The 55,882-nt window shown below is 63.3% G+C and carries 57 protein-coding genes (2 of these 57 cut by a window edge); 23 read left to right on the top strand and 34 right to left on the bottom strand.

The genetic code is table 11. The annotated features are described in order from the left end of the window. The 3 genes from EJB06_RS11020 to EJB06_RS11010 form a co-directional block, all read left to right on the top strand. On the top strand, positions 1-683 hold the 3' portion of the coding sequence (locus EJB06_RS11020; protein ID WP_126074075.1) for a hypothetical protein. 49 nt of this gene lie to the left of the window's left edge; the window shows 683 of its 732 coding nt (coding positions 50-732); the start codon falls outside the window, past its left edge; it ends in the stop codon at positions 681-683. 59 nt (positions 684-742) lie between these two features. Continuing rightward, positions 743-1,834, top strand: coding sequence for a DUF455 family protein (locus EJB06_RS11015; RefSeq protein WP_126074074.1), 1,092 nt, complete (start codon positions 743-745; stop codon positions 1,832-1,834). A 652-nt stretch (positions 1,835-2,486) separates the two neighbouring features. Then, complete coding sequence (locus EJB06_RS11010) at positions 2,487-3,464, top strand: IS481 family transposase (protein WP_126074073.1); 978 nt, start codon at positions 2,487-2,489, stop codon at positions 3,462-3,464. Between the two features lie 499 nt (positions 3,465-3,963). On the opposite strand, the gene EJB06_RS11005 is transcribed toward EJB06_RS11010, so the two are convergent. The 8 genes from EJB06_RS11005 to EJB06_RS10970 all read right to left on the bottom strand — a co-directional run bounded on the left by EJB06_RS11005 (position 3,964) and on the right by EJB06_RS10970 (position 10,408). Then, on the bottom strand, positions 3,964-4,206 hold the full coding sequence (locus tag EJB06_RS11005) for a hypothetical protein (protein WP_126074072.1): 243 nt from the start codon (positions 4,204-4,206) through the stop codon (positions 3,964-3,966). 25 nt (positions 4,207-4,231) lie between these two features. Next, the gene (locus EJB06_RS11000; protein ID WP_126074071.1) at positions 4,232-5,080 is read right to left on the bottom strand and encodes a hypothetical protein; all 849 of its coding nucleotides are present in this window, start codon (positions 5,078-5,080) and stop codon (positions 4,232-4,234) included. 136 nt (positions 5,081-5,216) lie between these two features. Then, a complete protein-coding gene (locus EJB06_RS10995) occupies positions 5,217-6,017 on the bottom strand; it encodes a hypothetical protein (protein ID WP_126074070.1) in 801 nt (266 codons plus the stop codon). 236 nt (positions 6,018-6,253) lie between these two features. Beyond that, positions 6,254-6,706, bottom strand: a complete 453-nt coding sequence (locus tag EJB06_RS10990) for a hypothetical protein (RefSeq protein ID WP_126074069.1) — start codon at positions 6,704-6,706, stop codon at positions 6,254-6,256. 207 nt (positions 6,707-6,913) lie between these two features. Then, complete coding sequence (locus tag EJB06_RS10985) at positions 6,914-7,729, bottom strand: hypothetical protein (RefSeq protein ID WP_126074068.1); 816 nt, start codon at positions 7,727-7,729, stop codon at positions 6,914-6,916. A gap of 167 nt (positions 7,730-7,896) precedes the next feature. After that, a complete protein-coding gene (locus EJB06_RS10980; RefSeq protein WP_229427025.1) occupies positions 7,897-9,315 on the bottom strand; it encodes an HlyD family type I secretion periplasmic adaptor subunit in 1,419 nt (472 codons plus the stop codon). Positions 9,316-9,330: 15 nt separating this feature from the next. Continuing rightward, a complete protein-coding gene (locus EJB06_RS10975; RefSeq protein WP_126074066.1) occupies positions 9,331-9,591 on the bottom strand; it encodes a hypothetical protein in 261 nt (86 codons plus the stop codon). After that, complete coding sequence (locus tag EJB06_RS10970) at positions 9,566-10,408, bottom strand: ABC transporter transmembrane domain-containing protein (protein ID WP_126074065.1); 843 nt, start codon at positions 10,406-10,408, stop codon at positions 9,566-9,568. The genes EJB06_RS10975 and EJB06_RS10970 overlap by 26 nt, the downstream gene beginning before the upstream one ends. A gap of 418 nt (positions 10,409-10,826) precedes the next feature. Between EJB06_RS10970 and mutS the strand changes: the two genes are divergently transcribed. Then, positions 10,827-13,502 (top strand): DNA mismatch repair protein MutS, encoded by a 2,676-nt coding sequence (gene mutS, locus EJB06_RS10965; protein ID WP_126074064.1) that lies wholly within the window; start codon positions 10,827-10,829, stop codon positions 13,500-13,502. Beyond that, positions 13,499-14,455, top strand: coding sequence for a hypothetical protein (locus EJB06_RS10960; protein ID WP_126074063.1), 957 nt, complete (start codon positions 13,499-13,501; stop codon positions 14,453-14,455). The genes mutS and EJB06_RS10960 overlap by 4 nt, the downstream gene beginning before the upstream one ends. A 101-nt stretch (positions 14,456-14,556) precedes the next feature. On the opposite strand, the gene EJB06_RS10955 is transcribed toward EJB06_RS10960, so the two are convergent. Further along, positions 14,557-15,102: an FKBP-type peptidyl-prolyl cis-trans isomerase gene (locus tag EJB06_RS10955; RefSeq protein WP_126074062.1), complete on the bottom strand. Its 546-nt coding sequence runs from the start codon at positions 15,100-15,102 to the stop codon at positions 14,557-14,559. A 79-nt stretch (positions 15,103-15,181) separates the two neighbouring features. On the opposite strand from EJB06_RS10955, the gene EJB06_RS10950 reads away from it, so the two are divergent. The 3 genes from EJB06_RS10950 (at position 15,182) to EJB06_RS10940 (ending at position 17,405) form a co-directional block, all read left to right on the top strand. Then, positions 15,182-16,303, top strand: a complete 1,122-nt coding sequence (locus EJB06_RS10950) for a cupin domain-containing protein (RefSeq protein WP_126074061.1) — start codon at positions 15,182-15,184, stop codon at positions 16,301-16,303. Positions 16,304-16,329: 26 nt separating this feature from the next. Then, a complete protein-coding gene (locus tag EJB06_RS10945; RefSeq protein ID WP_126074060.1) occupies positions 16,330-16,809 on the top strand; it encodes a DUF7931 domain-containing protein in 480 nt (159 codons plus the stop codon). A 317-nt stretch (positions 16,810-17,126) separates the two neighbouring features. Next, positions 17,127-17,405 carry a hypothetical protein gene (locus tag EJB06_RS10940; RefSeq protein WP_126074059.1) on the top strand — a complete coding sequence of 93 codons (279 nt, stop codon included), beginning with the start codon at positions 17,127-17,129 and terminating at the stop codon, positions 17,403-17,405. A 154-nt stretch (positions 17,406-17,559) separates the two neighbouring features. Here EJB06_RS10940 and bamC read toward each other — a convergent pair whose 3' ends face one another. The 11 genes from bamC to EJB06_RS10885 all read right to left on the bottom strand — a co-directional run bounded on the left by bamC (position 17,560) and on the right by EJB06_RS10885 (position 27,632). Next, entirely contained in the window at positions 17,560-18,729 is a 1,170-nt protein-coding gene (bamC, locus tag EJB06_RS10935) for an NlpB/DapX family lipoprotein (RefSeq protein ID WP_229427024.1), read from the bottom strand. A gap of 60 nt (positions 18,730-18,789) precedes the next feature. Next, a complete protein-coding gene (dapA, locus tag EJB06_RS10930; protein ID WP_126074058.1) occupies positions 18,790-19,674 on the bottom strand; it encodes a 4-hydroxy-tetrahydrodipicolinate synthase in 885 nt (294 codons plus the stop codon). 71 nt (positions 19,675-19,745) lie between these two features. Beyond that, the gene (locus EJB06_RS10925) at positions 19,746-20,324 is read right to left on the bottom strand and encodes a class I SAM-dependent methyltransferase (protein ID WP_126074057.1); all 579 of its coding nucleotides are present in this window, start codon (positions 20,322-20,324) and stop codon (positions 19,746-19,748) included. Positions 20,325-20,404: 80 nt separating this feature from the next. Further along, positions 20,405-21,181, bottom strand: coding sequence for a site-2 protease family protein (locus EJB06_RS10920; RefSeq protein ID WP_198420810.1), 777 nt, complete (start codon positions 21,179-21,181; stop codon positions 20,405-20,407). Positions 21,182-21,235: 54 nt separating this feature from the next. Continuing rightward, on the bottom strand, positions 21,236-21,871 hold the full coding sequence (locus EJB06_RS10915; protein WP_126074056.1) for an L-threonylcarbamoyladenylate synthase: 636 nt from the start codon (positions 21,869-21,871) through the stop codon (positions 21,236-21,238). Beyond that, positions 21,868-22,749: a protease HtpX gene (gene htpX / locus EJB06_RS10910; protein ID WP_126074055.1), complete on the bottom strand. Its 882-nt coding sequence runs from the start codon at positions 22,747-22,749 to the stop codon at positions 21,868-21,870. The genes EJB06_RS10915 and htpX overlap by 4 nt, the downstream gene beginning before the upstream one ends. A 158-nt stretch (positions 22,750-22,907) precedes the next feature. Continuing rightward, positions 22,908-23,741 carry a 3',5'-nucleoside bisphosphate phosphatase gene (locus EJB06_RS10905; RefSeq protein WP_126074054.1) on the bottom strand — a complete coding sequence of 278 codons (834 nt, stop codon included), beginning with the start codon at positions 23,739-23,741 and terminating at the stop codon, positions 22,908-22,910. A gap of 99 nt (positions 23,742-23,840) precedes the next feature. Beyond that, on the bottom strand, positions 23,841-24,716 hold the full coding sequence (locus tag EJB06_RS10900; protein ID WP_126074053.1) for an alpha/beta fold hydrolase: 876 nt from the start codon (positions 24,714-24,716) through the stop codon (positions 23,841-23,843). 84 nt (positions 24,717-24,800) lie between these two features. Then, positions 24,801-25,235 carry a RidA family protein gene (locus EJB06_RS10895; RefSeq protein WP_126074052.1) on the bottom strand — a complete coding sequence of 145 codons (435 nt, stop codon included), beginning with the start codon at positions 25,233-25,235 and terminating at the stop codon, positions 24,801-24,803. A 409-nt stretch (positions 25,236-25,644) separates the two neighbouring features. After that, positions 25,645-26,388: a phosphoribosyltransferase gene (locus EJB06_RS10890; RefSeq protein ID WP_229427023.1), complete on the bottom strand. Its 744-nt coding sequence runs from the start codon at positions 26,386-26,388 to the stop codon at positions 25,645-25,647. Positions 26,389-26,480: 92 nt separating this feature from the next. Beyond that, on the bottom strand, positions 26,481-27,632 hold the full coding sequence (locus EJB06_RS10885) for a hypothetical protein (RefSeq protein ID WP_164557888.1): 1,152 nt from the start codon (positions 27,630-27,632) through the stop codon (positions 26,481-26,483). Positions 27,633-27,820: 188 nt separating this feature from the next. Here EJB06_RS10885 and EJB06_RS10880 point away from each other — a divergent pair, with 188 nt between their 5' ends. From EJB06_RS10880 to EJB06_RS10860, 5 genes are all read left to right on the top strand, one after another. Then, positions 27,821-28,345, top strand: coding sequence for a gamma carbonic anhydrase family protein (locus tag EJB06_RS10880; RefSeq protein WP_126074050.1), 525 nt, complete (start codon positions 27,821-27,823; stop codon positions 28,343-28,345). Between the two features lie 3 nt (positions 28,346-28,348). Continuing rightward, positions 28,349-29,305, top strand: coding sequence for an Hsp33 family molecular chaperone HslO (gene hslO / locus EJB06_RS10875; RefSeq protein WP_126074049.1), 957 nt, complete (start codon positions 28,349-28,351; stop codon positions 29,303-29,305). Between the two features lies 1 nt (position 29,306). Beyond that, complete coding sequence (locus tag EJB06_RS10870; protein WP_198420809.1) at positions 29,307-29,750, top strand: acyl-CoA thioesterase; 444 nt, start codon at positions 29,307-29,309, stop codon at positions 29,748-29,750. Continuing rightward, entirely contained in the window at positions 29,747-30,280 is a 534-nt protein-coding gene (locus EJB06_RS10865) for a GNAT family N-acetyltransferase (protein WP_229427022.1), read from the top strand. The genes EJB06_RS10870 and EJB06_RS10865 overlap by 4 nt, the downstream gene beginning before the upstream one ends. A gap of 111 nt (positions 30,281-30,391) precedes the next feature. Continuing rightward, positions 30,392-30,907, top strand: coding sequence for a putative metalloprotease CJM1_0395 family protein (locus tag EJB06_RS10860; protein ID WP_126074048.1), 516 nt, complete (start codon positions 30,392-30,394; stop codon positions 30,905-30,907). A gap of 14 nt (positions 30,908-30,921) precedes the next feature. Here the strand turns inward: EJB06_RS10860 and EJB06_RS10855 are convergent, their stop codons facing one another. Further along, on the bottom strand, positions 30,922-31,920 hold the full coding sequence (locus EJB06_RS10855; protein WP_126074047.1) for an aldo/keto reductase: 999 nt from the start codon (positions 31,918-31,920) through the stop codon (positions 30,922-30,924). Between the two features lie 108 nt (positions 31,921-32,028). Between EJB06_RS10855 and EJB06_RS10850 the strand changes: the two genes are divergently transcribed. Continuing rightward, the gene (locus EJB06_RS10850) at positions 32,029-32,922 is read left to right on the top strand and encodes a LysR family transcriptional regulator (protein WP_126074046.1); all 894 of its coding nucleotides are present in this window, start codon (positions 32,029-32,031) and stop codon (positions 32,920-32,922) included. Between the two features lie 140 nt (positions 32,923-33,062). Here the strand turns inward: EJB06_RS10850 and EJB06_RS10845 are convergent, their stop codons facing one another. Beyond that, positions 33,063-33,539: a DUF3224 domain-containing protein gene (locus tag EJB06_RS10845; RefSeq protein ID WP_229427021.1), complete on the bottom strand. Its 477-nt coding sequence runs from the start codon at positions 33,537-33,539 to the stop codon at positions 33,063-33,065. Between the two features lie 93 nt (positions 33,540-33,632). On the opposite strand from EJB06_RS10845, the gene EJB06_RS10840 reads away from it, so the two are divergent. Then, positions 33,633-34,460 carry a helix-turn-helix domain-containing protein gene (locus EJB06_RS10840; protein WP_229427020.1) on the top strand — a complete coding sequence of 276 codons (828 nt, stop codon included), beginning with the start codon at positions 33,633-33,635 and terminating at the stop codon, positions 34,458-34,460. A 31-nt stretch (positions 34,461-34,491) separates the two neighbouring features. On the opposite strand, the gene EJB06_RS10835 is transcribed toward EJB06_RS10840, so the two are convergent. Continuing rightward, the gene (locus EJB06_RS10835) at positions 34,492-34,941 is read right to left on the bottom strand and encodes an RcnB family protein (protein WP_126074045.1); all 450 of its coding nucleotides are present in this window, start codon (positions 34,939-34,941) and stop codon (positions 34,492-34,494) included. A 284-nt stretch (positions 34,942-35,225) separates the two neighbouring features. Between EJB06_RS10835 and EJB06_RS10830 the strand changes: the two genes are divergently transcribed. The 4 genes from EJB06_RS10830 to EJB06_RS10815 all read left to right on the top strand — a co-directional run bounded on the left by EJB06_RS10830 (position 35,226) and on the right by EJB06_RS10815 (position 38,871). After that, entirely contained in the window at positions 35,226-36,221 is a 996-nt protein-coding gene (locus tag EJB06_RS10830) for a formylglycine-generating enzyme family protein (RefSeq protein WP_126074044.1), read from the top strand. A 61-nt stretch (positions 36,222-36,282) separates the two neighbouring features. Continuing rightward, positions 36,283-37,377 (top strand): sensor histidine kinase, encoded by a 1,095-nt coding sequence (locus tag EJB06_RS10825; RefSeq protein ID WP_126074043.1) that lies wholly within the window; start codon positions 36,283-36,285, stop codon positions 37,375-37,377. Further along, the gene (locus EJB06_RS10820; protein ID WP_126074042.1) at positions 37,374-38,087 is read left to right on the top strand and encodes a LytR/AlgR family response regulator transcription factor; all 714 of its coding nucleotides are present in this window, start codon (positions 37,374-37,376) and stop codon (positions 38,085-38,087) included. Before EJB06_RS10825 ends, EJB06_RS10820 begins: the two co-directional genes overlap by 4 nt. A 19-nt stretch (positions 38,088-38,106) precedes the next feature. Then, a complete protein-coding gene (locus tag EJB06_RS10815; RefSeq protein WP_126074041.1) occupies positions 38,107-38,871 on the top strand; it encodes a DUF3108 domain-containing protein in 765 nt (254 codons plus the stop codon). Between the two features lie 4 nt (positions 38,872-38,875). Here EJB06_RS10815 and EJB06_RS10810 read toward each other — a convergent pair whose 3' ends face one another. The 9 genes from EJB06_RS10810 to pyrG form a co-directional block, all read right to left on the bottom strand. Continuing rightward, the gene (locus tag EJB06_RS10810; protein ID WP_126074040.1) at positions 38,876-40,321 is read right to left on the bottom strand and encodes a TIGR01777 family oxidoreductase; all 1,446 of its coding nucleotides are present in this window, start codon (positions 40,319-40,321) and stop codon (positions 38,876-38,878) included. Beyond that, the gene (locus tag EJB06_RS10805; RefSeq protein ID WP_126074039.1) at positions 40,318-40,935 is read right to left on the bottom strand and encodes a DUF4166 domain-containing protein; all 618 of its coding nucleotides are present in this window, start codon (positions 40,933-40,935) and stop codon (positions 40,318-40,320) included. The genes EJB06_RS10810 and EJB06_RS10805 overlap by 4 nt, the downstream gene beginning before the upstream one ends. Then, positions 40,932-41,384 (bottom strand): cell division protein, encoded by a 453-nt coding sequence (locus EJB06_RS32485; protein WP_229427019.1) that lies wholly within the window; start codon positions 41,382-41,384, stop codon positions 40,932-40,934. Before EJB06_RS32485 ends, EJB06_RS10805 begins: the two co-directional genes overlap by 4 nt. An 8-nt stretch (positions 41,385-41,392) precedes the next feature. Further along, a complete protein-coding gene (locus EJB06_RS32480) occupies positions 41,393-41,812 on the bottom strand; it encodes a thiol-disulfide oxidoreductase DCC family protein (protein ID WP_229427018.1) in 420 nt (139 codons plus the stop codon). Then, entirely contained in the window at positions 41,809-42,351 is a 543-nt protein-coding gene (locus EJB06_RS10795; protein WP_126074303.1) for a GbsR/MarR family transcriptional regulator, read from the bottom strand. The genes EJB06_RS32480 and EJB06_RS10795 overlap by 4 nt, the downstream gene beginning before the upstream one ends. Positions 42,352-42,789: 438 nt before the next feature. Then, a complete protein-coding gene (gene ftsB, locus EJB06_RS10790; RefSeq protein WP_126074038.1) occupies positions 42,790-43,128 on the bottom strand; it encodes a cell division protein FtsB in 339 nt (112 codons plus the stop codon). A gap of 49 nt (positions 43,129-43,177) precedes the next feature. Further along, positions 43,178-44,461: a phosphopyruvate hydratase gene (gene eno, locus EJB06_RS10785; protein ID WP_126074037.1), complete on the bottom strand. Its 1,284-nt coding sequence runs from the start codon at positions 44,459-44,461 to the stop codon at positions 43,178-43,180. 91 nt (positions 44,462-44,552) lie between these two features. After that, positions 44,553-45,407 carry a 3-deoxy-8-phosphooctulonate synthase gene (gene kdsA, locus EJB06_RS10780; RefSeq protein WP_126074036.1) on the bottom strand — a complete coding sequence of 285 codons (855 nt, stop codon included), beginning with the start codon at positions 45,405-45,407 and terminating at the stop codon, positions 44,553-44,555. Then, positions 45,404-47,065: a CTP synthase gene (gene pyrG, locus EJB06_RS10775; protein ID WP_126074035.1), complete on the bottom strand. Its 1,662-nt coding sequence runs from the start codon at positions 47,063-47,065 to the stop codon at positions 45,404-45,406. Before pyrG ends, kdsA begins: the two co-directional genes overlap by 4 nt. A gap of 230 nt (positions 47,066-47,295) precedes the next feature. Here pyrG and EJB06_RS10770 point away from each other — a divergent pair, with 230 nt between their 5' ends. Further along, on the top strand, positions 47,296-47,697 hold the full coding sequence (locus tag EJB06_RS10770; protein WP_126074034.1) for a PRC-barrel domain-containing protein: 402 nt from the start codon (positions 47,296-47,298) through the stop codon (positions 47,695-47,697). A gap of 483 nt (positions 47,698-48,180) precedes the next feature. Here EJB06_RS10770 and EJB06_RS10765 read toward each other — a convergent pair whose 3' ends face one another. Then, positions 48,181-51,345: an error-prone DNA polymerase gene (locus tag EJB06_RS10765; RefSeq protein ID WP_126074033.1), complete on the bottom strand. Its 3,165-nt coding sequence runs from the start codon at positions 51,343-51,345 to the stop codon at positions 48,181-48,183. Between the two features lie 89 nt (positions 51,346-51,434). Between EJB06_RS10765 and EJB06_RS10760 the strand changes: the two genes are divergently transcribed. The 3 genes from EJB06_RS10760 (at position 51,435) to EJB06_RS10750 (ending at position 55,388) form a co-directional block, all read left to right on the top strand. Beyond that, complete coding sequence (locus EJB06_RS10760) at positions 51,435-52,232, top strand: PhzF family phenazine biosynthesis protein (RefSeq protein ID WP_126074032.1); 798 nt, start codon at positions 51,435-51,437, stop codon at positions 52,230-52,232. Between the two features lie 127 nt (positions 52,233-52,359). Beyond that, positions 52,360-54,711 carry a TonB-dependent receptor plug domain-containing protein gene (locus EJB06_RS10755; RefSeq protein ID WP_267876898.1) on the top strand — a complete coding sequence of 784 codons (2,352 nt, stop codon included), beginning with the start codon at positions 52,360-52,362 and terminating at the stop codon, positions 54,709-54,711. 125 nt (positions 54,712-54,836) lie between these two features. Further along, entirely contained in the window at positions 54,837-55,388 is a 552-nt protein-coding gene (locus EJB06_RS10750) for a hypothetical protein (RefSeq protein ID WP_126074030.1), read from the top strand. A 93-nt stretch (positions 55,389-55,481) separates the two neighbouring features. On the opposite strand, the gene EJB06_RS10745 is transcribed toward EJB06_RS10750, so the two are convergent. Further along, positions 55,482-55,882 carry the final stretch of an ATP-binding protein gene (locus tag EJB06_RS10745; RefSeq protein WP_126074029.1) on the bottom strand. 940 nt of this gene lie beyond the right edge of the window, so 401 of the gene's 1,341 nt are visible here — the last part of the coding sequence; its start codon lies beyond the right edge, outside the window; the stop codon is at positions 55,482-55,484.

Here is a 55,882-nt window from a genome sequence, read left to right as displayed (position 1 = left end):
TCGATCTGGAAGTGGTGTGCGCGAACGAGCGCGCGCGGGTGCGGGTAAAACAGGCCGTGAGCGACTGCCTGCGCCGGCACGGACGCCCGATCGCCTTTTTCCCGGCCACCCATCTGAACATGCCGCAACTGCTGATCCATTTCTGGGACTGCGACGATGCGCTGGTCAAGATCGACATCCATTACACGATCGCCGATCCGGCGCACGGGCCCGGCGCGGGACTGTCCCTGGTCGGCCCTGCGGCCGCTCCCGCAGCGCCGGCGGCGGCGCCCGCCGCGGCCAGGGTCGAGCCGGCCTTTCTCGAAGACCTCTACAACAAATTTTGCGGCTGGATGTGGTACACCCACACCAAGATCGCGCGTGGCGAGTATTGGGAAGCCGAGGATTCGCTCGGCGTCATGCGGTCCCAGGCGCTGATGCCGCTGCTGCAGCTGGCGCAAGGGCTGCCGCTGGAAGGGATGCGCCGGGTCGAACAGCGCTTCAGCCAGGCCGATCAGGCCGCCCTGCTTGCGACCCGCTGCGCCAGCCATGATCCGGCCGAACTGCGGCGCGTCCTGTTCGCCCTGTGCGCCTGCTTCGAACAGGCGGCGCAGCGGCTGGAGCCGGCCTACGGCCAGGGCTGGCGCAGCGCCGACCTGGACAAGATGAAGCGGTTTATCGTCGCCGGCAACGGCCGACTGTAACACGGGCGGCGCCATCGCCGTGGCACCATGGAAAGCGCAACGTCAAGCCGGGAGGGCGCATGCTGGGAATGTCCGAAATCACACAATTCTATGCCGATGTCGATGGCTGCCTGTCCGCCTGCCTGGTACGTCATTGCCAGCAACTGGTCGGCGCCAGCGCGATCGACGACAAGATCGAGATCGGCCTCGCGCTCGGGGCGCTGCTGGCACTATCCGGCGCACTCGACGCGCGCGTGCAGCAGATCGCCAGTGCCGAGGTGTGGGCCGGCGCGCGGACGCCGCCGGCCGGCGTCCACGCTCCCGACGCGCTGGCGCACACGGCCCGCATCCTGCGCCAGGCCTGCGCGTCATCGGTGCTGTACGATCCGGAACTGGCGCTGATGGACATGGCCGCCGAGGTACTGCCTGGCTTGCAGCGACGCTACGCGCTGGGCGATGCGCCCGGATTTCCGCGCCAGCCCGCGCGCGACGCCCGCCTGCACTGGTCGGCGGACAAACCGTTCCGCTTCAGCGAGGGACGCAGCATCATCGACGAAGCGCCGAATTATCGGGGCTTCCTCTTTTATGTGCTGATCGACGTTGAAATCTCGGCGATGGAAATATGCGCTTACATGATCCTGAACAACCGCGCGATGCCGCCCGCGTTTTTTACCGACATGGCCAGGCAGATCTGGGATGAAGCGCGCCATGCAGCGTATATCCGCTCGACCTACCAGGCGCTTGGCGGCGTCATTGGCGCGCATCCCTATACCAACACGGTGCTCGATCGCTTCCTGGCAGCCGACGATCTGCTCGATGGACTGATTGTCCAGCAACTGCTCCAGGAAGCCAATGCGGTCGAGACCAACCTGACCCTCGCGGCGGCGCTGAACGCCGCCGGTCGGCACGAGGAGGCCAACAGTTTTCTGATTATCAACAATGACGAGGCCTTGCATGCGCGCATGGGTAATCGCTGGGTGCGCTACCTGGCACAGGCAGGCGATCTGAGCAATGACTTCGTTTTTTCCCGCATGATCCACATGTCCAAGAAAGTCAGCCTGCCTGTCTTCGGCACAGGCGGCTGGACGGATACGATCCGCACGGAAATCGGCTTCCCCGACTGGTTCATGGATAAAAAGAAATGGCTGCTCGGACTCACTGAGCGGCATTGAAGCGTCACGGGCAGCGCCGCGCCTGCGTGCGCGAGGGCGCCACCTCTTCCCCCCGCCGCCAGGGCGCCGCTCGGCGCCTCATCGGCCAGCCATCCGGTTCATCCGGCCAGGGACACCGCGCCGGGATCGGCGTTTGCCGCCAGTCACGCTGTGTTGTCCCTTCCGACAGCCGCTTTGCATCACGACTGGCAGCAGATGTGCCAATTGCGATCGCGATGCCGTCAGCAGGCCGGAACGAAGGTCCTGCCACTTGAACAACATGTTCGTGTTAATTCCATGCTACTGCGCCAGCTCCGATGCCGAGACGCCTGGTTCACAGGCAACCTTGGCCAGCCGCGCTTTGAACTCGGCCGGATAATGCGAGCGTCCTTTACGGTTGTTCGACTCCGCACCGGCTCCGCCGATGAGGTCGTCGCTGCCGTACAGCTTGTCGTTACCGCCAGAGCCCACCAGCAAAAACGGCAGAATATCGGCCAGGGTCCAGCGCGTGCCGTCCGCGAACTTGATGGACTCGACTGCTTAGTTTCGTGTGATCATATTCCTCGTCGCAGCATGGCTTTGTTCCGCGCCAAGGCCGTGCTTGACGAGTTGATCGCCGGTTTGCCGCCGCGGTCGTCCCATCGGTTGCAGCATGTCGGATAAACTTCAGTCCATGAGCACACGTATTCATCCCCAAGCCCGCACAACGCCAAAGATCCGGCAGGAAATCAAGGACTCCGGCTTGTCCGATCGCGAGGCCGCCAAAGTCTTCAATATCACCCGTGCCACAGCTGCGAAGTGGCTCAAACGAGACGATGTGCAAGACCGCTCGCACCGCGCCCATACGTTACATACGACCCTGAGCGCGACGCAGGAGGCCATCGTGCTGTCACTGCGCCAGTCGCTTTATCTGCCGCTTGACGACCTGCTGTACATTACCCGCGAGTACATCAACGCCGCCGTTTCGCGGGCAGGTATAGCCCGCCTGCTCAAGCGCGAGGGCATGTCGCGTCTGGAGGACATCATTCCAAAGGCAGAGGGCGAAACGATCTCGGCCAAGAAAACCTTCAAGGACTATGAGCCGGGCTTCGTTCACGTGGACATCAAATACCTGCCTCAGATGCCCGATGAGAAGTCGCGTCGCTACCTGTTCGTGGCCATCGACCGCGCCACGCGTTGGGTCTTTCTGCACATTTATGGCGACATGACCGACAGCAGCAGCGTCGACTTTCTGCGCCGCCTCAAGATCGCCTCGCCAATCAAGATCACCAAAATCCTGACCGACAACGGCTCTCAATTTACCGACCGGTTTACGATGAAAGACAAGAAGCCCAGTGGCCAGCATGCATTCGATAAAGTCTGTGCCGCCATGGCCATTGAGCACCGTCTGGCACCGCCTCGTCACCCGCAAACAAACGGCATGGTCGAACGCTTCAACGGTCGCATTAGCGAGCTGCTACAACAGACCCGATTCGACAGCCGGGCCGGCCTGGAGACGACCGTGCTCAACTACCTGAAGCTGTACAACCACCACATTCCGCAGCGTGCCATCGGTTCCAAGACGCCGATTCAAGCGCTCAAGGAATGGCAGCAAAACAAGCCGGAGATATTTGTAAAGCGCGTTTATGACCAGGCGAGACTTGACACCTAAGTCCGTGTCGGTTCCACCGTTGTCCGGATTCATCAACCGCTCTAAACTCAGGGCGTGTTCCGCATTCTTTAGTGCATCCTCGACCTTCCATGTGCCGTCCGCCAAGTTTTTCTTTATCGTACGATATAGCAGTGCCGCGCCAGACGGCTTTAAGCGGTCGTCAATCAATGTCGTGTTGCTGCGCATATCGCCGAATATTTTCATCGCGGAGGTAACGTCGCCGGTGGCCGCTTTACCAACACCTGCGCCGTTAAATGTTACAACCTCTTTGGCTGCCCCCGGATGTAACAGGTTAAATGCCGTTGCGAGGTGCCCGTCCAAGCTGTAGCCAGTTACCGCAAAATTCCCTCGCAGGTTCTTCTTGGATAGCTCAGCGTACCACTCTTCCATATCGCTTATCTGGCCCCAAGCCCATCAGTGTTTTTGATCTCCAGAGTGTTTGTGGCTAAGTTATCGCGCACAGCGTCATCAACGAATTCAGTGCTTCGAAATGAAATAACTAATTCATCAGCTTTTGCACCGGTGGATGGATCATCAGCGCGGCACTTAAAAAGAGTTCCTGAAATCCGGTTTTCGAATTTTCTTTGTGCGCAACCACTTCCCAATATTTAGCAAATTCGGTAGCCTGCGCTTTAGTGAACTTGCTATTATGATTATTTCCCACCTTAAGAGCATCGATTAATGCATCACCGCCAAACTTTTTTAAACCATTCTCATCTATAATAAAAGCTTCAGCAGCCACTTGCAAATTGCTATATTTTAAAATACTATTTATTGACAACGACATGATTTAATAAACCATATTTAGATGGCTTTAATACTTTGCCTACGAAAGTTTCTGACTGCAAAGTCTGTGACGAGGAACCACGGCGCGTACCAAAGCTTGGACACGAGTAGTTCGCCGCTATCAGCCAAGGAGCCCGTCCACCAACGTTCGAGCCTTGTCCAGGGTCGTACATATAACCGATTCGTTCAGCAAGAATTTCATTTGTTTTTAGATCAATTACCTTAAGAGAACTTCCAGCAATCCAGTGATCGCGTTCTTCTTTGGTCGAGATATCTTCATATGTGACACCATATCTTGGTGCGGGATCGTCCACCAAGGTACGCCTCAGAACGAAGCGGCGATAATCTTTTGCAAATGATGAATCAGTAACACCGGGACGCTCGATAATGGCAACATATCTGTAACGGTGTCCGTCCGCCTTATCAATCGCATCAACATAGCGATATCCTAAATGTAGAGGCGAATTTAAAATCGGATTATCTGACTTGCCGTAATTACTTTCATAAAATCCGCGCAAAAAGCTTCGAATATATGCGTCACCATTGAAATCCCTACCATATGGATCGTCCAGCGCATACTGATCAGAAAAATTGATATTTTCCGGACGTATCCGCAGCAAGAATACCCCATCGACGTTATCAACTTGCTTGTATATTTTCTCACCGGCACCACGGCAACGTTGCTCGAACATCTGAGTCGCTATATTTTCGCCAGCCACATGTCCAGCATCAGGTTTAACACTAGCGATTTCTCGGCTTGTTCCGCAACCGACCGCTATAAGCGTTACAGCTGCGAGTACGCCAAATCGAAAAAGAACATTAATTTTCATAGCCAAAATCCTTAAATTGCGAAACGTGGGGTAGATTTTATATCGCCGCTCTCATCTATGAGAACTGCTTGACAGCCATTTGTAGATTACTGTATTTCAGAATGCTATTTATCGTTGACTTCAATGCTTCATGCGCTTAAATTGATGACTTTAGTACTTTACTTACAAATGTTTCGGTTTGAAGATCCTGAGATGCCGAACCGTGATGCTTACCGAAGCTTGGACAGGAATAGCTCGCTGCTATCATCCAAGGCGACCTGCCCCCAGCCGCCCCCCCTTGGCCCGGGTCGTACATATAACCAATTCGCTCAGCAATAACCTCATTAGTTTTTAAGTCAATTACTTTTAACGAACTTCCAGCAATCCAATGGTCGCGATCGACCTTATTTGAAATATCTTCGTATGTCACTCCATACCGCAGCACAGGACCATCAGCGAGCGTGCGTCTAAGAACAAAACGACGATAGCCTTTTAAAAATGTGGCGTCCGTAAGACCCGGCTGCTCGACAATTCCAACATATCTGTACCGCTTTTTATCCGTTTCATCAATCGCATCGACATAGCGATAGCCTATATGCGAAATCGCATTCGATACCGAATGGTCCGATTTCCGGTAATTATGCTCATAAAAACCACGTAGAAAACTTCGAATGTAGGCATCCCCCGTGAAGTCACTACCATATGGATCGTCCAGTAAATATTGATTGGAGAAATTTAGTTTTTCTGGACGTAATTTCATCAAGAAAATCCCATCCACATTATCGACCTTCCTCTTTATTTTCTCACCTGAACTTAAGCAACGCTGCTCAAAAATCTTCTTCGCAACTTCGCGATTATTTCGTTCTTGTTCAGCTTTAGAGGTAACCCTCTGGATATTTGACTCACAACCGACGATTAAATTTACAAGAATGGTTGCAATTCCAAACCTGAAAAACATGTTACTTCTCATTTTTCGTACTCCACAAAAAATCGCAATAATGAATTCTATCTGCACCACAAAGTAAGCCATCTCTTCAACATCGGTACTCAATTCACTAGGGAACCCCGAATTATTAGTTTATTGAAAATAAACTGCCTTAGAAAATCAATGGCTTACGCGTGGCCGACGTGTAAAAAAGCGATTAAATCAGTACCTCCCTAGCAATATTTTAACTCATGAAGGAGACTCTTTATTTATCCTTCACTCACCAAATCGCTGCCGTAGGGATCGTCGAGCTCGTACTGATCAGATAGATTCAACCACACTCCACGCAACTTTACTAAATTGACGCCCTCGACCTTTTTCAACTCGTCGATATTTCCTCTCACCAGTGCGGGCTCTTCAATTTGGCCCGTGTAACGATAGCGTTTTCCATCCATTAGCTCCACTACATCGACGTAGGCATACCCAGTACGGAGGGGAGAGCTTGAATTTGAATCCTTCAAATTCAACAAAGTAGTTAAATGTGCCCCATGGAGAAAACTACGAATATAAGACAGTCCTGTCAAATCATTCCCATAAAGATCATCAAACGAATATTGATCAGAAAATTGTTCCACTTGGGGACAAGTTCTCAGCAAAAAAACCACCCTCGACATTGTCGATCTTCCGGTATATCTTTTCGCCAGAAATTTTACGACGCTCATGAAACATCGAGGCGGCTCACCTTGCCCGATCGGTTTCCCGATTAGGATCGTGTGAAACACTGGACACCAACCCACACACCCATATTGAAAAAGCAAACTTTACGATTTTTCTCATTCAACATTCTCCAGATAATAGACCATATATTTTCACCTTGCAAAAAAACGCGACTAAGATGACAGCTGTTATTGCAGCCCTAATATTCTTTTTTATTTTTTCGGAATTAATACTTTTTCAACGAACTCTTCAGTTTGAAGCATTTGAGAAACAGAGGCTCCTCTCGTGCCGAAGCTTGGACAAGAATGATTGGCTGCAACAATCCATGGCGCGCGTCCTCCGTCTGTATTTCCTTGACCAGGATCGTACATATAGCCGATACGTACAGCAAGAATTTCATTTGTTACCATATCTATTACTTGAAGAGAACTACCTGCTATCCAGTAATCTCTATCTTCTTTGGTTGATATATCATTGAACACTACGCCATATCGTGCAGAAGGGCCGCTCACAACGTTGCGGTTCAATAAAAATTGCCTATGACCCTTAAGATACGCCTTGTTTCTTAGCCATGGCTCATCAATCGAGCCCGTGTATCTATATATTTTTCCATCACTATCATCCATCACTTCAACAAAATTATAGGCAAAGCGTGGGGGATAATCGAGCGTGGTAATTGTTGGCTTTATTCGATTAACAATGTAAAAATCACGAAAAAAACTCTTTATATATCCATCACCAGCAAGATCACTACCGTAAGGATCATCCAACACATACTGATCAGAAAAATTCAGTTTTTCCCCGCGCAACTTAAGCAATCGAACTCCTTCAACGTTCAGAATCTGCTTATATATTTTCTCCCCAGAACCCAAGCAACGCTGCTCGAACATTCGATCTGCGACATGCGAAGATTTATAGAGTGCAATTCTTTCATTAGTCAGGGTACCTTGCTGCTTCCCTGCGCAACCGCCTCCAATAATCATCATAATAATCATGAAAACGCCAACTGGTCTCAACCTTCTTTTCATATAGCATTCCTTGCGATCAAAGTGCGGCTCCAAAACGAAGTGTCGGAGCCCCACGCGGTCTTGTTCAAGAAGTTAAAAAATAAAGAAATAAAGCTATTATTTCCTTGTGCGCAAGAGCATTTATAAGCGAATAGCGCCACGAATCAAAATACTTGCTCGTCGCATACTCATCGTTCGCGCGCCGCTTCAGAAACCGCCTTTTGCACCGGAGACAACAGGTACTCCAGTACGGTACGCTGTCCCTGATTAATTTCGGCCACCACTTGCATCCCAGGCGCAATGTGAAGCCTCTTGCCTTGTAAATCATTCAACGCTTGCTGATCCAGACGGATACGCGCCTTGTAACTTGCGCTACCACTCGCCGGTCCCGTGCTCCCGCTCCCACCTGGTTCCGCCCGAGCCGGTTCACTGGCATCGGCGCTGATGTGGATGACCGTGCCGCTCAACATGCCATGCCGTTGAAACGGATAAGCCGCCAGCTTCACCTTGGCGCTCTGCCCCACCGCGACGAATCCCACATCCTCATTCTTGATATTCACGTCGGCAAACAGCAGTTCGTCTTTTGGCATCAGGGTCAACACAACCGCGCCTGGCTGCACCACCGCACCGGTCGTGGTAGTCGCCAGATCCTTGATCACCCCATCCTGCGGCGCGCGCAGGGCCATCTGACCTTCTCGATAGCTGCTCTTGTCCAGGCTCGGCTGCAACTGGCCCAGCCTGGCGCGGATCTCCGCCAGCTCGCGCTCCAGTTCGCTTTTGTACGTGCTGTGCAGTTGGCTGAGCTTCTGGCGCTGCGCCGCCATCGCCGAATTCAGGGCTGCCACGGTCGAGCGCTGCGCGTCCAGGTCCTTGGCCTTTTCGATTGCCTCGCGCTCCTTGTCGACGCTCTGTCGCACCGGCACATAGCCTTCGCGCGACAAATCGGCCAGGCTCTTGGCGGCCGCCTGATACGTGGGCAAGGTCTGCTCCAGCTTGGCGAACGTTTCTCCCGCACTCTTCTTTTCGAACTCCATCTTTTGCAGCAGCGCCTTCTCCTGTTCCAGGCTATCGTTGAATGCGCCACGACGCGCCTGGTACTGCCGCTGCACCTGGGCGAACAAAAGCGCATCGTCCTCGGCACGCGCCAGCATCGGCTTGCCGGACAGTTCAGCCTCGATGCGGCGCGCCTGCATTTTCTGGGTAGCCAGGTCGCTGCTGACGCCAGTCTTGTCGGCACTGGCGAGGGTGGCATCCAGGCGCGCAAGCACCTGCCCGGCCTTGACCACGTCGCCTTCACTCACGAGCAATTCCTTGACCACGCCCGCTTCGGACGGCTGCACGATCTTCACCAGGGTCTGCGGCGCCAGCTTGCCGTCCGCGCTGGCGATAATGTCGAGCTTGCCGAAGGCAGCCCACACAATCAGCACCAGCACCAGTACCGACACCGCACGCAGCACCATGCGCCCGGCCGTACTGGGATCCTGCTTTTCGATCCGGCTCAAGGGATCGTGCCAGCGCTTGGGAGGACGCAGCGGAATGACGGTTGCCCCGGACGGATCGGGGTGGGAAGGCACAGCCGCAGCGGCGGACGTTTGATTCGAACTCATGGTAGTCATCTCTGTTTATGCGGCGGTTGCGGGCGATTCGGCATGCGGGCGTCCGGGATTGCCAAGCGAGGCAGGCACGGGCGCCAGGGCGACGCGCTGCGCTCCATGCGGGCCCAGGCGGTACACGGCGTCGAGCTGCAATCCCTTTGGCAGGCCGCGGGTAATGAACAGCATCGTGACCTTGCCGCGCATAGCGTTGACGGTATGCGCGAACTGTTCGGCGGTGGACTGGTCGAGTGCGCTGGTCGCTTCATCGAAAGATTGTTTCGACGCCATGCAGGCGCGCGGCGATGACGCCGGCGGGCCGGTGCTGGAAGTACATTGGCGGCAGCTTGAACAGGCGAGCGAAAACGGACGCCCCCAAGGCGGCATCGACGCGATTACCGGTATGCAGCACCAGATACTGGCGCATCCACGACAATGCCGCCGAAAACAGCATGAACACCGCCATGCCGATGGCAATCACAATCAAGGTGCTTTGGCTATGATGGACCACCACCTTGTCGATGATCGCCTGTGTACATAACGGCGTCGCCAGCGCGATCAGCTGGATCACCAAGGATGCGAGCAACACTTCCTGGCACAATTTCTTATGCTTCAGCAATTCCGGAACAAACCAGCTGAAACCGAACCGGCGCGACTGACGCGCCAGTTCTTCGCTGTCCGGGTCATTGGCATCGGTGCTCTGGGGAGAGACTCGGACAATTTTTCCCAGGAACCGTTCGCCGAAGTCGGCCAACGGGATCGTGCGCGGTGCGCTGTCGTCCGCTTCGACAACCAGAACGCTGTCACGGTCTGCCTGCAATACCAGCGCAACGACGCAGGCGGCATCAGGCGCGGAACCAGACTCGTCCCTCCTGTCGCGCAGAAACACGGGCAAGGGAAACGATTCCTTGTGGAGCTTGGCTGCCTTGGCAGACGCAACACCAGCTTTGAATCCGAACGATGTGATGGCGCTGGCAAGCGAATCGATGGAATAGGGTGCGGCCAGTTGCTGTTGTGCTATTTCGGGAGAATAGGGTTTTCTGTGAAGGGTGCAAATACCCTGTAAGCCCCAGAAGAAGGATGCTTTGCTGACACCGGTGTGTTTCATAATGGACGAAATAACTGCTGTGGTAGTGCCGGACGACGCGCGTGCGACTCGTCTGGAAGGCGGATGGAGCTGGTCGCGGAGGGCGGCAAACGACGACAATCCGTTTCAAAATTTAACCAAAAATTGCTAAATAGCATTAGCAACATCTTGCCGCACATGAAAGCTTATATGTAAGTTATTCATTAGTTGCGCTGTGAGCCTTACTATGGGTATTGAATTTCGATACCAATCCGAAAGCTGGACAAAGCGCCAGCCGCAACGTCATCGCGCCTGCCCGAAAACAGGCTGACGGCCCCGACTACCCTTCCGCGCACCGCCCGTGCATCACTTTGCCTCTGTCCGGTGCCGAGGCGGTAAAATGGCGCCCTCATGACGCGGCAGACAAAAACGCCGCGCCCGCACCGGATTGAAAGTAACGATGACCACACCCCCGACCGAAATCAACGCCGCCGCCATCAAGAACGGTCCCGCCGAAAAACACACGCCGATGATGCAGCAATACCTGCGCATCAAGGCCGAGTACCCGACCATGCTGGTGTTCTACCGCATGGGCGACTTCTACGAGCTGTTCCACGACGACGCCGAAAAGGCCGCGCGCATCCTCGGCATCACCCTGACCGCGCGCGGCGCCTCGAACGGCAATCCGATCAAGATGTGCGGCATCCCCTTCCACTCGCTCGATCCCTACCTGGCCAAGCTGGTCAAGCTGGGCGAGTCTTGCGCGATCTGCGAACAGATCGGCGACCCGGCCACCAGCAAGGGCCCGGTCGAGCGCAAGGTCATGCGCGTGGTCACCCCCGGCACCCTGACCGACGCCGACCTGCTGCCCGAAAAAGCCGAACGCCCGCTGCTGGCCTTGTGCATGATCAGCCAGCGCAAGGTCGTCACCACGGGTCTGGCGTGGCTGTCGCTGGCCAGCGGCGGCCTGAAACTGATGGAATTTTCGGGCGACAGCCGCACCGTCGGCGTGCGCCTGCGCCAGGAGCTCGAACGCATCGCCCCGGCCGAAATCCTGCGCGCTGACGGCAGCGGCGCCGAGCTGTTCGAGGACGACGGCAGCGCCCACACCCAGCGCGTGCCCGACTGGCACTTCGACGTCGTCGGCGGCCACAAGGCCCTGCTCGACCAGCTGGGCGTGGCCACCCTGACCGGCTTCGGCGCCGATGGCCTGGGGGCCGCCTTCGGCGCAGCCGGCGCGCTGCTGCGCTACGCCCAGTCGACCCAGGGCCGCGGCCTGCAGCACGTGCGCAGCCTGTCGACCGAAACCGAGAACGAATTCATCGGCCTCGATGCCGCCACCCGGCGCAACCTGGAGCTGACCGAAACCATCCGCGGCCAGGAGTCGCCGACCCTGTTCTCGCTGCTCGACCACTGCCGCACGGCGATGGGTTCGCGCCTGCTGCGCCACTGGCTGCACCATGCGCGGCGCGACCAGAACGTGGCGCGCGCCCGGCACGCGGCCATCGGCGCACTGGCGCAGAGCGACGCCGCCGGCACGCTCGCGGGCACCCTGGCCGAGGTGCCCGACATCGAACGCATCACCACCCGCATCGCCCTGCTGTCGGCCCGCCCGCGCGACCTGGCCAGCCTGCGCGACGGCCTGCGCCAGTTGCCCGCCCTGCGCCGCTCGGCCCAGCAAGCCTTTACGCCAGGCGAAGAGAGCCTGATTGCCGCCATCCACACGGCGCTGGCCACACCCGCCATCTGCCTCGACCTGCTCGAGCGCGCGGTGGCCGAGGAACCGGCGGCCATGGTGCGCGACGGCGGCGTGTTCGCGCGCGGCTTCGACGCCGAACTCGACGAACTGCGCGGCCTGTCCGAGAACGCCGGCCAGTTCCTGGTCGACCTGGAAACGCGCGAACGCGCCCGCACCGGCATCGCCAACCTGCGCGTCGAATACAACAAGGTGCACGGGTTCTACATCGAAGTCACGCACGGCCAGACCGACAAGGTGCCGGACGATTACCGCCGCCGCCAGACCCTGAAGAACGCCGAGCGTTACATCACGCCCGAACTGAAGGTCTTCGAAGACAAGGCCCTGTCGGCGCAGGACAAGGCGCTGGTGCGCGAGAAGCTGCTGTACGACCAGCTGCTGGCCGACCTGGCGCCGCACATCGGCACCCTGCAAACCATCTCGCAGGGCCTGGCGCAGCTCGACACGCTGACCGCCCTGACCACCCACGCGCTGCAGCACAACTGGTGCGCGCCGCAGCTGGTGGCCGAACCCTGCCTGCTGATCTGCGAAGGCCGCCACCCGGTGGTGGAAAAGCAGATCGAGCGCTTCATCGCCAACGACTGCAAGTTCAACGACGAACGCCGCCTGCTCCTGATCACGGGCCCGAACATGGGCGGTAAATCGACCTTCATGCGCCAGGTGGCCCTGATCACCTTGCTGGCCTACGTCGGCAGCTACGTGCCGGCCACCAGCGCGACCATCGGCCCGATCGACCGCATCTTCACCCGCATCGGCGCCACCGACGACCTGGCCGGCGGACGCTCGACCTTCATGGTGGAGATGACCGAATCGGCGGCGATCCTCAACGGCGCCAGCGCGCAGTCGCTGGTGCTGATGGATGAAGTGGGACGCGGCACCTCGACCTTCGACGGCCTGGCCCTGGCCTGGGCCATCGCGCGCCACCTGATCGACACCAGCCGCAGCTTCACCCTGTTCGCAACCCACTACTTCGAACTGACGCAACTGCCCGAAAGCCACCCGAGCGCGGCCAACGTGCACCTGTCGGCGGTCGAGCACAAGGACAGCATCGTGTTCCTGCACGCGGTGCAGGCCGGGCCGGCGTCGCAGAGCTACGGCCTGCAGGTGGCGCAGCTGGCCGGCGTGCCGCAGGCGGTGATCAAGGCCGCGCGCAAGCACCTGGCGCGGCTCGAATCGCAGGCGCTCGACACCACGCCGCAGCTGGACCTGTTCGCGCTGCCCTGCGTCGAACCGGACGAGGCGGCCGCGGCGCCATCGCCGGCGCACGACCCGGCCAGCGACGCCCTGCTCGACGCCCTGTCCGCCATCGATCCGGATGCCTTGACTCCGCGCGAAGCGCTCGAGCAGCTGTACCAGCTCAAGCGCCTGGCCGCGCCATGATGCGCGCCGCCCCGCTGGCCGCGCTGCTGTGCGCGGCCCTGCTGCCGCTGGCGCCGCACGCCCTCGCCGCGCAAGGCAGGACGGCTGCCGCCAGGGGGCCGGCGCCCTACCAGTTCGCCATCATCGGGCACCTCTTCAGCGACGGCGGCAGCGAGGCCCAGCTCGAACAGGCCATCGCCAGCAGCGACGACGGCGCGGTGGCGTTTATCGTTGCCACCGGCATCAAGGGCGAGCGCGAACCGTGCAGCGACGAGTTGTACACGCAGCGGCGCGACCTGTTCGCCAAAGCGCGCCGGCCGACGATCGTGGCGCCCGCCGCCAGCGACTGGAGCGGCTGCACCAACGGCGCCGGCAGCCAGGTGGCGGTGGATCGCCTGAACCGCGTGCGCGAGCTGTTCTATCCGGACGCCGATTCGCTCGGCAAGCGCAAGCTGCCCCTGCTGCGCCTGTCGACCAGTTCGCAGTTCCGCAGCTATGCCGAAAATGCCCACTGGGTGGTCGGCAACGTGCTGTACGCGACCATGAACCTACCCTCGGATAACAATCACTACCGCCCGGAAGCGGGCCGCAACAGCGAGTTCGAAGACCGCGCGGTGGCCAACCGCTTCTGGCTCAAGCGCCTGTTCGGCACCGCCCAGCGCAAGAAGCTCGACGCGGTGGTCTTGTTTACCGAAGGGGACATGAAGATCCACAGCGAAAAACCGGGCCTGCTGGCGATGCTGGGATCGAACGAGAGCCGCCAGGACGGCTATGCGGCGGCGCGCCACCAGGTGCTGGCGGCGGCGCAAAAATTCGCGGGGAAGGTGCTGCTGGTCGATACCGCGCCGCCGCCCGGACCGGCGCCGGCCATCGCCTGGCGCGGCAACCTCGGTCATGTCAGCGTGGGATCGCGCGTGCTGCGCATGCGCGTGGCGCCGGGCAGCGACAAGATGTTCCTGCTTCAGAAGCCGTAAGGACGCCGTAAACCGCAGGCGGCGCCGGAGGAGGCCTCGGGCGCCGCATGAAAAGCCGGTCGATGCAGGGCAGGCGCCAGCCCGTCCCGCATCGGGGCGCATCAATGCACCGGGTGGCTGCGGAAGTGGTCGCCCTCTTCGCCGTCATCTTCGTCGTCATGGTCGTGGTGGCCATGCGGGCCGTGCACGTGGCCGTGCGCGATTTCCACGTCGAGCGCTTCGCGCACGTCGGTTACTTCCAGTTCGAAGCGCAGCGCGATGCCGGCCAGCGGGTGATTGCCGTCGAGGACAACCTTGTCGTCGGCGATGTCGGTGACGGTGAAGATCATGGTTTCTTCATCGCTGTCCGGGCCGTCCGGCATGCCTTCGAACTGCATGCCGACTTCGAGCGGCTCGGGCAGGCGCTCGCGCGCTTCGACCTTGACCAGGGCCGGGTCGTAGTCGCCGAAGGCGTCGTCCGGTTCGATCTGCAGGACGCAGGCGTAGCCGGTTTCCTTGCCATCGAGTTCTTCTTCGATTTTCGGCAGCGTATTTTCATAGCCCCCGTGAAGATAAACCATCGGCTGGCTGCCGTCTTCGATCAGATTGTTCTGCGCGTCGGACAATTTGTACTTGACCGTTACGACCGTGTTTTTGGCAATCTTCATAGTGCTTCCTTTCAGTGTGTACTGGCGGATTATACCTCCCCGCCGGCTTGCCCTGTTTCGGACTTGGTTATAATGGCGCATGAAAAAATTAACGCTCTTGGGCGATATCACGCCCGCCCAGTTTTTGCGCGATTACTGGCACAAGAAACCGCTGCTGATCCGCCAGGCCATCCCCGGCTTCAAGCCCCTGCTCAAGCTCGATGCGCTGGCCGCGCTTGCCAAGCTGAACCATGTCGAATCGCGCCTGATCACCCGGGCCGACGGCGACTGGAGCATGCAGCACGGCCCGCTGACCGACTTGCCGCCGCGTACGCAGCGCGAATGGACCATGCTGGTGCAGGGCGCCAACCTGGCCGACAAGGCCTGCGACGCGCTGCTGCGCCAGTTCCGCTTCGTGCCGGACGCGCGCCTGGACGACCTGATGATCAGCTACGCCACCGATGGCGGCGGCGTCGGACCCCACTTCGATTCCTACGATGTGTTCCTGCTCCAGGCGCACGGCAAGCGCCGCTGGCGCATCGGCCCGCAGAAGGACTTGTCGCTGGTCGAAGGCAAGCCGCTCAAGATCCTCAAGAACTTCAAGCCGCAGGAAGAATTCCTGCTCGAACCGGGCGACATGCTCTACCTGCCGCCCCACTACGCGCACGACGGCGTGGCCGAAGGCGAGTGCATGACCTACTCGATCGGCTTCCGTTCGCCGTCCTACCAGGAACTGGGCGAAGCCTTCCTGCAGTTCATGGCCGACTCGATCGACCTGCCGGGCCGCTACGCCGATCCGGACCTGGAAGTGGCCAAAAACCCGGCCGAAATCCCGCGCAACATGCTGGCCGCCATCGCCGACGAAATGAACAAGGTGCGCTTCACCGAGGAAGACGTGACCATCTTCGTCGGCGAGCACATGTCGGAGCCGAAGCACAATGTGTTCTTCACCGGCCCGGCCAAGCCGCTGACCATGGGCCGCTTCGCCGAGACCGCCGGCAAGCGCGGCGTGGCGCTCTCGCTCAAGTCGCAGATGCTGTACCGTGGCAAGCACGTCTTCATCAACGGCGAATCGTTCGCCGTGGGCCGCGCCGACAAGGCCGTGCTCGACGTGCTGGCCAACGAGCGCGCCCTGGCCGGCGCGGCCCTGGCCGGCGCTTCCGACGATGTGATGGAAGCGCTCTACACCTGGTACCAGGATGGCTGGATCGAACTCGCCTGATATTTCGCCTTGACAAGGACATTGCCATGACCGACGCCACCGCCCACAAGTTCAACTCGCACGCCGAATTCGAAGCCCACCTGCGCGACTGCCTGGGGCGGGCGCGCGTCAGCCTGACGATGTTCGATCCGGACTTTTCGGTATTCCCGCTCGGCAGCAGCGAGACCGACGCCCTGCTGCGCCAGTTCCTGGCGGGCGGCGGCGCCATGCGCCTGGCCATGCACCGCAGCGAGCACATCGAGCGTCACTACCCGCGCTTCGTGCGCCTGCTGCGCGAGTTCAATCACAGGATCGAGGTGCGCGCCACGCCCCGTTCCCTGCACCACCTCACCGATTCCTTCTGCATCGCCGACGGCATCCACATCGTGCGCCGCTTTCACAGCGACCACATGCGCGGAGAGGCCGCCTTCGATGCGCCGGCGGCGACCGAGCTCAGCCAGGAAAGATTCGGCGGCATCTGGGTCGAAGCCGTGTCAACCTTGCATCCAACCACGACTGGTTTGTAAGGGTTTGTAAGGTTGCAAACACCCCGATCAGAATATAAATCGGAGTTACAGCAAATTAGCCGATGAAATGCGAAGAAACCTGCGTTTTATCGCAATATGAATGTTGCCAGCTTGCAAAAAGCTTCCATAAAAGCATCATGGCGCTATTGCGGAGCACCAAATTTAGCTATAATATCGGGTTAGGAAGTTTCCGTTGTCTGTCAAGCACCATTACAGGTACGAAAGCTGACGTGGAATCCCTAACGAGCGATAATTACCGGTAATTATTCATCGCAACATACGTCGTCATAATTTAGTGAATTAATTAAGGAAAACCCATGAAAAAATCTTTGCTGATCGTCTCCCTGCTGGCCGTAGCCCTGGCTGCTTGCACCAAAAAAGAAGAAACCCCAGTTGCTCCAGTGACCCCAGCTGTTGAAGCTCCTGCCGCTGTTACCCCAGCACCAGCAGCTGAAGTTCCAGCAGCACCAGTAGCTGACGCTGCTAACGCTGCTGCAACCGCTGCTTCGGCTGCTTCCGTTGCTGCTGACGCTGCTGCTGCCGCTTCGGTTGCCGCTTCGGACGCTGCTTCGGCTGCTGCATCGGCTGCCAAGTAATCAGCACGATTTGAAAAAGACCGGCCTGCGGGCCGGTTTTTTTTCGCCTGGACATGTGTCCTCGGCGGGGCGCCGCAGCGGCGTACCCGCAGCCGGCGGCAAAGGACGTAAAAAAACCGGCCGAGGCCGGTTTTTTTGATGGCTGCGCCGACGCTTACTTCAGCTCGTCGCTCAGCAGTTTCAGGATCTTGGCGCCGGTCGGCGAGGTTTCCGGCTTGCCATCGTTGCTCTGCACGGTCACCTTGCTCACCGCAGCGCCGGTCTCGGCCTTGACCGCCACACGGAAGCGCTGCGCTTCCTTGGCCTTGTCCGAGGAAGCGCCGAAGCTGAACAGCTTGCTCAGGAAACCTTCCTTCTCGGCCAGCTCCGGATCGACATAGCGCACGAAATACACGCCCTGCACGCGGTCGCGGTCTTCCACCGTGAAGCCGACCCGGTCCAGCGCCAGGCCGACGCGGCGCCAGGCGCGGTCGAAACCTTCGTTGACTTCGACCGTGTCGCCCACCAGCTTGGCGTTCTGCGGCGCTTGCGGCGCCGCCGCCACGGCCGCTTCGGCCGGCTTGACGTCGGCCGCGCCGGTCAGGCGCGCCAGCAGGCGGCTCAGGAATTGCGCTTCCAGGCCCGGATCGTTGGGACGCACGGTCCAGGTGGTCGAATCCTTTTGCGAACCGACCAGCACTTCTTCCGCGCCGCGATGGCTGATGTAGATTTCGGTGCCGTTCGGGGTGCGCTCCAGGCGCGTGCGGAACTTGTCGCGCTCGCCCGTCGAGTACAGCGAATCGAAGACCTTGCCGATCGACTGGCGGATGAAGTCTTGCGGGATCTTCGAGCGGTTCTCGGCCCAGTCGGTTTCCATGGTGCCGGTGGTGGCCGACTCGCTGATGACGGTGAAGCCGGAATCGGCCCAGAACTGCTTGAGCTGCGGCCACAGTTGCTCGGGGGTCTGGTTCACCACCAGCCAGCGCTGGTCGCCGCTGCGCTCGACGCGCACCGCCTCGGTGCCTGTGGCGCCGATCGCCTGGCCGCCCGCGACCGGGGCCGCCGTCGTGCCCTTCGGCTGCTGGTAGGTCGAGGCCGAGGCCACGCCGCGCGTTTCGGGAATCGCATAGCGGTTGTCGCGCTCGAGCTGGGTCAGGTCGGGCGGCACGTCCAGCGACGCGGCCTTCTTGGCGCCACGGTAATCGAGCTTGTCCTGCTGGATCACGGAACTGATCATGCCGCAGCCGGACAGGCTGACCATCAGCGCCGACAGCATCAGGCCGCGCGTTGCCGCTGGGGAAAATGCCGTGGCCTTGGCCATGGTGAAAGTATTGCGAATAGTCATGTCGTTACTGGATGAGAAGCTGAAAGGCAGCTGATGTCTGGGATGTCCGACCCTTGCGGGTCAGGGCTGTGGAAGGACGCCGGCTTCGCGCAGTGCGCCGCGCACCGCCTCGTGGCAGTCCTGGCCGAGCGGCGCCAGGGGCAGGCGAATGCCGGCAGGCATCAGGCCCATTTCCGCCAGGGCCCATTTGACCGGCACCGGATTGGGCTCGATAAACAGTTTCTGGTGCAACGGCATGACGGTGTTGTTGATCTCGACGGCGCGCGCGATATCGCCCGCCATCGCAGCCACGCACAGCTCGTGCATCGCGCGCGGCGCCACGTTGGCCGTGACCGAAATATTGCCGGCGCCGCCACACAGCATCAGCGCGATCGCGGTCGGATCGTCGCCCGAATACACGGCGAACGATTTGTCGACGTTGCGCAGCAGTTCCAGGCCACGCCCGATGTTGCCGGTCGCATCCTTGATGCCGACGATGTTCGGAATGCGCGACAGGCGCACGATTGTCTCGTTGCTCATGTCGGCCACGGTACGGCCCGGCACGTTGTACAGGATGATCGGCAGGTCGACCGCTTCGGCGATGGCCTTGAAGTGGCGGTACATGCCTTCCTGGGTCGGACGGTTGTAGTAAGGCACCACCACCAGGGCGGCATCGGCCCCGACTTCCTTGGCAAATTCGGTCAGCTTGATCGCTTCGGCGGTCGAATTGCCGCCGGTGCCGGCGATGATCGGAATCCGCCCCTTGGTGTGCTCGACGGCCAGCTTGACCAGTTCGCAGTGTTCCTCGACGCTGACGGTGGCCGATTCGCCCGTGGTGCCCACGATGACGATGCCATCGGTGCCCTCGGCGATGTGCCAGTCGATCAGCTTGCGCAGGCCCGGATGGTCCAGACTGCCGTCTGCATGCATCGGGGTGACGATTGCTACTATGCTGCCCTTGATCATATGTAGGTAACTATGCTGGTAAATAAAAGCCTGATTGTAGCGGATCGCCCGCCCGAATGGTTCATTGTTGACTAGAATCGCGTCTCGGTCGTCCCCGCGCCCCCGTCCAGATGCGCGTCCTCCCGGGCAAATTCGGCGCCGACAGCGCACAGGCGCTGCACCATGGCCGCCTTCGGCAGGCTGGTAAATCCATCCTCGAAGGCCAGTACGCGCAGGTGATGGGCCGCCGCCTGGCGCAGCAGCTCGCCTTCGTGCAGCAGGAAGGCCGGATTGCTCGGGCGGCCGAAGGCTTCGTTTCCGCCTGCAAAAGTTTCATAGATCAGCAGGCCACCCGGCGCCAGGCTGCGCACCAGCGCCGGAATCAGCGGCCGGTGCAGGTAATTGGTGACCACGATCACGGCAAAGCGCCCGTCTTCGAAAGGCCAGGGGGCGGTGCCGTCTTCCAGGTCGAATTGCACGGTGGTGATGCCGGGGCCGGCCGCGGCGGCCAGCGCCTGCGGGTCGCGGTCGAGCGCGACGACGGGGTGGCCGAGCGCGGCCAGCAGGCGCGCGTGGCGGCCGGTGCCGCAGGCCAGGTCGAGCGCCTCGCCGCGCCTTGCCAGCGGGGCGAAGCGGGCGATCCAGGGAGAAGCGGTAGTCGAGTCAGTCATCAGGAATTCCTTTATCAAAGAGTAGCCAGGCCCGGCCAGCCATCACGGTGGCCCATTTTACGCGGTCCGGCGACATCCATTCAGCCGCGCAGCACGGCAAGCAGGACGGCGACCGGCGAGGCCACCTTGGCAAAGGCGGCGCTGGCGACCGTCATGGCCTTGAACAGGAAGCTGTCGAGCACATGCAGGCGCATCAGCAGGATGAAGGCGCCGAAGATCAGCACGTCGATCACTGCGACATCGTTCGCCAGGCGCAGCGCGCGTTTCGGCAAGGCCGCCAGCAGGCCGGCCGGCAACAGCGAGGCCAATGTGCGCCCGCCGTCCGGCGGCACCGACGGCAGCATGCGCAGCACGCGCCCGGGCAGCACGCTGGCCAGCACGTGGCTGCCGTCGAGCGGCGGGATCGGCAGCAGGTTAAACACCATCATCACGGCGTTGACCGTCACGCCGGCGCGCACCATGTCGTAAAAGAAGCGCTCGCCGACACCGGCGAACACCAGCACGATGCCGATGACGCTCCAGCCGACCCCCATGGCGAAATTGGCGGCCGGGCCGGCCAGCGCCACGAAGGCCATCTGCTTCTTGGGATTGCGCAGGCGCTCGAAGTCGACCGGCACCGGCCTGGCGTAGCCGAAGGGCAGCTGGATCAGCCAGTACAGCACCAGCGGCAACAGCACGGTGCCGAAGGGATCGATGTGGCGCAGGGGATTGATGCTCAGCCGGCCTTCGTTGGCGGCGGTGGGATCGCCGAAATACCGGGCGACGTAGCCATGCCCGACTTCATGCAGCGAAATGGCGAACAGCACCGGCACCGCGAACACGATCAGCGCCAGCAGGGTCTCGTGAGGGCTCGTCATCGCACGATGCCGGCAGGGCGCCGGCGCGGTCGCGGGCGGCGGCGCGGCAAAGCGTCAGAGCCCGAACGCGGCGGCGTCGCCGCGGCCCTGGCGCACCAGCACCACGTCGTCGCCGCTGAGGTCGATCACGGTGGTCGGCTCCAGCGAGCAGGCGCCGCCGTCGATGATCAGCTCGACCTGCTTGTCGATGCGCTCGCGGATGGTGTCGGCGTCGGTCAGCAGTTGGTCGCCCTCGCCGTCCGGGTCGGGCAGGATCAGGGTGGTGCCCAGCAGCGGCTGGCCCAGTTCTTCCAGCAGGGCCTGGGCGATGGCGTTCTCGGGCACGCGCAGGCCGATGGTCTTGCGCGACGGGTGCGACAGGCGGCGCGGCACCACCCGGGTCGCTTCCAGGATCACCGTGAACGGCCCCGGGGTGGCGGCCTTGAGCAGGCGGAACTGGCGGTTGTCGACGCGCGCATACACCGCGATTTCGGACAGGTCGCGGCACAGCAGGGTCAGGTGGTGCTTCTCGTCGATGCCGCGGATGCGGCGCAGCTTGTCAACCGCCGCCTTGTCGTCGAGGTGGCAGACCAGCGCGTAGCACGAGTCGGTCGGCAAGGCGACAATGCCGCCGGCGTGGATGATCTGGGCGGCCTGCTTGATCAGGCGCGCCTGCGGATTGTCGGGATGGATGGCGAAAAATTGGCTCATGCGGGAGGCAGGTTGTTGAGGGCGGCGATGCGTTCTTCCATCGGCGGGTGGGTCGAAAACAGCGCGCCCCAGCCCTTGCCGCTGCCGGCGATGCCGAAGGCCGACATTTGCGCCGGCAAGGCGCCCGGCGCCAGTCCGCCCAGGCGGGCCAGGGCCTGCTGCATCGGGCGCGGGCTGCCCAGCAGCCTGGCGGAGCCGGCGTCGGCGCGGAATTCGCGCTGGCGCGAGAACCAGGCCACGATGATCGAGGCCACCAGGCCGAACACCAGTTCGCAGACGAAGACGGTGGCCATGTAAGCGATGCCGGGGCCGCGGTCGTTATTGCGCAGCACCACCTTGTCGACCACGAAGCCGACCACGCGCGCGAGGAACACCACGAAGGTATTGACCACCCCCTGGATCAGGGTCAGGGTGACCATGTCGCCGTTGGCGACGTGGGCGATCTCGTGGCCCAGCACGGCTTCGACTTCGTCGCGGTCCATGTTTTCCAGCAGGCCGGTGGACACGGCCACCAGGGCGGAATTCTTGAAGGCGCCGGTGGCGAACGCGTTCGGCTCGCCATCGTAGACGGCCACGTCGGGCATGCCGATGCCGGCCCGTTCGGCCAGCTTGCGCACGGTCTCGACCAGCCACACTTCGCCGGCGCCGGAGGGATGCTCGATCACGCGCGCGCCGGTCGACCACTTGGCCATGGTTTTACTCATCAGCAAGGAAATGATGGAACCCGTAAAGCCGACCACCGCCGAAAACACCAGCAGCTGGCCGATGTTGATGCCGGACGCACTGACGCCGCGCCCGATGCCGAACACGTTCAGCACGACGGTCAGGACCAGGATCACGGCAAGGTTAGTGGCAAGGAACAGTAAAACGCGCTTCATGGCAAGCCTCCCGGCTTCGGCATTGGTGGAGATGAGAACAAGATAAGGCTGGAGCGCGACAAATACAAGAGCCGCGCCGGCCCTGGCATGGCCGGGCCGGCGCTGTTTCAGAACCGCTTAAGCCGATCAAGCCGATCAAGCCGATCGATGCCGGCCCTTCAGAACCAGTCGTGCCAGACCGGCTTGACGCTCGACGGCAGCGGCGGCAGCGCCGCGAAGTCGACGCGCGACTCGCCCGGCGCATGAAAATCGGTCCCGCGCGAAGCCAGGAAGCCGTAACGCCGCGCTTCTTCCGCATACAGCGGATACTGGTCCGGCGTATGGCTGCCGGTCACCACTTCGATCGCCGTGCCGCCGAGCTGCTTGAATTCATCGAACAGCGCACCCTGCCCGACCATGCCCAGCTTGTAGCGGCCCGGATGGGCGATCACGGCAATGCCGCCGGCGCCCTGGATCCAGCCGACCGCCTGCGCCAGGGTGGCCCAGCGGTGCGGCACGTAGCCCGGTTTGCCTTCCACCAGATATTTGCGGAACACTTCCGGGATATTGGCGCAGACCCCCGATTCGACCAGGAAGCGGGCGAAATGGGTGCGCGACATCAGGTCGGGATTGTCGACGAACTTGAGCGCGCCCTCGTAGGCGCCGGGAATGCCGGCGCGGGCCAGCTGGTCGGCCATCTCGCGCCCGCGCGCATCGCGCCCGCTGCGGGTGGCGGCCAGGCCCTGCACCAGGCCGGGATCGTTCTCGTCGATCTGCAGGCCGACGATGTGGATGGTCTGGTTGGCCCAGGTGATCGAAATTTCCACACCGGACACGAAGCGCATGCCCAGCGCGCCGGCCGCCTCGCGCGCGGCGCCCACGCCGCCGACTTCGTCGTGGTCGGTCAGGGCCCACACGTTCACCCCCGCTTTATGCGCATAGCCGGCCACGGCGGCGGGCGTCAGGACACCGTCGGACACGGTCGAGTGACAATGGAGATCTACATTCAGCATACGCAGGCAAGGCTCGGATCGGCGGCAGGGTGGAGACAGGCTTTATTGTACGCTGACTGGGCAAATGGCGCGGAGCGTGGCGGATTGGGCCGTTTCTTCCTATGCCAGGAAGGCCTCCACCATCCGCGCCAGCCGCTCCGGCTGGTCGTGATGCAGCATGTGCCCCGCATCGGCCATCATGCGCGAGGTGACGGTCTTCAGATGCCCCAGGCGGCGGTCGACTTCGGCGCGCGCTTCCTCGCGCGGCCCCATCCACTGCCACATATTGGTGTCCTCGGCTTCGACCCACAGCACCGGTGCGCTAATCGCCGACCAGCACGCCATCACCTCCTGCACCTGATAGCCGAGCGGGGTCGGCTTCTTGTGATTGGGGTCGCCCAGGATTTCCCACTCGCCGGCATCGTTCTGCGCCGACCAGTGCTGCGCCAGGAACTGCGCGCGCGCATCGTTCAGGCGCGGATTGGTCTTTTGCAGGCGCGCCGCCACCGCCGCCTGGCTCGGATAGGTGCGCAGCGAGGGCGGCTCGCGCATCTCGTCGAGCCACTTGGCATAGCGCCGCGGCGCCTTGGCCGGGTCGGACGCCGGCATGCCGAAGCCTTCCAGGTTGATCAGGCGGCGCACCCGCTCCGGCCTGGCGCCGGCGTAAATACCCACCACATTGCCGCCCATGCTGTGGCCGAGCAGGTTGACCGCCTGGCCCGGCGCGTAATGGTCGAGCAAGGCGTCGAGATCGGCCACGTAGTCGGGAAACCAGTAGGTATCCGAGTGGCTGCGTTCGGTGAGGCCGAAACCGCGCCAGTCCGGCGAGATGACGTGCCAGTCTTGCTCGAGGCAATCGACCACGAACTGGAACGAGGCCGACACGTCCATCCAGCCATGCACCATGAACAGCTTGGGCGCGCCCTCCCTGCCCCAGTGGCGCACGTGGGTGCGCAAGCCGCGCACGGTCAGGAATTCGGAACGGGATGGTTTCATGGCACACTCGGCAATAAAAAAGAACGACCGTTCGAATTATACCGGAGAATCTTTCCCGGTTTCTCGCGGCCGCTGCCGGCGGCCTCAGTCCGGGTGGATGACGGGGGCGATGGCGGTCGCTTCGATTTCGAACAGCATGCCGTCGAGCGCCAGGCGCGCTACGGGAATCAGGGTGCAGGCCGGGGCCGGACGCTCGCCCCATGCGGCGCGCATGGCCTGGCCCAGGATGGCGAGACGTTCCATGCTGTGGTCGACGATCAGCACGCTGACCTTGACCACATGGTCCAGATTGGCGTCGGCGGCGGTCAGCGCGGTTTGCAGGTTGGCGATGGCCTGCGCGACCTGGGCGGCGAAGTCGGGCGCCAGGTCGCCGGCCGCGTTCTCGCCGCCCTGCCCGGCCACGTACACCATGCGCGCCGGGGTGGGCGCGCTCACCACGTGGGTGTAGCCGTTCGGCTGCGGGTCGTACAGCCCGGGAGGGTTGATGAAGGTCAGGCCGGCCTGGTTCTTGGTGTGCATCGATGGCTCTCCGGAAAGGTGATTGCTGAAGGAATGAGGTCACTATAAAACCGCAAGTGCGCTTGAGGTCAAGTGCTCCACCAACCTTTTCTCGTTCAATCGCTGATTGTCCGCAGGCGAGCAAGTGCATCATCAACGACAAACTCGGGCGCCTTCCCCACCCGCCCAGCGGGGCGGGCATCCAGGTCAAGCGTCAGCAACTGATGACCAGCACGACGCAAGGGAGACGCGAAACCGGCATGCCGTGCAAAATCGGCGCCCTTGCGAGTGTCACCTGTTTCGATTGGCTAAGGCACGCATGACATACTCAGCAACCTGCCGCTTTGTTTCCCTCAACGATGCAATTTCTTCTGGGGTCAGCGTTCTGGGCTTGCCCGCCACCGTACCTGCAGGCAACCTGGCTACGTAGTTATCGACGTTCGACTGACGATTCTGCAAAAGCCGTTTCGATGCAATCGCGGATTCTTTCGCTTGTTGGCGTGTTGATAAGGTAACGGGTTTCGGAAGCGGTAAGGCACTCAAATCCGAAACCGAATCGGTTTCTCCACCATTCTTCGAGCTGACCATGTTTGTTCCTCAGTTCATTTAGCTGCTCAGTGCCTTGAAAAATCAAGCCAGAGTGCGCTTTACCGGTAAGCGTCACCGCACAGAGTACGCGCCCGCCCTGTCGAGACAGGTGTCCACGCAGGTTCGCGATCGTACCGCCTTGCCCGACGAAATCATCGACAATGATGTACTCGGCGGGCCTGATCTCCCCTTCAAAAAATGCCTGTTTGGCCAATCTGGCAAAGCCGCTTGCTCCGGTATGGTTAACCACGTTCGCCTGCACCACATTTTTCTCGACCTCCCAGCCTGCAATATGACCCAAAATGTCGGCAAAAACCTCCGGAATGGCGTTCACGCCGGCGCGTTCTTCCGCATGGACGCTGATCAGAATGGGCGCCGACATACTGCCGATGTCCACCATCCGTCGAATCGCTTCATCGCTTATGGTATCCATGACGAGACGCACTGCAGCCTCGGCATCCCCGGCTTTCGCCGCCATGTAAGCGACGTGCTGCTTCACAGCCGTTTCGGCCGCGTGAATGAACACCTTCGGAAACGCACTCGGCCAAGGGACACGCACTGCTCCCGGAGGCGATTGTTTTTGCACGGCATTCCTTGCACGGCCTGATATGCAGAGTTTGATCCCCGTGCAGACATCTTACCGCCACCGCGGTGGCGGTCAAGCCCCACTCGACATGCTTAATTCGTCCAGTACAAATAGCGCAGGAATCCCATCCCGGCGTCGGTCTTGCTGGCCTGCTCGGCCATCTGCGGAATGGGCGACAGCGGGTGCGCCTTGTCGATGCGCTGGCAGCTGTCGGTCGGCAGCTTGGTATGGCGGAACGCGTACACGGTACCGGCCGCCGGCGGATGCAGATACAGGCGGGCCACATTCAGGCCGCTCCCCTCGGGACAAAACGGCGCCACCAGCGCCAGCATCCCGCGCCCGCCCTGCGTGGCCGGCAACAAGGTCCGCCCCTGCCACAGCGCCGACATTTCCTTGATCATCATCCCCCAGGTCGCGAAATCGGCGGCGTCGAGCGGGACCGGGAATACACTGGCGGCCTGCTTCGGATTGCCGATCCATTCCTCATCGTCATCGGTCTCGGCCAGCACTTCCTGGCGCATCTTGCCCGACACCGCAAAGCCATTGCCGATCAAGCGGTGCGCCGTTTTCAGCAAGTCCGGCCGCGCCAGGATCAGGCCATCGAATTTGTCGGTCAGCTCGAAGGCGCGCAGATTGGTCAGCATGCCCTCGATAAAATGATGGTAGGCGAGCGACCATAAAATATCGCTCTGGTCCACCCGGATGACGGCGTCCAGATTGTATTGGCTGTCGTAATACGCCTGCTCGTTGCTCGGCGCCGTCAGGCGAAAGCCCTGTTGCCCGCGCTTGGGCAGGGCGAACAGATACTTCTCCCACAGCTTGACGGTGCCGTCGCCGTCGATGTCGCGTTCCCAGCGCGCCGGCGCCAGCCGCAATGACTTGCGCTTGCCCAGCTTGATCTGGGCCAGCAGCTTGCGCGTGGCGCCGAGTTCGGCGATGACGTAGTCGATTTCCTTCCTCACTTCGATCATGATCGCCTCCTTCGGAATGCGTTCCTTCTCCATCCGCTTCGCGCCCTCGGTGGCCCAGGTAACGACCTGGCTCACCAGCGCCGTATCGCGGCAGATGACCGCGGCGATGCGCGCATCGTCGTCCTTGGGCACGCCCCCGCGCGCCACCTCCGCGCAGGCGTCGGCGTAGCCGGCGGTGGTCGTGAAATCGGCCGCGCCGGCCGCCGGGAGCGCCAGGGCGCTGGAAACGGCCAGCGCCGCTGCCAGGCGCGCAACAGGGATCAATCGCATCATGCCTCCAAGATAATCGTGTCAGAAGAGAAAACTATCCTACGCGAAACAAACGCCTTTGCGCCGCCGGGCCTTGTGATTAGAAGAAAACGCCCAACATCCTCCCCTCGATGCGGAGGAAATGGCCATGCCGCGTCGAAACTGCCGGGGCGGCGTAAAATAGCGCCATTCCAACGCTTCCCGACACCAACATGGCCATCTACCAACTGGGCGAGCACGCGCCCGAGATTCACGAGTCCGCCTACGTCGCCGATTCGGCCAGCCTGATCGGCAAAGTCACACTGGAGGCCGGCACCTCGGTCTGGTCCGGCGCCACCCTGCGCGGCGACAACGAGCGCATCACGATCGGCGCCGGCAGCAATGTGCAGGAAGGCACGGTCATGCACACCGACATGGGCTTTCCGCTCACCATCGGCAGCAAGGTGACGATCGGCCACCAGGCCATGCTGCACGGCTGCACGGTGGGCGACGGTTCGCTGATCGGCATCCAGGCCGTGATCCTCAATGGCGCCAGGATCGGCAAGGGTTGCCTGGTCGGCGCCGGCGCACTGGTGACCGAAGGCAAAGAATTTCCGGACTACTCGCTCATCATCGGCACGCCGGCCAAAGCCGTGCGCACCCTGGGCGAGGAAGACATCGCGCGTCTCGAAGGCAGCGCCGCCAGCTACACGGCGCGCGCCCAGCTGTTCAAGACGCAACTGAAAAAGATTGGATAAACAATGACGACAGACAATAACAACGACACCCTGCAAAAATTCATCTTCGACAACGCCGCCGTGCGCGGCGAATTCGTCGAAATTTCCAGCACCTGGCGCGAGATCCAGCAGCGCCACAGCTACCCGCCGGCCGTCAAGACGGTGCTCGGCGAAATGGTCGCGGCGGCGGCCCTGCTGTCGGCCAACCTCAAGTTCAACGGCGCCATCATCATGCAGATCCACGGCGACGGGCCGGTGCGCCTGCTGGTGGTCGAATGCGATTCCGAGCTGCGCATGCGCGCCACCGCCAAGGTGGCCGAGGGCGTGAGCGTGGCCGACGACGCCAGCCTGACCGAGCTGCTCAACCCGGGCGGCAAGGCGCGCTTCGTGATCACGCTCGACCCGGCCGACAAGATGCCCGGCCAGCAGCCTTACCAGGGCATCGTGCCGCTCGACGGCGACGACATGGCGACCGTCATCGAAAACTACATGCTGCGTTCCGAGCAGCTCGACACGCGCCTGTGGCTGGCCGCCGACGACAGCGTCTCGCGCGGCCTGCTGCTGCAAAAGCTGCCGCGCCACAGCGGCAAGGACGACCAGGTCAAGCAGGTCAGCGAAGCGGACGAACTGGAAACCTGGAACCGCGCCGTCATGCTGGCTTCGACCCTGAAGCAGGAAGAACTGCTCTCGACCGACATCCAGACCCTGATGAACCGCCTGTTCTGGGAAGAGACGATCCGCGTGTTCGACCCGGCCCATCCGCAATTCCATTGCAGCTGCACGCGCGAAAAAGTCGGCAACATGCTCAAGATGCTGGGGCGCGAAGAAGTCGACGGCGCTCTCGACGAACTGGGCCAGCTGGCCATCAACTGCGACTTCTGCGGCAAGCACTACGCCTTCGACAAGGTCGACTGCGCGCAGCTGTTCGTGGGCGACACGCCGGTCGAAGTGCTGCTGCCCGCCAGCGATGTGAAGCACTGACATGCGCGACTCGCCCCGCTCCGCGTTCCCGCACTTCCTGGCCATTCCCACGCGCTGGATGGACAACGACGCCTACCAGCACGTCAACAACGTGGTCTACTACAGCTTCTTCGACACCGCCGTGAACCAGTTCCTGATCGCGCGCGGCGTGCTCGATATCCACGCCGACACGGTAGTCGGGCTGGTGGTGGACACCGGCTGCTCGTACTTCCGCTCGATCGCCTTTCCCGACACGGTGCATGTGGGGGTGCGGGTGGCCAAGCTGGGCAACTCCAGCGTGCGCTACGAGCTGGCGCTGTACCGCAACGATGAAGCGCTGCCTGCGGCGGCCGGACATTTTGTGCACGTCTACGTCGACCGCGCAAGCAACCGCTCGGTGCCCGTGCCGGACAAGGTGCGCGCGGTGCTGGCCACCATCGCCAGCACGCCGCAGGCGTGCGCATGACGGCGCCGTCCAGCCACACCATGCGCACCCTTGCGCAGGACGACGCCGACGCCCTGCTGGCGTTCGAACTGGCCAACCGCGCCTGGTTCGAACGCCATGTGGAAGCGCGCGACAGGGCCTTCTACAGCGCGCAAGGCGTGGCCCGGCATATCGCCGATTATCTGGACAGGCATGCCGCCGGCGCCTGGCATCCCTGCGTGCTGCTCGACGCCGAAGGCCGCATCGTCGGCCGCGCCAACCTGAAGGACATCGACCGCGCCGAGGGTTCGGCCGAAGTGGGCTACCGCATCGCGCACGACCAGACCGGCAAGGGCCTGGCCACCTTCGCGCTGAAAAACCTGATCGAGCTCGCGCGCGCCACCTGGCAGCTGAAGGAGCTGCGGGCCGAAATCACGCACGCCAACCAGGGCTCGGCGGCGGTGCTGCGCAAATGCGGCTTCGTGCACGCGCGCGAGCTGCCGCGCCTTGCCATGGTCGACAACAGCTGGGTCGACGGCGCCCTGTACCTGCGCGACCTGCGGCCGGCCTGACGCCCTTACGGCGCTATCGCGGGCAAGCCGGCGCGCTCGAATGCATGCACATGCTATAAATTTGCTATCATCGTTTATCGACGAACCGCACTCCCGAACACGCGCCCAACCATGAGCAGCGTCACTGTCACCGCCAGCGCCACCCCTGCCGCCCTTGCGCAGCGAGCCGCGCCCGCGCGCGCCGGCATGACACCCCAAGACCTGGCCCTGATCGACAAACTCAAGGCGCGCGACGCCGAGGTACGCCAGCACGAGCAGGCCCACCTGGCCGCCGCCGGCGGACTGGCGCTCTCCGGCGCCAGCTACACGTACCAGCGCGGGCCGAATGGCGTCAACTACGCCGTCGGCGGCGAGGTCCGGATCGATACCTCGGCCGGCAGCACGCCGCAGGAGACCATCAACCGCGCGCGCGCCATGGCCGCTGCCGCGCTGGCGCCGGCCGAGCCGTCCGGGGCCGACCGCGCCGTCGCCGCCCAGGCGGCGCAACTGGAGCAGCAGGCGCGCGCCGAACTGGCCGCCGAACAAAGCGGGCAAACGCACGATGGCGCCGACCCGCGCCGCCAGGTGCTGCAACGCGCCTACGACACGACGCCGCCGGCGCCGCCGACGCTCGACACCTTCGCCTGAAGCGCGCGGGCGCCTCATAGCCCGACCATGGCCATCCCCTGCTCGTCGTAGCGCGCGCCACGCACGGCGCCGCGCGGTACGGCAGCGCCGATCGCCGCCACGTCCGCAGCGCTCAGCACCAGCTCCGCCGCGGCCACGTTCTGCTCCAGGTTGGCGACCCGGCGCACACCCGGAATCGGCACGATCTGCTCGCCCTGCGCCAGCAGCCAGGCCAGCGCCAGCTGGGCCGCACTGACACCGCGCGCGGCGGCCAGGTGTTCCAGCCGCGCCACCAGCGGCGCGTTGGCGCGCAGCGCCGCGTCCTGGAAGCGCGGCAGGCCGCGCCGGAAATCGTCCGCCGCCAGCGCCCCGGCCGATGCCAGCTGCCCGGTCAGCAAGCCCCGTCCCAGCGGACTGTAAGGCACGAAGCCGACGCCCAATGCGCGGCAGGCGGGCAGCACCTCGTCCTCCACGTCGCGGCTCCACAGCGAATACTCCGATTGCAGCGCGGCGATCGGATGCACCGCGCAGGCGCGCCGCAAGGTGCCGGCCGACGCCTCCGACAAGCCCAGATGCAGCACCTTGCCCTCGCGGACCAGGTCCGCCATGGCCCCCACCACCTCCTCGACCGGCACCGCCGGATCGACGCGGTGCTGGTACAGCAGGTCGATCGTCTCCACGCCCAGCCGGGCCAGCGAGCCTTCGACCGCCGTGCGCACGTGTTCGGGGCGGCTGTCCACCCCCGTCACCCGCTCCATGCCCTGCCCCTGGGCGCCGATGCGAAAGCCGAACTTGGTGGCGACGGTCACCCTGCCGCGCACCCCGCGCAGGGCGCGCGCCAGCAATTGCTCGTTGGCGTAGGGGCCGTAGACTTCGGCCGTATCGAACATCGTCACGCCCAGGTCGACGGCGCGGTGCAGGGTGCGGATCGACTCCGCCTCGTCGGCGCCGCCGTAGGCGAAGCTCATTCCCATGCAGCCCACGCCGATGGCGGAGACCGACAAGCCGGTCGATCCCAATGTGCGCGTTTTCATCACAGCAAACTCCTCGTGGTATCAATGGAGCGGCCAGTATGCGCGGCCTTGTTGCTTCGGATAAGATCGCTTATCCTGCACGCACTACTGAGCACAATTCATCAATCCATGACCGACCTGCACGAACTCGACGCCTTCGCCGCCGTGGCCCGCCTGCGCAGCTTTCGCAAGGCCGCCGTCGAACGCGGCGTGTCCGCTTCGGCGCTGAGCCACAGCCTGCGCGCGCTGGAAGAGCGGCTCGGCGTGCGCCTGCTCAATCGCACCACCCGCAGCGTGACGCCGACCGAAGCCGGCGCCCGCCTGCTGGAGCGCCTGGCGCCCGCGATCGGCCAGATCGCCGACGCCCTGGCCGAGTTGGACCAGCTGCAGGACGTGCCGGCGGGCGCCCTGCGCATCAACCTGCCGCGCCCCGCCGCGCGCCTCGTGCTCGCGCCCATGCTGGGCCGCTTCGCCGCCGCCTTCCCGCGCGTGCAACTGGAGATCGTCACCGACGACGGCCTGCTCGACATCGTCGGCGCCGGTTTCGACGCCGGCGTGCGCTTCGGCGAACGCCTGGCCGCCGACATGATCGCGCTTCCCTTCGGACCGCCGCAACGCTTCGTGGTGGCCGCCGCTCCCGCCTACCTGGCGGCGCACGGCGCCCCGGCCACGCCGCGCGACCTGGAGCGGCACAGCTGCATCGGCCGGCGCTTCCCCAGCGGCAGCCGCTACGCCTGGGAGTTCGCACACGAAGGGCGCAGCTTCTCGGTCGCCGTCAACGGCGCACTGCTGGTCGACGACGACGCGCTGATGGTGCGCGCCGCCCTCGACGGGGCCGGCCTGGCCTACGTCTACCATGCCGATGTCGCCGAGCACCTGGCAGCCGGCCGGCTGCAGCTGCTGCTGGCGGACTATGCGGAGGCGCCGTCCCAGTATTTTCTCTACTACCCCAGCCGCCGCCAGATGCCGCCGGCGCTGCGCGCGTTTATCGACGCCGTGCGCACTTGGCGCCTGTCTCGGTAGACCGGAGTCGCTGCTGGCGCGCCTGACAAGCGAGCGCCGCGTTGTTCGTCGTTGCATGGCTCACCATGCGGCCTCCTCCCGCCTTGCCCTCGCTTGTCATGCATCACCATCAGCTTGCCCCGATCTACCGAGACAGGCTCTTACTGGCCCAGCGTGTAATCGAGCGCGTAAAAGTGCTTGCCGTCGACGGCGGTCAGCGCCAGCGTGCCGCTGATGCCGCTCAGCTCCTCCGTGCCCGAATCGGGAACGATCGTGATCGTCGCCTGGCTGGTCCCGCCGCGCATGGTGCCTGCATGCTGGAGCACGAAGCTGCCCTTCCGGCCCGCCAGGGTGCCGCTGACCCGTTCGATGGCGACGTAGGCGGCCGAGCCCTTGGTGTCGCTCACCGCCGTGAGCATGGTGCCCTTGCCGCTGGCGGCCAGCGCGCCCGTGTAGCGCTTCTCGAGTGCCATGCGGGCGGTGGCGGTGCGGCCTTCCTTTTCGGGTGCGCCGGCGGGTATGATCGTGATCTCGAACGGCCCGCTGGCGTGCTGCACGAGGGGCGCCGCCTGGGCGCCGGCGAGCGGCAGGGCGGCGAGCAGGGGAAGCGCGGCTGCGCTGAAACGGTGCATGGACATGGCGATCTTTCCGGTCGAAGTTGGGCGGCGACGCGTCGATGCGCGCAGTCGCTCGCGGGAACCACCACAATAAGGGCAAGGACCACGAATATCTTGGATAAACCCGACACCACTGCGGCCACGCCGAAAGGCATCGTCGATCCGCTCGGCATGGCGCGCCGCATCCGCCTGGCCACCTATCCGCCGTCGGCGCCGCTGGCGACCTTTGTCGACTATTTCTGGGTCGTCGAATGGGACATGGGCGGGCGCGCGCCCGAAATCCAGCGCGTGCTGCCCTATCCGAACGCGCACCTGGTGTTCGACCGTGGCCAGAGCGCCATCCACGGCGTGGTGCGCGGCGCCTTCGAGCGCAGCGTGGCCGGCGCGGGCCGCGTGCTCGGCGTGCGCTTCAAGCCGGGCGGACTGCGTCCCTTCATCGATCATCCCGTCGCGCGCCTGGCCGACCGCACCATGGCGCTGGACGGCGTCCTGCGCGTGTCCGCCATCGAGGCCGAACAGCGCGTGCTCGACAGCGCCGGCGACGCCGGCATGGTCGGCGCTGCCGAAGCGATGCTGTTCGCCGTGCTGCCCGCGCCGGATGCGCGCGCGCTGATCGCCGGACAGGCGGTGGCTGCCGCCGCGGCCGCCGACGGTCCGGCCAGCGTAGCCGCCCTGTGCGCGCAAACGGGCATCGAAGAACGCGCGCTGCAAAGGCTGTTCAGCAATTATGTAGGGGTGTCGCCGAAATGGGTGATCCAGCGCTACCGGCTGCAGGAAGCCAGCTGGCACCTGGCCAGGCCCGGGCCGGTCGACCTGGCGGGGCTGGCAAGCCAGCTCGGTTTTTTCGACCAGGCCCATTTTACGCGCGATTTCACGAAGCTGGTGGGCTGCTCGCCGCTGGAATACTGGAAGTCGCAGCAAGCGTCGCGCCAGGGCGGGTGAGGCTGGCGGCAACCGACGCCAGGGCTCACCTTCATTGATTCAACAACACCTGCGTGATCAGTCCCGTGGCGATGGCGACCAGCGCATAATCGCCGTCGGCCTGCACCCAATGCGAGCCGCGCGGCGGCGCGCTCAGGCGTCGGCTGCGCCAGTCGCTCACCACGTAGCTGCTGCCGCGATACCGGTGATCCAGGTACGCGCCCCGGCGCAAGTGATGGCGCGCCGCCGGACGATCGTCGTGGCCCTGATAGCCGCCGCGCGGGCCGTCGTCACGGTCGCCATGGCGGTTGTCGTGACGGTCGTAGCGGTCATGGCGCTCATGGCGCTCATGGCGGTCATGGCGCTCGTAACGGTCATGGCGTTCATTGTGCTCGCTGCGCTGGCCATGCTCGCCGCGATAATCGCGCGATTGCGCGAAAGCGGCGCTGCCGCTGCCCATGCAAACAGCCATGAGGGCGATGATGAGGGCTTTCTTGTGCATATGAACTCCTGTCGTCGATACTGCCTGCAGCGAGATGGCCCGCCTGAAGAATGCTGCCCTTCCGGGGACCAGGGCGACTGCTGCGTGTCGTCCATGTAGCCATTACACCCCGAATCGCTCCCTGCAACCAGCATGCTCCGGTAAGAAGTGTTACGGGACGTGTCTGCCGGCCCGCATGACCGTTCATCCCCGCATAGCGCCGGTCGGCACCTTTTTACAAAAACGGCGGCGCTTTCGCACACAATGCGCCTCATTCCGACCACCCTACCCGATGAAGGCTCGACATGCAAAGCACCCTCCTGTTCTCCCTGGTCCTGATGGTATGCACCAGCGCGGCGGCCGCCGCCGGCAGCGTGACCGAACCCCCGATGGCTGCCATCAAGGGCGGTACGTTCGCGATGGGCGGCACCGTCCCGGGCGCCGGCAAGGATTACCCGACCGACCAGCCGGTGCACGACGTGCGCGTGGCCAGCTTCCAGATGGCGAAGTACGAAATCACCGTCGGCCAGTTCCGCCAGTTCGTCGACGCCACCGGCCACAAGACCGAAAAACAGTGCTGGAAGTTTGCCAGCACCGAATGGGGCATCGATATGGGCCCCGGCGCCTGGAATACCCCGGCCTACGCGCCGGGCGACTACCATCCGGTCATGTGCGTCACATGGAACGATGCCAGCGCCTACGCCGCGTGGCTGTCAGCCCAAACCGGCAAGCCATACCGCCTGCCATCCGAAGCGGAATGGGAATACGCCGCGCGCGCCGGCAGCAAGACCGACTACTACTTCGGCGCCGATGCCAGCCAGGTGTGCCGGTATGCGAACATCCGCGATTTCTCGGGCAGCAAGGCGATCGCCGCGATCATCGGCCGCACCGGCAAACCAGCCACCTGCGAAGACGGCGCCGCCTTCACCACGGTGGTCGGCATGTACGAGCCGAACGCCTTCGGCCTGTATGACATGATCGGCAACGTGGGCGAGTACGTGGCCGATTGCGAGCACCTGAACTACGAAGGCGCACCGGCCGATGGATCGGCATGGACCACCAACTGCCACAAGCGCGAGGGGCTCATGAAGATTCACCGCGGCGGCAGCTACTCGTCGCGCGATTTCCGCACGGTGGTGCGCGGTCATGCCGGTATCGACAATCCGAGCAGCCTTGGCGAGGGCTTCCGCCTTGCCCTGGGCGGACCGGTCCAGGCGCAGTCCGCGTCGGCGATGCGCTTCGAAGCCGAACTGGCATCGGCGCGCGCGGCCGAACGCGAACGGCGCCAAGCGGTTCAGTAAGCGCCGGGGCGCCGTCTTGCTAGAATGCGCTCTCCGATCATCGACCGACCAAGCCGACCGCATGCCACTGTACTTCTTCCCGCGCGACCGCGACTTCTGGCTGTATCACTTCAGCGCCGTCGCCGTGGGCCTCATGGCCAGCATCACCATCGCCGTGGTATGGGGTTTCATGGTCAGGCTGCAGGTCTATACCAGCCTGGCGTGGATTCCGTTCTACACGCTGGCGGTCCTGGTCTTGCGCTGGCTGTACAAGCGGCGCGGCGGCGACAGCGTGCCGATCGCCAGGCTGATTGCCATCGTGGTGCTGTACAGCGCGGTGGCCGGCATGGCGATCGGCGCCTGCGTCACGGCAGTGGTGGCGCCGATGTTCCTGAAAGCCATCAGCGCCAAATACAAGGCGCTCAAGATCCCGGTGATCCCTTCCGAACTCATACTGAGCAAGTTCATGGACGAAGCGCCCAAGAGCCAGCTGTTCGTGGCGGTATGGGGCTTCATCTACATCAGCGTGAGCAGCAGCCGGCGCATCAAGAACGCCGAACTGTTCAACCTGCGATTGCAGAACAACCTGAAGGAAGCGCAGTTGAGCAGCCTGTCGAACCAGCTCAACCCGCACTTCCTGTTCAACTCACTGAACAACATCCGCTTCATGATCCATGAAGACGCCCAGCGCGCCGACGCCATGATCACCTCGTTCTCCGAGATCCTGCGCTACTCGCTCGAAAGCAGCCGGCGCGAAAAGGTCAGCCTGCGCCATGAGGTGGACATCATCACCAAGTACCTCGCCATCGTCAAGACGCAGCTGGAAGAGCGGCTCGACTTCGCGCTGCGCATCGCGCCCGGCCTGGACGACGTCCTGATGCCGCCGATGGTGCTGCAGATGCTGGTGGAGAACGCGGTCAAGCATGGCCTCGACCAGCTCCAGGGCGGCGGCAAGCTGACCGTGGACGCCCGCCAGCAGGGCCAGTGCCTGCAACTGGACGTGTGCAACGACATCCCCAATGCGCAGGCGGCGGTGCCCGGATGTACCGGCATCGGCCTGCTCAACATCGAACAGCGCCTGCACCTGCTGTACGGCGGCGCGGCCACGTGGAATGCCGCGCACGCCGGCGCGGTTTTCAGGGTCGGCATCACGCTGCCGCTGGAGCGCGCGGCATGAGGGTGATGGTGATCGAAGACTCGCGCCTGGCGCGCGAGGGCCTGGTGCGCATGCTCGGCCGGTTCGACGGAGTCGAGGTGATCGGCCAGGCCGACCATCCCGCGACGGCCGCGCCGGTCATCGCCGAACTGCGGCCGGACGTGCTGTTCCTCGACATCCACATGCCCGGCGCCAGCGGTTTCGACCTGCTCGACATGCTCGACTACCTGCCGCGCATCGTGTTCACGACGGCCTACTCCGAATACGCGATCCGCTCGTTCGACTACAACACCGTCGACTACCTGCTCAAACCGGTCAGCCACGAACGGCTGGCCACCGCCATCGCCAAGCTGGCCGCCGCCGACGCCGCGCCGGCAGCGGTGGCGCGCGCGCCGCTCGACATCAACAGCAAGATTTTCGTCAAGGACGGCGAGCGCTGCCACCTGGTGAGCCTGGAGACGATCCGGTATATCGAAAGCTGCAAGAACTATGTGCGCATCTTCTTCGGCACCGAGAAAGCCTACGTCAAGAAATCCCTGAACAGCATCGAAGAGCGGCTGCCGGTCAAGTTCTTCTTCCGCGCCAACCGCCAGTGCATCATCAACCTGCAGGAAATCCGCGCCATCGAAGAATCGGTCTCGATGGGCTACGAGGTGACCATGAGCGACGGCAAAGTGCTGGAAATCTCGCGCCGCAATGCCCAGGAACTGAAAGACCTGTTGAGTTTTTAAACTACCGGAGATGTTCGACATGCACACACCCCGCCTGGCCCCGCTCGTCCTGATCATCGCTGCCGCCCTCGCCCCTGCCAGCCAGGCCGCCGTCACCAGCGTCGATGTCGGCGCCGCCCTGCCGCGCGCGGCGCTGCTCGAAGAAGGCGTGCACCACTACCTGCGCTACCTGCACCACGGCGACGCCAGGATCCCGCTTGACATCATCACCCGCGAGATCCGCTTTTCCACCGAGGATGGCCAGAAGCGCATGCGCATCGTGCAGCGCTACGACACGGCGGCATCGGCCGCGTCGCTCAAGAGCGTCACCTCGTGGTTCGATGCCGGCTCATTGCGGCCGCGCACCCACGAGCGCATTACCGAAAAGGACGGCAAGCGCGTGGTCGAAGGCTTTCTCTTCGCGCCGGACAAAATCACCGGCATGAAAGAGCTCGCCGACAGCATCAACAAGGACGTGCTGGTCGCCTCGCCCGAGCCGGCCTTCAACTTCGAAACCGATATCGAAACGCTGCAAGCCTTGCCGCTGGCCGAAGGCTACCAAGCGCGCATCAACTTCTACCACCCGGGCGGCCAGCAAGGGCCGGCGCGCTACCTGTTCAAGGTGAGCGGATCGGCCAGCATTCCCGGCCCGGGCGGCATGATCGATTGCTGGGTTGTCACCACCGACTACAACCGCCCAGGCTATGTCTCGACCTTCTGGTTCGCCAAGGGCAGCCAGCTGATGGTGCGCCAGGACAGCCCGGTCGGCGAAGGCAAGGTCGTGGTCAAGACCCTGATCGACTGAGCGATCAGGCCAGGTTCGCCAGCGCTCCGGCCAGGGTCGGATGGCGGAAGGCGAAACCGCCGGCCTGCAGCCTGGCCGGCGCCACGCGCTGGCCTTCGAGCAGCAGGTCGGCCTGCTCGCCCAGCGCCAGGCGCATCGGCCAGCCGGGCGTCGGCAGCCAGTAAGGGCGCTTCAATACCTTGGCCGCCACCTTGTTGAAGTCCGCCTGCGACAGCGTCTGCGGCGCGGTGAAGTTGTAGGCCCCGCCCTCGCCCCTGGTCCACAGGTGGGCGATGCCGGCGACGACATCGTCCACGTGGATCCACGACAGCCATTGCCAGCCGCCGCCGAGCGGGCCGCCCATGCCCAGCCTGACCGGCAGCAGCATCATCGGCAGCGCACCCTGGGTGCCGAGCACCAGGCCGAAACGCATGCACGCCACGCGCACGCCGCACGCTGCTGCTTCTGCTGCGGCGTTTTCCCACTCGCGGCACAGGTCCGACATGAACATCGGCTGCGGCGCGGCGCGTTCGGTGAGCAGCGTGTCGTCGCCGCGCGCCTGGATGCCGTAATAGCCGATGGCGGACGCCGACAGCATCAGCGCCGGCTTGCGATGGGCCGCCGCGATCCAGGCCACCACCTTGCGCGTGGTGCCGATGCGGCTGGCGCGCAAGGCTGCGCGCCGCGCCTCGGTCCAGCGCCAGCCCAAGATACGCGCGCCGGCCAGGTTGACCACCACGTCGATGCGGCGCGATGGCGGCAAGGCCCCCATATCGGAGATGCATTCCACGCGGGCGTCGAACAGCCAGGCCGCCGCGCGCGGCTGGCGCGTGAGCAGGGTGACGCGATGGCCGTCGGCCAGCAGCGCGCGCACCAGCTTCTGGCCGATGAAGCCCGTGCCGCCGGTGACCAGCACCGCGCATTCGGTCTCGCCGAAACGCAGTGCGGGTGTGCGATCATGGGCCGCCTGGGGGGCGATCGCGCGCGCCGCCAGTCCATCGCGGATGCCCGACAAGCCGACGCCGACGCCGCACACGAACAGGAACGCGCTCAAGACGCCGTGCGGCTCCCACACCAGCGCGGTGGGCAGCGCCAGGGTCTCGCCGGCGTTCAGTGCCAGCAGGGCGACAAAGGCGCCGCCGTTCAGGGCCAGCACCGTGTGCGTGACGCGCTCGGTGGCCGGCAGCAGGCGGGTCTGGTCCTCGACCACGAAGTCCCACAAGGTCAGCACGATTTCGAGCGCGAACACGGTCAGCAGCACCACTGCCCACAGGCCGTTGAAGCGCCAGTACGACAGGCCGACGAACATGGCGCTGTAAATCAGCGAGCGCACGGCGTGGATCGACAGTTCCAGCCTGGCGCTGGCGCGGCCCGGCAGCGCTTCGGTCAGTTCGTGGTGGTACAGGGTGTCGAAAGCGCCCAGGCAGCCCTGGAAAGCCATCAACTGCAGCGCCAGCAAATGGGTGTTCATGCACGCACCTCGCGAAACACGCCCGCCTGCGTGAACGTTGTACCGAACAGCGCGTGGCGGATCTCGATACGGATATCGAACTGCGCGCTGTCGTTATTGCGGTGGCACAGATAGGTCTTGCCCGGGGTGAGCCAGGCCGGCATGGGAATGCGCACGCCCAGCACCTGGCAAAAATAGCCGTCACTCTCGAAATGCAGGTTACCGTCGCGTACCGCCAGCACCAGCTTCATTCCCATGCCCATGCCGACGTATTCCAGCACTTCGCCGCGCGCGCTTTCCAGCATGTAGGACGTGAACTGCACCGGCTTGCGGCCATGGAGGCGATAGATGCGCTGCTTGAAAATGGCCGCGCTGCCCTCTTTCGAATAGACCTCGATATCGACCGGGAAATCGGCATCGTTGAACGGCATCAGCGCGCCCTGGATCAGCGGCATGGTCAGGTAGGCGAGCACGCGGCCGGCTTTCGAGCAGCTCAGCTCCGTCATCCGGCCCGTGTAGCGCAAAGGCTTGCCGGGCATGGGATTGCGGTCGAAGCGCGCCTGGATGTCGGGGTGCAGGCCGCGCCACGCCGGTCCGAGGATCTTCTTGAATAACTCGCCTTCGGACGCAATCATGCGCGCACCGTATGCGCGCGGTCGACACAGAACAGGTACACCAGCGGCGGCAGCATGGTCACCAGCGCGAAGGTATCGATCCAGATATTGTCCCAGCAGCCGGCGCGCAGCGACACCAGCATGTCCTGCGGGGCCCACAGCAGCATGCCCGCGATCAGCGCGCCCCAGGCGAAGGCGCTGCGCTGGCGCGCGCCGATCCACGCCAGGGCGCCCATCCACAGCGCCGCGCTTTGTACGGTGGGGCCGAACAGCGAGATCCACCAGATCTGCTGCGCGTGCGCCTGGGGCGGCACGCTGGCGCCCCAGAACGCGGTTTCGATGCCGCGATGGTAGCCGCTGAACAGGGCGGCGTCGGCGAACCACGGCAGCAGCATGCCGACCGCCAGGTGCGTGACGATGGCGGCGAACATCCAGAGGACGGCCCAGCGGCGGAGAGTCGGTGCGTTCATACGGGCTTTCATTGTTTGAAGAAGGGATTGGGACGCTCGCATACGCCGTCGGCGCAGCTGGCGGCGCGGTAGCCGAGCACGCGCGACATCAGGTAGCGGTGGCGTGCGAACAGGCGGTACGACCAGCTGCACGCGCTGCGCAGGCCGGGGACGCGCAGCGGCAGCACGCGCCAGGCCTGGCCGGCCAGCGTATAGGCGCGCAGCATGCTGTCGATTCCGACCAGCACGCGGCCGTCGCGCGTCAGGCTATGCAACTCGCGGTTCAGGGCGGCCATGTCCACGCCCAGGTGGGAAGGATCGAAACCGGGGGCGGCGATGTCGACGAAGCCCAGGCGGCTGAAGCGGTCCCAGTGCGCCAGCCTGGCCATGCCGGCGCGGCAGAACGGGCACTTGCCGTCGAAGTAGAGGGTCAGTTCGGCGCCGCTCATGATAGATCCTTGTCGTCGGGTCCGAGGAAGCGCGCGACCTTGCCGCCCATCTTCAGGAAGCGCTGCAGGGTCGCCGGCGGCAGGTGCTTGTAATCGTCGTAGGTGGTGCCGAGCATGTCGAGGAAGGTGAGGACCTCGTTCATGCGCGCCAGCGAGGCGGGTTCGAGGGCGGTATCGGTATCGCCTTCGATGGCGCATTCGCGCAGCACAGTCAGGGTCGGATCAATCTCGCGCCGTTTGCGCTCCTCGACGATGACGCGGAAGATCTCCCACACATCCTGGAGTGCGACGAAGTGATCGCGCCTGTCGCCCATCAGGTGGGTGATGCGGATCAGGTTCCAGCTTTGCAGCTCCTTGAGGCTATTGCTCACGTTCGAACGCGCGACCGACAAGGCCTCGGCGATCTCCTCGGCCGCCAGCGGGCGGTTGGCGAGGAACAGCAGCGCATGAATTTGCGCCACGGTGCGGTTGACGCCCCAGCGCGTCCCCATCTCGCCCCAGTGCAGCACGAATTTCTGTTCGGTCGGTCCCAGCGCCATGATTTCTCCAAGTTCATTCATTTCTGTCGTTACAGAAATTAAATACCGAATACCGCTGCATGTCAACGACAATGATAGAAATGGGAAAGATAAAGAGGAATTTTCTGACGATTCACCGTGCTCGCCGACAAATTGACGAGCCAACCCCCTACAACCGGGGTCAGAGCTTTAATAAGCAATTTCTAGCTATCGGACAAGACGATTTGATGGTAACTGGACAGACAATGGTGCGGCGACCTCTGCGGGCAATCAGCCGTCCCATAGCAGGAACGGTTTGACGGTGATGGAATTTGCGCTTGCTGCGACGCAGGTCAGACTGAAGAAGTTGTCCCAGCTAAAACTATTTCAAGTTAAAGCTCTGACCCCGGTTGGGGGTAATGGTGCGATTGAACAACTAATTTCGAATCAGAGGTCTGACCCCGGTGCTGGGAGTTTGCTTCAGGGGGTAGTCTTTAGGTCGGGCTTGACCGGCGGGAGCGGGGTGGCCGATTCTTTGGGGTGGCCGTCGGCGTCCAGGATCTGGATGAAGATTTCGTTCTTCTTGATCATGCCGAGCTCGAAGCGCGCGCGCTCTTCCACCGCGCCCGTGCCATTCGTCAGGTCGTGCACTTCGGAGTCGAGCTTGGCGTTGCGCGCCTTCAGTTCCACCGTCTTGCGCTGCGCGACAAGCACCTGGTTTTCCAGTTCCCCCACGCGCAGCCAGCCACCCTTGCCCAGCCAGAGCGGCAGTTGGATCAGGATCAGGAGGGTCGCGAGAACGAGCGTAATGAGGCGCATACAGGAGGCAGGGCACCGGCCGCCCACAGGGCCGGCCGGTGCGGTCGGCTTACTTCAGGTTGTAGAAAGCGCTACGGCCAGGGTAGCTGGCGATGTCGCCCAGGTCTTCTTCGATGCGCAGCAGCTGGTTGTACTTGGCCATGCGGTCCGAACGCGACATCGAGCCGGTCTTGATCTGCAGGGCGTTCGTGCCAACGGCGATGTCGGCGATCGTCGAGTCCTCGGTCTCGCCCGAACGGTGCGAGATGACGGCAGTATAACCGGCGCGCTTGGCCATTTCGATGGCCGCAAACGTTTCGGTCAGGGTGCCGATCTGGTTGATCTTGATCAGGATCGAGTTGGCGATGCCCTTCTCGATGCCTTCTTTCAGGATCTTGGTGTTGGTGACGTACAGGTCGTCGCCGACCAGCTGCACCTTCTTGCCAAGGCGGTCGGTCAGGATCTTCCAGCCATCCCAGTCGCCTTCATGCATCGCATCTTCGATCGAGATGATCGGGTACTTGTCGCACCAGGTCTCGAGCATGTCGGTGAACTCGGTCGAGGTCAGCTGCATGCCTTCGCCTTCGAGGTGGTACTTGCCATCCTTGTAGAATTCGCTGGCGGCGCAGTCCAGGCCGAGCGCAACCTGCGTGCCCGGCTCGTAGCCGGCCTGCTCGATCGCTTGCATGATCAGCTTGATGGCTTCTTCGTGATTGGCCACGTTCGGCGCGAAACCGCCTTCGTCGCCGACCGAGGTGGCCAGCTTTTTCTCGTGCAGGATCTTTTTGAGCGTGTGGAAGATCTCGGCGCCGTAGCGGATCGCTTCCTTGAAGCTCGGTGCGCCGACCGGGATGATCATGAATTCCTGGATGTCCAGGTTGTTGTCGGCGTGCGCGCCGCCGTTGATGACGTTCATCATCGGCACCGGCATTTGCATCGCGCCCGAACCGCCGAAGTAGCGGTACAGCGGCAGGCCGGCTTCTTCGGCGGCAGCCTTGGCGACAGCCATCGACACGGCCAGCATGGCGTTGGCGCCCAGGCGGCTCTTGTTGTCGGTGCCGTCGAGGTCGATCAGGGTGCGGTCGAGGAAGGCTTGCTCGTTCGCGTCCAGGCCCATGATGGCTTCGGAGATTTCGGTATTGATGTTTTCGCAGGCTTGCAGCACGCCTTTGCCGAAGTAACGGCTCTTGTCGCCGTCGCGCAGTTCGATCGCTTCGCGCGAACCGGTCGAGGCGCCCGACGGTACCGCCGCGCGGCCCATCACGCCCGATTCGAGCAGCACGTCGCATTCGACGGTTGGATTGCCGCGCGAATCGATAATTTCGCGGCCGATAATGTCAACGATAGCACTCATATTTCAATCTCCAAAGGGTAAGAAAAAGGTGGGCGGACCGTTGGCGGTCCGCCTGCATCTGTCAGGGCGATCGGGACGGCAGCAAGCTGCGTTACGCGAAGCTCGATTCGAGGAAGCCGGCTTTCTTGACCACGCGGTCGAGTTCGACGAGGGTCGTGAGCAGTTCTTTCATGCGTCCGAGCGGCACGGCGTTGGGGCCGTCCGACAGCGCCTGGGCGGGGTTCGGGTGCGTTTCCATGAACAGGCCGGCGATACCGGCCGCCACGGCTGCGCGCGAGAGCACGGGAATGTGCTCGCGCTGGCCACCGGATGAGGTGCCCTGTCCGCCCGGCAGTTGTACCGAGTGGGTCGCGTCGAACACGACCGGGCAGTTCGATTCGCGCATGATCGCCAGCGAGCGCATGTCGGAGACCAGGTTGTTGTAGCCGAACGAGGCGCCGCGTTCGCAGGCCATGAAGTTGTCTTCATCGAGGCCGGCGTCGCGCGCGGCCTGGCGCGCCTTGTCGATCACGTTCTTCATGTCGCCGGGCGCGAGGAACTGGCCCTTCTTGATGTTGACCGGTTTGCCCGACTGGGCGCAGGCGACGATGAAGTCGGTCTGGCGGCACAAAAAGGCCGGCGTCTGCAGCACGTCGACCACGCTCGAGACGGCGGCGATTTCTTCGATCGTGTGGATGTCGGTCAGCACCGGCACGCCGATTTCGCGGCGCACGTCGGCCAGGATGTCGAGGCCCTTGTCCATGCCGGGGCCGCGGAACGAGGTGCCCGAGGAGCGGTTGGCCTTGTCAAAAGAAGACTTGTAGATGAAGGGGACGCCCAGCGCCGAGGTGATTTCCTTGAGCGTGCCGGCGGTGTCCATCGCCATCTGGCGCGATTCGATCACGCAGGTGCCGGCGATCAGGAAGATCGGGTGGTCGAGGCCGACGTCAAAACCGCAAAGCTTCATGCTGCATCTCCTGTGGGTGCGGACGCAGCCTGGTGCGCCAGCGCGGCCTTGATGAACGACGTAAACAGCGGGTGGCCGGTACGCGGGGTCGATTTGAACTCGGGATGGTACTGCACGCCCATGTACCACGGGTGCGCGTTTTCTCCGGTGCGCGGCAATTCCATGATCTCGCACAAATCTTCGGTCGGGGTGCGCGCCGAGACGATCATCCCTGCCGCTTCGACCCGGCCCAGGTAGTGGTTGTTCGCTTCGTAGCGGTGGCGGTGGCGCTCGGTGACGACGCTGCCGTAGATTTCGGCGGCCAGGGTGCCCGGATTGACCGCGCAGGTTTGCGCGCCCAGGCGCATGGTGCCGCCCAGGTCGGAATTCTCGTCGCGCTTTTCGACCTTGCCGTCATGGTTTTGCCACTCGTTGATGAGGGCCACGACCGGCTGGTCGGTGTCGGTGTCGAATTCGGTCGAGTTGGCGTTGGTCAGGCCGGCCATGTGGCGCGCGTATTCGATCAGCGCCACTTGCATGCCCAGGCAGATGCCCAGATACGGAATCCGATTTTCACGGGCGTAGCGCGCCGCCATGATCTTGCCTTCCACGCCGCGCTTGCCGAAGCCGCCCGGCACCAGGATCGCATCGTACTTGGCCAGGTGGTCGCAGCCCTTGGTCTCGATGTCTTCCGAGTCCAGGTATTCGATGTTGACCCGGCTTTCGGTGTGGATGCCGGCGTGGCGCAGCGCTTCGGTCAGCGACTTGTAGGACTCGGTCAGGTCGACGTATTTGCCGACCATGCCGATGGTGACTGCCGCTTTCGGGTTTTCCAGCGCGTAGATCAACTTGGTCCACATCGACAGGTCGGCCGGCGGCGCTTCCAGGCCGAGCGCTTCCAGGATGATGGCGTCCAAGCCCTGGTCGTGCAGCATCTGCGGCACCTTGTAGATGGTGTCGGCGTCCCACACCGAGATCACGGCCTGCTCTTCGACGTTCGAGAACAGCGAGATCTTGGCGCGTTCGTCTTCCGGAATGCGGCGGTCGGCGCGGCACAGCAGCGCGGTCGGGGTGATGCCGATTTCGCGCAGCTTCTGCACACTGTGCTGGGTCGGTTTGGTTTTCAGTTCGCCCGCCGAGGCGATGTACGGCACCAGGGTCAGGTGGACAAAAGCGGCCGACTTGCGGCCGGCGCGCAGCGACAGCTGGCGCGCCGCTTCGAGGAAGGGCAGCGATTCGATATCGCCCACGGTGCCGCCGATTTCGACCAGCGCCACGTCCACGCCTTCGGCGCCGCGGTAGATGTAATCCTGGATCTCGTTGGTGATGTGCGGGATCACCTGCACGGTCTTGCCGAGGTATTCGCCGCGGCGTTCCTTGCGGATCACGGATTCGTAGATCTGGCCGGTGGTGAAGTTGTTCACCTTGCGCATGCGGGTGCTGATGAAGCGCTCGTAGTGGCCGAGATCGAGGTCGGTTTCGGCGCCATCGTCGGTGACGAAGACTTCGCCGTGCTGCATTGGACTCATCGTGCCCGGATCGACGTTGATGTACGGGTCGAGCTTGAGCATGGTGACTTTAAGGCCGCGCGATTCGAGGATCGCGGCGAGGGAGGCGGCGGCAATCCCTTTTCCAAGGGAAGACACAACGCCACCGGTGACGAAGACAAATTTGGTCATTGCAGATGGTGCCGAACGGCACGTGCGGGAAATTGAAATTATACCTTAAACCGGCCAATGCTTCCGCAAAACAAGGTAAAAAACAGCAACAACGGCCGTGCCGCAGGCGGGCTGGCGAGCTGCTTATTGATCAATTTGAAAGATTGCCGATGACGCATTCGGCGTGCGCCAGCGAACAGACGTGAGCTGGCTCAAGCCTCAGGATGGAACTTTTTCCACAGGAGGTCAAAATGTCCTACGAAGAACGCGATGCTTATGGCATGTATGTCGACAAAGGTTCGAAAGGCCCCGGTCCCGAACTGATGGGTGCGGATACCCTGATCGGCGACCATGTGCACAATCTGAAAAATGAGCACCTCGGTGAAATCAAGGAAATCATGCTCGACATGCGCACCGGTAAGATTGCGTATGCCGTGATGTCGAGCGGCGGCGTGCTGAGCATCGGTGAACGACTGTTCGCCGTGCCCTGGTCCGCATTGACGCTGGACACCGCCAACAAGCGCTTCACGCTCGACATCGAGAAAGAACGCATCGACAACGCGCCGGGTTTCGATACCGATCACTGGCCGGACATGGCCAACCAGCAATGGTCGAACCAGATCCACAGCTACTACGGCACCAGCGCGCATTAAACTTTCAACAGCAGGGGGAGCGTTCATACCGCCAGGTTATGCTTTGTCGTCCCCGAAACTCAGCTCCGTCATTCCCGCGCAGGCGGGAATCCAAGGCACCGTCGCTCAGCAAAGATGCCTCGGATTCCCGTCCGCGCGGGAAGTCATATTGCCGATGCCAGTTGGCGCAGCTTAAGTAATGGCGTCAGGGCCTCAGGTGCTCCAGTTCTGCAACTAGTTGCGAATTAAAGCTCTGACCCCGGTTGTGCGGCACCAGCGCGCATTAAACTTTCAACACCAGGGTGAACGTTCATACCGCCAGGTTATGCTTTTTCGTCCCCGAAACTCAGCTCCGTCATTCCCGCGCAGGCGGGAAGTCATTGCCGATGCCGGTTGGCGCAGCTTAAGTAATGGCGTCTGGGCCTCAGGTGCTCCAGTTCTGCAACTAGTTGCGAATTAAAGCTCTGACCCCGGTTGTGGGACTTTGCTGGTTTGCTTGTAGGATCAGCAGAAGTCGCGGCTGCTGGTGTCGAGGCGGCCCATCAGGTGGCTCATGTCGACCAGGCGCTTGGCCACCAGGTGCCGCACTTCCCCTTCCCTTTGCCACACGCCGTACACGCCCAGCAGGCGCGCGCCCAGCACTTCGCGCCGCTGCTGTTCCACCAGCGTCGGCCAGACAATCACGTTCACATTGCCTGTCTCGTCTTCGATGGTGACGAACAGCACGCCCTTGGCCGTCGCCGGACGCTGGCGCACGGTGACGATGCCGCAGGCGCGCGCCAGTTGGCCTTGCTTGAAGTCGTTGAGTTGCGCGGCCGGTAAAAAACGCTGGTCGAGCAGGCGCGCGCGCAGCAGCGCCAGCGGGTGCCGCCCCAATGTCAAGCCCTGCGCGCGGTAGTCGCCGACGATCTCTTCGCCTTCGCTCGGGGCGTCCAGCTGCGGCATCTCTTCGATCGGACTGGTGGGACGCAGCAGGTCCTTGTCGGGCACCGCCCCCACCGCTTGCCACAGCGCCTGGCGCCGGTTGCCGGACAGGCCCTGCAGCGCATTGGCGCCGGCCAGCACCTGCAGGTCGTGCCGGTCCAGCCCGGCCCGGCGCGCCAGGTCGGCCACGCTGTCGAAGGCCCGCACGGCGCGCGCTTCTTCGATCCGCGCCGCCGCCTCGGGCCGCATGCCGCGCTGCAGCGACAGTCCCAGCCGCACGGCGGGCTGGCCGCCCTGCCCCGCCTCCAGGCTGCAATCCCAGCCGCTGACTGCCACGTCCACCGCGCGCACCTCGATGCCGTGGCGGCGCCCATCCTGCACCAGTTGCGAGGGGCTGTAGAAACCCATCGGCTGGCTGTTGAGCAAGGCGCACAGGAAGGCGGCCGGTTCGTGGCACTTGAGCCAGGAACTGGCGTAGGCCAGCAGCGCGAAGCTGGCGGCGTGCGATTCGGGAAAGCCGTATTCGCCGAAACCCTTGATCTGGTTGAAGATCGATTCGGCAAATTCCAGGGTGTAGCCGTTCTTCAGCATGCCCCTGACGATCTTGTCGTAGTATTTTTCCAGCCCGCCCTTGCGTTTCCAGGCGGCCATGGCCCGGCGCAGCTGGTCGGCTTCGCCCGCCGTGAAGCCGGCCGCGATCATGGCCACCTGCATCACCTGTTCCTGGAAAATCGGCACGCCCAGGGTCCGCCCCAGCGCTTCTTTCAATTCGTCCTTCGGATAGTCGGGCTTTTCCTGTCCCTGGCGCCGGCGCAGATACGGGTGGACCATGCCGCCCTGGATCGGCCCCGGCCGCACCACCGCCACTTCGATCACCAGGTCGTAAAAGGTGCGCGGGCGCAGGCGCGGGAGCATGCTCATCTGGGCGCGCGATTCGATCTGGAACACGCCGATGGTGTCGGCCGCGCAGATCATGTCGTAGGTGGCAGGGTCTTCGGCGGGAATATCTTGCAATGAAAAGCTGGTGCCGCGCAGTTCGCCCACCAGGTCGAGCGCGCGCCGCAGGGCCGAGAGCATGCCGAGCGCGAGCACGTCGACTTTCAGCAGGCCCAGTTCTTCGAGGTCGTCCTTGTCCCACTGGATCACGCTGCGATCAAGCATGGTGGCGTTTTCGATCGGCACCAGGCGCGAGAGCTTGCCGGCGGCGATCACGAAGCCGCCGGGATGCTGCGACAGGTGGCGCGGAAAGCCGAGCAGGCGCTGGGCCAGGGTGGCCCATTGCTGGGCCAGCGGGGAATCCGGGTCGAGCCCGCATTCGGCCAGGCGATTGACCAGGTCGTCCTTGCTGTCGAACCAGTGGTGGGTCTTGGCGACTTTGTCGACGATGGCCAGGTCGACCCCGAGCGCCTTGCCGCTGTCGCGCAGGGCGCTCTTGGGCCGGTAGCTGATCACCACGGCGGCCAGGGCGGCGCGCGTGCGGCCGTATTTGTTGTAGATGTACTGGATCACTTCTTCGCGCCGCTGGTGTTCGAAGTCGACGTCGATGTCGGGCGGCTCGTCCCTTTCCCTGGAGATGAAGCGGCCGAACAGCAGGTTGCCGCGCGCGGGGTCGACCTCGGTGATGCCGAGGCAGTAGCAGACCGCCGAATTGGCGGCCGAGCCGCGCCCCTGGCACAGAATCCCGATCGAGCGCGCGTGGCGCACGATGTCGTACACGGTCAGAAAATACGGTTCGTAGCGCAGTTCGCCGATCAGCTGGAGTTCGATTTCGAGCTGTTCCTGGACCTTGGCCGGGATGCCGAGGGGAAAGCGGTGGTGCGCGCCGATGTAGGTTTCGGCGCGCAGGTAGCCGCAGGGCGTCTGGCCGGGCGGCACCAGTTCGTCCGGGTATTCGTAGCGCAGCTGGTCGAGCGAGAAGGTGCACAGGCGCGCGATGCGCAGCGTTTCGGCCAGCGCCTCGGGGCTGTACAGATTGGCCAGGCGCAGGCGCGCACGCAGATGCTGTTCGGCGTTTTGCGCCAGTTCGTAGCCGCACTCGGCCACAGGGGTGTTGAGGCGGATCGCGCACAGGGTGTCGTGCAGCGGTTTGCGCGAGCGCACGTGCATGCAGACGTGGCCCAGCGCCACCACGGCCAGGCCGTGCTGCCACGCGACTTCGTCGACGCTGGCGCGGTGCGCTTCGTCGAAGGCGCGGTGCAGCAGGTTCAGGCCCAGCCAGGCGCGGCCGGGAAAGGTGGCGGCGATCCAGGCGGCCTGGGTGTGCAGGCGGTCGAGGTCGGCCGCATCGTGGCCGGGATAGGCGGGCAGCAGGATCGCCAGGCAGTCGGGCATGCCGGCCAGGTGGGCCTGGGCGGCGGCGGGCGTGGCCAGGTCGGCCGGGGTCAGCAGGTAGGTGCCCTTGGCGGTGCGCGTGCGCGCCACGGTGATCAGCTCGGCCAGGTTGCCGTAGCCATTGCGGTTTTGGGCCAGCAGGATCAGCGACAGGGCCGGGCTGCCATCGTCGTTGCACAGGTGGAAGTGGGCGCCGATGATCAGGGGCAGCGCCGCCTTTTTGGCTTCGGCATGGGCCCGCACCACCCCCGCCAGCGAACATTCGTCGGTAATCGCCAGCGCCGCATAGCCGAGTTGGACGGCGCGGGCCACCAGTTCCTCGGCGTGCGAGGCGCCGTGCAGGAAGGAAAAGTTGGTCAGGCAGTACAACTCGGCGTAATCGGGCAGGCTGGGGGTGGGGACGGTGGTGCTCATGAGAAAAGATTAAAATAAATATTCTAGGGAAACTACTGTATGGAAACACAGTATACCTTGGGCTATTTTCTTACCAATTGGGAATAACTATGCAGGCTCATCTGGTGCGCTGTTTTGGTGCATTGCCGGGCAAGGGCAACCCGGCGCTGGTGGTGGAAGGCGGGCCGGACGCACCTGAGGCGCGCCAGGCGTTTGCGCGCGGGCAGCCGTATCCGGCCTGCGTGTTTCTGGACGCGGGACCGGGGTCGAACTGGGTTGCGGACTATTACTATCCGCACGCCCGCAGTCCCTTGTGCCTGCACGCCACCCTGGCTGCGGCGCAGGTCCTGTTTGCGCGCGCCGGACAGGCGCCGCAGGAGATCGGCCTGCGTACGGCCATGCGCGGGCAAGCCTTGCGCCTGCGCCGCGAGGGAGACGAGTATTTTGTGGTGCTGCAAGCCCAGGCCGTGCCCGCCGTTCCGGTCGATACGGCCCTGGCCGCCTGGCTGCTGGACCAGCCCGGCCTGATGCTGGCGCGCGCGCCGGTGCTGGCCTCGGTCGGCAGTCCCAAGCTGCTGATCGAGGTGCCTGAGCGCGCCCTCCTGCACGCGCTGCAGCCGCCGTTGGCGCGCATCGTCGACTGGGGCCGCGCGCACGGCGTCAACGGTTGCTACGTGCTGTGCCGCACTGGCGAGGATGGCTACGAAGGGCGCAATTTCAACCATCTCGACCCGGCCATGGAAGACCGCGCCACCGGGGTGGCGGCCGGCGCCCTGGCCGCACAGCTGGGCCGCACCATCACGGTGCATCAGGGCGCTGCGCTGGGCCAGCCCTGCCTGATCCGCTCCCGGATCGACGGCGCGGCAATCCTCGTGGGCGGACGGGCCGAAGCGGTGCTTGGCGATTGACAACGTTGTCATTGCGCCACAAAGCGCTGGACGTGGGGCACAGAAATTGCATTAGAATCAATCTCCTTTCTTATAAAAATCCGGAGACCGTCGCGTGTTCAACCCCACCACTTTACGTAGGTCCGTCTTGCTCGCTTTGTACGGCAGTGCCGCTCTCGCCGTGTATTCCCCCGCCAGCTTCGCCCAGTCGGGCCAGCCGGCCGCCAAGGAAGAAGTCCTTCCCAGCGTCAGCATTGTCGGTTCGCGCCGCGTCTCGGCCACCTCCGCCACCGATACGGCGGTCCCGGTCGACCTGATTCCCATGACCCGCCTGGCCGAGCAAGGCGGCCAGTTCGACCTGGCCCAGACCCTTACCTACATCTCGCCCTCGTTCAACTCGACGCGCCAGAGCGGGGCCGACGGCGCCGACCTGGTCGACTCGGCCGCCCTGCGCGGCCTCGGTTCCGACCAGACCCTGGTGTTGATGAACGGCAAGCGCCGCCACAGCACCTCGCTGGTGAATATTTTCGGTGCGCGCAACCGCGGCAACACCGGCACCGACATGAATGCGATTCCGCTGCTGGCGGTAAAGAATATCCAGGTGCTGCGCGATGGCGCCGCCGCCCAGTACGGCTCGGACGCGATCGCCGGGGTCATCAACGTCGAGCTGAAACGCTCGCTCGGCTGCGAGAGCGTGCTCGGCGCGGGCCAGTATTCGGCCGGCGACGGCGAGAACTACCTGGCGTCGGCCTACTGCGGCGTGGCGGTGGCCGGCGGCGTGGTCGGCATCACGGGCGAGTATCTCGACCGCGGCCGTTCGAACCGGGCCGAGGCGGGCAGCCTGCGCACCATCGGCGACAGCAAGGTGCAGAACCAGACCCTGTACCTGAACGGCGAGATTCCCATGGTCGACGGCAAGCTGTATTTCACGGCCGGCACCCAGAAGCGCGACGCGTCTTCGGCCGCCTTCGGACGCGGTCCGGACCAGATTCCGACGCGCAATGCGCAAGCCATGTATCCGAACGGTTTCGCGCCCTACATCAATGCCGACATCGACGACCATTACGGCACTGTCGGCTATCGCGCCAAGCTGGGCGAGTGGAATGCGGATTTCTCGCAGACCTATGGCTACAACAAGATGCACTACAACATCAGCAACACCTTGAACGCCTCGATCGCCAACGCCGACCTGCTCAAGGGCGGCAAGGGCGTGTCGGCCTCGCAATTCGACGCCGGCGGTTTTGCCGCGATGCAGCTGACCACGAATGCCGATGCCAGCCGCTATTTCCCCAACATCATGAGCGGCCTGAACCTGGCCTTCGGCGCCGAGTTCCGCAAGGAAAACTACGAAATCTTTGCCGGCGAAGCCGGTTCCTACAACGATGTCGATGGTCCCGGCTTCGGCGGCGATCCCGGCAGCCAGGGCTTCCCCGGCTTCCGCCCGGCCGACGCCACCGACCGCAGCCGCCATAGCGTGGCCGCCTATGTCGATGTCGAGACCGACGTCACCGAGCGCCTGAAACTGCTGTCGGCCTTGCGTTACGAGAAATTCAGCGACTTCGGCAACAGCGTGACCGGCAAGCTGGCCGCCGCCTACAAGATCAGCGACGCCTTCCTGTTGCGTGGCTCGGCCAGCACGGGTTTCCGCGCACCATCGCTGCAGCAAGCGTTTTTCTCGTCGACCTTCACCGAGTTCGTCAACGGCAATCCGGTCGATTCGGTGTTCGCGCCGAACGGCGGCAATGTCGCCAACGCGATCGGGATTCCCAAGCTCAAGGAAGAAGAATCGGTCAGCTTCACCCTGGGCGGCACCTGGACGCCGACCCCGACCACCTCGGTCACGGCCGACCTGTACCGCATCGCGATCGACGACCGCATCGTGTTTTCGGGCCGTTTCGACGCCAATAATTACGCGCCGATCGTGCCGCTGCTGAGCACCCTGGGCGTGGGCGCTGCCCAGTTCTTCGTCAATTCGATCGATACCAAGACACAAGGCCTGGACCTGACCGTGTCGAACCGCAGCGAAGTCGCGGGCGGCAAGCTGAACACCTTCCTGGCCATGAACATCAGCAAGACCGAAGTGACGGGCGTGAATGCGCCGGCCGCCTTCAAGGGTTATGAAGACGTGCTGCTGTCCGAGCGCGAGCGCCTGTTCCTGGAACAGGGCGGACCGCGGCGCAAGGCGACCCTGGGCTTCGAGTACTTGCTGGGCAAGATCGGCACCGATTTCAAGGTGATCCACTTCGGCAAGCAAACCCTCGGCACCTGGTCCGGTCCTCCGACCCCGAACCAGGTATACAAGGCCAAGACCTCGGCCGACCTGAGTTTTACGTATAATTTCAGCGAGAAGACCAAGCTGACCCTGGGCGGCGCGAATATTTTCAACGTCAAGCCGACCGAACAGGATCCGGACCAGACCGACAATGGCTTCAAATATGAGTCGGTGCAGTTCGGCATGAACGGCGCGTCTTACTTTGCGCGCCTGTGGCATAAGTTTTAAGCGCAGCGCAAGCTAGCTGCCTGAGGGGGGCAGGCCGGGTCGCGTCGACCTGGCCTGCCCTTTTGCATGATTGTATCGGCTGGCCCGGTGACGGGCAGCCCTGTGATTGTTGAAAAGGATGAAGAATGAAACCAATTTACGCGCTGACAATGGCCGCACTGCTGGCCGGCGCGCCGCTCACGCAGGCGGCGCCAGCCGCTGCCCCGGCCGCCGCGCCCACCGCCTCGGTGCCGGTGGCCGCTCCCGATGCCGCCCGTGTCCAGGCCGTGCAAGCCATGCTGGAAGCCATGCAGTCGGAAAAAATGATGCGCTCGGTGGCCGGCGCCAGCCGCTATGTGAATGAAGAACAGCGCGCCAGCGTGTTCGCCAAGCTCGAGAAGGTGCCGCCGCAGGAGATCTACAAACGCCTGGCGCTGCCGGTGGCGCGGGTGATCGGGGTGGAAACGGCCAATGAGCTGAGCGCGTTCTATGGGTCGGATTATGGCAAGCGCTTGCTGCAGCAGACGTATAACAGCCGCGCCAGCATGTTTCCGCCGGAACCGCCGGTGCCGAACGCGGCAGAGAAGAAGATGCTGAAGAAGCCGGCACTGGTGCAGGCGCGCAAGGAATTGGCGGGCGCCGATGCGACCATCCGGCATGAGGCGTTTGCGTTGTTGCAGGCGATTATCAAGAAGTAGGCTTGGGCGGTAACGGTGCCGGCTGCGGGGGACACCGGGGTCAGACCCCCTAACTGAAAAACCGGGGTCTGACCCCTTCCCCCTACTTGCCCCCTAGTCGGGCTTGCCGGTGGCGGGGAAGTCGATGCGCACGCTCAGGCCGCCCAGCTTGGCCGACTCGCCCAGGCTGAGCCGGGCGCCGTGGCGCTCGGCGATCGCCTTGATGATCGCCAGCCCCAGCCCGCTACCGCTGGCTTCGCTGCCGGCGATGCGATAGAAGCGGTTGAAGACGCGCTCCCTTTCGTCGGCCGGAATGCCGGGCCCGCTGTCTTCCACCACCAGGGCCGCTCCCTTGCCCTCCGCCGTCACGCTGATGTCGACCGTGCCGCCGGACAGGGTGTATTTCAGGGCGTTGTCGATCAGGTTGCGCAGCATGATCATCAGCGCGTCCGGCTGGCCCGTCACCTGCGCCGCATCGGCGCGCGTCAGGCCCAGGTCGATGCCGCGCGTCTGCG

It is taken from the genome of Massilia atriviolacea (assembly GCF_003953935.1).
Classification (GTDB): Bacteria; Pseudomonadota; Gammaproteobacteria; order Burkholderiales; family Burkholderiaceae_D; genus Telluria_A; species Telluria_A atriviolacea.
Note: the sequence above shows the minus strand (reverse complement) of the source record. Positions and strands in the feature narration are given on the sequence as shown.

Coding starts and splice junctions, on each gene's coding strand:
- EJB06_RS11015 (WP_126074074.1), top strand. CDS start 743: ATGCTGGGAATGTCCGAAATCACACAATTCTATGCCGATGTCGATGGC.
- EJB06_RS11010 (WP_126074073.1), top strand. CDS start 2,487: ATGAGCACACGTATTCATCCCCAAGCCCGCACAACGCCAAAGATCCGG.
- EJB06_RS11000 (WP_126074071.1), bottom strand. CDS start 5,080: ATGAAAATTAATGTTCTTTTTCGATTTGGCGTACTCGCAGCTGTAACG.
- EJB06_RS10995 (WP_126074070.1), bottom strand. CDS start 6,017: ATGTTTTTCAGGTTTGGAATTGCAACCATTCTTGTAAATTTAATCGTC.
- EJB06_RS10990 (WP_126074069.1), bottom strand. CDS start 6,706: ATGAGCGTCGTAAAATTTCTGGCGAAAAGATATACCGGAAGATCGACA.
- EJB06_RS10985 (WP_126074068.1), bottom strand. CDS start 7,729: ATGAAAAGAAGGTTGAGACCAGTTGGCGTTTTCATGATTATTATGATG.
- EJB06_RS10980 (WP_229427025.1), bottom strand. CDS start 9,315: ATGAGTTCGAATCAAACGTCCGCCGCTGCGGCTGTGCCTTCCCACCCC.
- EJB06_RS10975 (WP_126074066.1), bottom strand. CDS start 9,591: ATGGCGTCGAAACAATCTTTCGATGAAGCGACCAGCGCACTCGACCAG.
- EJB06_RS10970 (WP_126074065.1), bottom strand. CDS start 10,408: ATGAAACACACCGGTGTCAGCAAAGCATCCTTCTTCTGGGGCTTACAG.
- mutS (WP_126074064.1), top strand. CDS start 10,827: ATGACCACACCCCCGACCGAAATCAACGCCGCCGCCATCAAGAACGGT.
- EJB06_RS10960 (WP_126074063.1), top strand. CDS start 13,499: ATGATGCGCGCCGCCCCGCTGGCCGCGCTGCTGTGCGCGGCCCTGCTG.
- EJB06_RS10955 (WP_126074062.1), bottom strand. CDS start 15,102: ATGAAGATTGCCAAAAACACGGTCGTAACGGTCAAGTACAAATTGTCC.
- EJB06_RS10950 (WP_126074061.1), top strand. CDS start 15,182: ATGAAAAAATTAACGCTCTTGGGCGATATCACGCCCGCCCAGTTTTTG.
- EJB06_RS10945 (WP_126074060.1), top strand. CDS start 16,330: ATGACCGACGCCACCGCCCACAAGTTCAACTCGCACGCCGAATTCGAA.
- EJB06_RS10940 (WP_126074059.1), top strand. CDS start 17,127: ATGAAAAAATCTTTGCTGATCGTCTCCCTGCTGGCCGTAGCCCTGGCT.
- bamC (WP_229427024.1), bottom strand. CDS start 18,729: ATGACTATTCGCAATACTTTCACCATGGCCAAGGCCACGGCATTTTCC.
- dapA (WP_126074058.1), bottom strand. CDS start 19,674: ATGATCAAGGGCAGCATAGTAGCAATCGTCACCCCGATGCATGCAGAC.
- EJB06_RS10925 (WP_126074057.1), bottom strand. CDS start 20,324: ATGACTGACTCGACTACCGCTTCTCCCTGGATCGCCCGCTTCGCCCCG.
- EJB06_RS10920 (WP_198420810.1), bottom strand. CDS start 21,181: ATGACGAGCCCTCACGAGACCCTGCTGGCGCTGATCGTGTTCGCGGTG.
- EJB06_RS10915 (WP_126074056.1), bottom strand. CDS start 21,871: ATGAGCCAATTTTTCGCCATCCATCCCGACAATCCGCAGGCGCGCCTG.
- htpX (WP_126074055.1), bottom strand. CDS start 22,749: ATGAAGCGCGTTTTACTGTTCCTTGCCACTAACCTTGCCGTGATCCTG.
- EJB06_RS10905 (WP_126074054.1), bottom strand. CDS start 23,741: ATGCTGAATGTAGATCTCCATTGTCACTCGACCGTGTCCGACGGTGTC.
- EJB06_RS10900 (WP_126074053.1), bottom strand. CDS start 24,716: ATGAAACCATCCCGTTCCGAATTCCTGACCGTGCGCGGCTTGCGCACC.
- EJB06_RS10895 (WP_126074052.1), bottom strand. CDS start 25,235: ATGCACACCAAGAACCAGGCCGGCCTGACCTTCATCAACCCTCCCGGG.
- EJB06_RS10885 (WP_164557888.1), bottom strand. CDS start 27,632: ATGATGCGATTGATCCCTGTTGCGCGCCTGGCAGCGGCGCTGGCCGTT.
- EJB06_RS10880 (WP_126074050.1), top strand. CDS start 27,821: ATGGCCATCTACCAACTGGGCGAGCACGCGCCCGAGATTCACGAGTCC.
- hslO (WP_126074049.1), top strand. CDS start 28,349: ATGACGACAGACAATAACAACGACACCCTGCAAAAATTCATCTTCGAC.
- EJB06_RS10870 (WP_198420809.1), top strand. CDS start 29,307: ATGCGCGACTCGCCCCGCTCCGCGTTCCCGCACTTCCTGGCCATTCCC.
- EJB06_RS10865 (WP_229427022.1), top strand. CDS start 29,747: ATGACGGCGCCGTCCAGCCACACCATGCGCACCCTTGCGCAGGACGAC.
- EJB06_RS10860 (WP_126074048.1), top strand. CDS start 30,392: ATGAGCAGCGTCACTGTCACCGCCAGCGCCACCCCTGCCGCCCTTGCG.
- EJB06_RS10855 (WP_126074047.1), bottom strand. CDS start 31,920: ATGAAAACGCGCACATTGGGATCGACCGGCTTGTCGGTCTCCGCCATC.
- EJB06_RS10850 (WP_126074046.1), top strand. CDS start 32,029: ATGACCGACCTGCACGAACTCGACGCCTTCGCCGCCGTGGCCCGCCTG.
- EJB06_RS10845 (WP_229427021.1), bottom strand. CDS start 33,539: ATGTCCATGCACCGTTTCAGCGCAGCCGCGCTTCCCCTGCTCGCCGCC.
- EJB06_RS10835 (WP_126074045.1), bottom strand. CDS start 34,941: ATGCACAAGAAAGCCCTCATCATCGCCCTCATGGCTGTTTGCATGGGC.
- EJB06_RS10830 (WP_126074044.1), top strand. CDS start 35,226: ATGCAAAGCACCCTCCTGTTCTCCCTGGTCCTGATGGTATGCACCAGC.
- EJB06_RS10825 (WP_126074043.1), top strand. CDS start 36,283: ATGCCACTGTACTTCTTCCCGCGCGACCGCGACTTCTGGCTGTATCAC.
- EJB06_RS10820 (WP_126074042.1), top strand. CDS start 37,374: ATGAGGGTGATGGTGATCGAAGACTCGCGCCTGGCGCGCGAGGGCCTG.
- EJB06_RS10815 (WP_126074041.1), top strand. CDS start 38,107: ATGCACACACCCCGCCTGGCCCCGCTCGTCCTGATCATCGCTGCCGCC.
- EJB06_RS10810 (WP_126074040.1), bottom strand. CDS start 40,321: ATGAACACCCATTTGCTGGCGCTGCAGTTGATGGCTTTCCAGGGCTGC.
- EJB06_RS10805 (WP_126074039.1), bottom strand. CDS start 40,935: ATGATTGCGTCCGAAGGCGAGTTATTCAAGAAGATCCTCGGACCGGCG.
- EJB06_RS32485 (WP_229427019.1), bottom strand. CDS start 41,384: ATGAACGCACCGACTCTCCGCCGCTGGGCCGTCCTCTGGATGTTCGCC.
- EJB06_RS32480 (WP_229427018.1), bottom strand. CDS start 41,812: ATGAGCGGCGCCGAACTGACCCTCTACTTCGACGGCAAGTGCCCGTTC.
- EJB06_RS10795 (WP_126074303.1), bottom strand. CDS start 42,351: ATGGCGCTGGGACCGACCGAACAGAAATTCGTGCTGCACTGGGGCGAG.
- ftsB (WP_126074038.1), bottom strand. CDS start 43,128: ATGCGCCTCATTACGCTCGTTCTCGCGACCCTCCTGATCCTGATCCAA.
- eno (WP_126074037.1), bottom strand. CDS start 44,461: ATGAGTGCTATCGTTGACATTATCGGCCGCGAAATTATCGATTCGCGC.
- kdsA (WP_126074036.1), bottom strand. CDS start 45,407: ATGAAGCTTTGCGGTTTTGACGTCGGCCTCGACCACCCGATCTTCCTG.
- pyrG (WP_126074035.1), bottom strand. CDS start 47,065: ATGACCAAATTTGTCTTCGTCACCGGTGGCGTTGTGTCTTCCCTTGGA.
- EJB06_RS10770 (WP_126074034.1), top strand. CDS start 47,296: ATGTCCTACGAAGAACGCGATGCTTATGGCATGTATGTCGACAAAGGT.
- EJB06_RS10765 (WP_126074033.1), bottom strand. CDS start 51,345: ATGAGCACCACCGTCCCCACCCCCAGCCTGCCCGATTACGCCGAGTTG.
- EJB06_RS10760 (WP_126074032.1), top strand. CDS start 51,435: ATGCAGGCTCATCTGGTGCGCTGTTTTGGTGCATTGCCGGGCAAGGGC.
- EJB06_RS10750 (WP_126074030.1), top strand. CDS start 54,837: ATGAAACCAATTTACGCGCTGACAATGGCCGCACTGCTGGCCGGCGCG.